Here is a 47,467-nt window from a genome sequence, read left to right as displayed (position 1 = left end):
CGGCCCCGCCCTTTGAATCCGAAGCGGCATAATTAAACGACACGTCATTTGCCAGGTTTGCCGTTGCTGCGGTCGTTGCAGTACCTGACACGCTAGCATAGCCAGCGGAGTTAGCGGTTGTCGCAGTAGTAGCTGAGTTGGCTGTTAGCGCTGAATTCGCCGTGTCAGCCGTCAAAGCAGAAGTAGCCGTCCCGCCCTTAGAGCTAGAACCGGCATAGTTGAATGATACGTCATTAGCTGTCGCCGCCGTCGTAGCAGTACCCGAGACGCTGGCATAGCCAGCGGAATTAGCTGTGGCGGCGGTATTTGCAGTAAGAGCGGCCGTCGCAGTTCCACCCTTCGAGTCAGATCCGGCATAGTTAAAAGACACATCGTTAGCAGTGTTAGCAGTAAGTGCAGTGGTCGCCGCTCCTCCTTTGGAGCTCGATCCGGCGTAGTTGAAGGTGACATCATCAGCCGAATTGGCTGTCAGAGCACTTGTTGCCGCTCCTCCTTTGGAGCCTGATCCAGCATAGTTGAAAGAAACATCATTGGCGGTTGCTGCAGTTGTTGCAGTTCCCGAAACGCTAGCGTAGTTAGCCGAACCAGCCGTTGTCGCTGTAGTAGCGGAATTGGCTGTTAAGGCCGAGGTCGCAGCCCCACCTTTGGAATCCGAAGCGGCATAATTAAATGACACATCATTCGCCAGGTTCGCCGTTGCCGCTGTTGTCGCAGTACCAGACAAGCTCGCATAGCCAGCGGAGTTAGCAGTCGTTGCTGTAGTGGCCGAGTTAGCCGTCAGAGCGGAAGTTGCCGTATCAGCTGTTAACGCCGTAGTAGCCGCTCCGCCCTTGGAGCTGGAACCAGCGTAGTTGAAAGAAACATCGTTCGCCGTTGCCGCAGTCGTAGCCGTACCCGACACGCTCGCATAGCCAGCGGAGTTAGCCGTCATCGCCGTAGTAGCAGAGTTTGCGGTTAAAGCCGAAGTCGCCGTTCCACCCTTGGAATCGGATCCGGCATAGTTGAACGATACATCGTTAGCCGTGTTAGCAGTAAGTGCAGTTGTTGCCGCGCCCCCCTTAGAGCTCGATCCTGCGTAGTTGAACGTGACGTCATCAGCCGAATTAGCTGTTAAGGCGCTTGTCGCTGCTCCGCCCTTGGAGCTCGATCCGGCATAGTTGAAGCTTACGTCGTTAGCTGTCGCTGCTGTCGTAGCAGTACCCGAAACGCTCGCATAACCAGCCGAATTAGCTGAGGTGGCTGTTGTAGCAGAGTTGGCTGTCAGAGCTGAGGTTGCGGCCCCACCCTTTGAATCCGAAGCGGCATAATTAAACGACACGTCATTTGCCAGGTTTGCCGTGGCCGCTGTCGTCGCGTTACCCGACAAGCTCGCATAACCAGCTGAATTAGCGGTTGTAGCAGAGTTTGCGGTCAAAGCCGAGGTCGCCGTATCAGCCGTTAACGCTGTAGTAGCCGCCCCGCCTTTCGAGCTTGATCCAGCATAGTTGAAGCTAACATCGTTAGCCGTTGCTGCAGTTGTAGCCGTACCTGACACGCTAGCATAGTTGGCCGAGCCAGCCGTGGTCGCGCTATTAGCCGTTAACGCTGAAGTTGCCGTTCCACCTTTAGAGCTCGATCCGGCGTAATTAAACGTGACATCATCAGCCGAATTAGCTGTCAGAGCGGAGGTTGCTGCGCCACCTTTTGAACTGGAACCGGCATAGTTGAAGCTTACGTCGTTAGCTGTTGCTGCTGTAGTAGCAACTCCTGACACAGTCGCGTAACCAGCTGAATTGGCTGAAGTAGCAGTATCGGCGGTAATAGCAGAATTGGCCGTACCACCTTTTGAGCTTGAGCCGGCATAGTTAAAACTAACGTCATTTGCTACGTTAGCGGTCAGTGCGGAGTTCGCCGCCCCACCTTTGGAACCCGATCCAGCGTAATTGAACGTGACGTCATCAGCCGAATTGGCTGTCAGAGCGCTTGTTGCCGCGCCTCCTTTGGAGCTGGAACCGGCATAGTTAAAGCTAACATCGTTAGCCGTCGCTGCAGTTGTTGCAGTTCCTGATACGCTGGCATAACCAGCAGAGTTAGCAGTCGTTGCTGTGGTAGCCGAGTTAGCCGTTAGAGCGGAAGTAGCTGTATCAGCAGTTAATGCGGACGTTGCCGCTCCTCCTTTGGAGCTGGAACCGGCATAGTTAAAGCTAACATCGTTAGCGGTATTAGCTGTAAGCGCAGTGGTCGCCGCACCACCCTTGGAGCTGGATCCCGCATAATTAAAACTAACGTCGTTAGCCGTTGCTGCTGTAGTAGCGACTCCTGACACAGTCGCATAACCAGCTGAATTAGCGGTCGTTGCGGTTGTAGCAGAGTTAGCTGTTAACGCTGAAGTTGCCGTTCCTCCCTTAGAGCTCGATCCGGCGTAGTTAAACGTGACATCATCGGCCGAATTGGCAGTCAGAGCGGAAGTTGCTGCGCCACCTTTAGAGCTGGAACCAGCGTAGTTGAAGCTGACATCGTTCGCCGTAGCAGCGGTCGTTGCTGTACCAGACACGCTCGCATAGCCAGCGGAGTTTGCCGTCATCGCCGTGGCAGCTGAGTTGGCCGTCAAAGCCGAAGTCGCCGTTCCACCTTTGGAATCAGATCCAGCATAGTTGAATGACACGTCATTAGCGGTATTAGCAGTAAGTGCAGTGGTCGCCGCGCCTCCCTTAGAGCTCGATCCTGCGTAGTTGAAAGAAACGTCGTTAGCCGTTGCTGCAGTTGTCGCAGTACCTGACACGCTGGCATAGCCAGCTGAATTAGCAGTAGTGGCTGTAGTAGCAGAGTTAGCCGTCAGAGCGGAAGTCGCCGTATCGGCGGTTAGAGCAGAAGTCGCTGTCCCTCCTTTAGAGCTTGAACCGGCATAGTTGAAAGAAACGTCGTTCGCTGTAGCTGCAGTTGTGGCAGTACCTGACACGCTGGCATAACCGGCAGAATTAGCGGTCGTTGCAGTAGTGGCAGAGTTAGCTGTTAACGCTGAGGTCGCAGCCCCACCTTTCGAATCTGAAGCGGCATAGTTAAACGACACGTCATTAGCCGTTGCTGCAGTCGTTGCAGTTCCCGATACGCTTGCATAACCGGCAGAATTGGCAGTCGTCGCCGAAGTAGCAGAGTTGGCCGTCAGAGCCGAGGTCGCCGTTCCACCCTTTGAATCAGATCCGGCATAGTTAAATGTAACATCATTTGCACTATTAGCAGTAAGTGCAGTTGTTGCCGCGCCCCCCTTGGAGCTAGAACCGGCATAATTGAAACTAACGTCGTTAGCTGTTGCTGCTGTTGTAGCAACTCCTGATACAGTCGCGTAACCAGCTGAATTGGCTGTAGTCGCCGTTGTGGCAGAGTTCGCCGTCAACGCATTGTTCGCCGTGTTGGCGGTTTCAGCCGTTCCTGCGTTGGTAGCGTAATTAGCGTTATTAGCGGTGGTCGCTGTCGTAGCAGAATTAGCCGTTAACGCTGAAGTTGCCGTTCCTCCCTTAGAGCTCGATCCGGCGTAATTGAAGGTGACATCATTAGCGGTTGCCGCTGTTGTTGCGGTTCCCGAGACCCTGGCATAATTCGCCGAATCAGCGGTAGTCGCTTGGGTGGCTGAATTAGCTGTCAACGCATTGTTTGCCGTGTTGGCGGTTTCGGCCGTTCCTGCGTTGGTAGCATAATTAGCATTGTTAGCAGTGGTTGCTGTCACAGCGGAGTTAGCTGTCAAAGCGTTGTTAGCCGTATTCGCTGTCTCCGCTGTACCTGCATTGGTAGCATAGTTTGCGTTGTTCGCGGTGGTCGCTGTCACAGCGGAGTTAGCTGTCAAAGCGTTGTTAGCCGTATTCGCTGTCTCCGCTGTACCTGCATTGGTAGCATAGTTTGCGTTGTTCGCGGTCGTCGCTGTCACGGCGGAGTTGGCCGTTAAAGCGTTATTCGCCGTATTGGCCGTTTCTGCCGTACCGGCATTCGTTGCGTAGTTGGCGTTGGTGGCGGTCGTCGCTGTCACAGCGGAGTTGGCCGTTAAAGCAGAATTGGCCGCTCCGCCCTTCGATTCAGATCCCGCATAGTTAAAGGAAACATCATTGGCCGTCGCCGCAGTCGTTGCGGTTCCCGAGACCCTGGCATAATTCGCCGAATCAGCGGTAGTCGCTTGGGTGGCTGAATTAGCTGTCAACGCATTGTTTGCCGTGTTGGCGGTTTCAGCCGTTCCTGCGTTGGTGGCATAATTAGCATTGTTAGCAGTGGTTGCTGTCACAGCGGAGTTAGCTGTCAAAGCGTTGTTAGCCGTATTCGCTGTCTCCGCTGCACCTGCATTGGTAGCATAGTTTGCGTTGTTCGCGGTCGTCGCTGTTACGGCGGAGTTAGCTGTTAAAGCATTATTCGCCGTATTGGCCGTTTCTGCCGTACCGGCATTCGTCGCGTAATTAGCGTTATTAGCGGTGGTCGCTGTCACAGCGGAGTTGGCCGTTAAAGCGTTATTCGCCGTATTCGCCGTATTGGCCGTTTCCGCCGTCCCGGCATTCGTCGCGTAGTTGGCGTTATTGGCGGTGGTCGCTGTTACGGCGGAATTAGCCGTTAAAGCGTTATTCGCCGTGTTGGCAGTTTCGGCCGTTCCCGAATTCGTCGCATAGTTGGCGTTGTTGGCTGTCGTAGCATGGGTAGCCGTATTAGCTACGAGAGCGGAATTGGCTGACTCCGCAGTTGCTGCAGTCCCGGCCGTATTCGCGTAATTGGCATTGTTGGCAGTGGCAGCGGTGCCGGCGGAATTTGCGTAGTTGGCATTATTGGCAGTTGCGGCCGTACCGGCTGTATTGGCGTAGTTGGCCGACTCGGCAGTGGCAGTAGTCCCGGCACTATTCGCATAGTTAGCGTTATTGGCGGTGGTCGCCGTCACGGCGGAGTTAGCTGTCAAAGCGTTGTTTGCCGTATTGGCGGTTTCGGCCGTCCCGGCGGAATTAGCGTAATTGGCGTTGTTGGCGTTTGCGGCCGTGCCGGCAGTATTGGCGTAGTTGGCCGACTCGGCGGTCGCAGTGGTGCCGGCGCTGGTCGCGTAATTAGCGTTGTTGGCGTTTGCGGCCGTGCCGGCAGTATTGGCGTAGTTGGCCGACTCGGCGGTCGCAGTGGTGCCGGCACTGGTTGCGTAATTGGCATTGTTAGCGTTTGCGGCCGTACCGGCTGTATTGGCGTAGTTGGCCGACTCGGCGGTCGCAGTGGTGCCGGCGCTGGTCGCGTAATTAGCGTTGTTAGCGGTCGCGGCGCTACCGGCCGTATTCGCATAAGCCGCTTGGGTCGCTGTTATCCCGGTTAACTGGCTCCCATCGGTATTCTCCAGATAATCCGAGTTGAGGGCCTTGACCTTGCCGGTCGCAGAGTTGATCGCCGGCACGTCCAGTTTTTCTTTTGAGACGGCACCGTTTTCCAGATCTTGATTCCTAACTAAACCGGAGGGAACAACGAGCACCCAGCCACTCACGTTGGGAATGGTGATGTTCCTGTCCGCTGTGGGATCGGTCGGAGTGATGGTCGTTTTGTGATTGGTCCCCTTAAAGACCAGGCTAGTACCAAGATAAGCGCTCCGCCAGGTCTTGTCCGCGCTGCCCAGATCGATACTGTTTCCGCTCCCGGGCACCAGTGAATCATTGACCGCAACCGTAGAGAGATTAGAGAGCGCCGGGTTTGCTCCCGCCGCTCCGGTGGCGGTAACCGTTAAAGTAACCTGGCCGACACCCTCCCCTTCATCGCCGCTGGCGATCAGCCCTGAGCCGGCGATTATCTTCTTAACGATTTGGCCGTTAGCCATTTTGGCATTCGTGATCGACCGGTCGGCAATGCTTTCGTTGGTGACCGCGCCGTTTTCGATCGTCTGGGCGGTGGCGGCCATGAACGCGTAACCGACGGAAACGATCCGCGTGCGGGGGCTCAGGGCTTCCTTGTCGACCGTGATCTCCAAAAATCGCCGGGGCCCGCTAAAGACCGCCGCGGTCAACGGCTTGGCGCCGCCCAGCAGGACGCTAAATACGCCTTGCTCGTCCGGGGTGACGCTCTGGGTTTCTTCGCCCCAGACTAAATTACCCGCGGTGGCGGCATCGTAGATCCGGAATTCGATGGTTTTGGCGGTGGTGATAGGGTTCCCGCTTTTGTCGGTTAACCTCCCTTCGTATGATAATTTATCCGGGACCGAAGCCCAACCCAAACTTATCAAGATCACCAGCCACAACACGATCATTCCTACCTTTTTAAATATTTTCATTTATACCCGACCTCCCTTGTGGATCTTAGACGCGCCATTGAATATTTCTTTCTCCTCCAACCATTTTTCGATCGAATCCAACCGGAATCGCCAGCTGGAATTGATCTTTAACGCGGGAATACTGTTGTTTTGGGCCATGCGGTAAACGGTAATGGGATTGATGCGAAGAAATTCTGCGACTTCTTTAACGGTTAACAGGTTTTTAGCGGTATTTAGCGGCATTATATTGATTTATCTGAGCTCACTATAGTAATTTTATGCCTTATATGCCGTATGTCAAGGAAATATAGAGAGGACTACTGTCAGTATAGATCGTCGAAGAATGTTATTACAGGCCGATGTTAAAATAGACGCTCTCGCCGCCCCCGCTGTCCAAACCCCGGACGTAACCGACCTTGAACTTGAACAGGTAATAGCTCCAGAACGTGCTCCAATCAAGGTTCAGTTCCGCGCCGATGCCGCGTTTAAGCGCCATCTCCCCGACCGGGCCGTAAGTCGCGTTGCCGCAGTCAAAGAAGAGCGCCCCCCAGAAGCGGTCAAAGAACGTAAGCCCGTAGATCGGCCCGTTCTCCGGATAACCGAGCGGCAGGCGGTATTCCAGCGCCAGACTGGCGCCCTTATCGCCGACCAGGTTGCCATAGTTATAGCCGCGCACGTTAACGTATTTATAATTGAAATTGCCCTGCGTCAACTGCTCCCCCCGGCTGACAAAGCCTTTCACGGTCGTTGCCAGGACGTGATGCGGAAAAGGCATTTTATTATAGTTGCTCAGCGTTCCGCTGTAATTGGTAAAAGCGTAATCGCTTTTAAGCGTCGGCGTAAAAGATTCGACCCGCAACGAGAGGTCGATCCCGTCCTCATTGCTGATCGAAGCGGCATAAGAGCGGGTGTTCAGGTAACGCCAGCCGAGGATCAGGGAATTCAGGTTCCCCCGGTCGGGCAGCGGCGGCGTTAAGCCGCTCGGATCGGTAATGCTGCTCAGGTTAACGCTCCCCAAGCCGGCCGAAAAGACCATTTTATCGTATTCCTGCCAGACCCGGTTATCATAGAAAGAAAAAAGGAGATCGGCTTCCTGCTGCTCTTCCCAGTAGGTCTGTCCGCTCCAGGCATAACCGGCCGTCAGCCGGTAAAGGCCGAGCGTGATCTGCGGCAGAAATTGGTTATTGGCGTAGACCAGGGAATAGAACGGCCGCCCGGCGGAAAAATCGTAGCCCCCGTTCAGGTAGTAAGCGTGCTGGCCGAGCGGATCGACCCCGGCGATATAGACCGACGTCTGCCCGCCGGTGTTCGTCACGTAACTATCGGGGATCCAGAATCTGGGACGAAGCTCAGGCCAGGGGTTGTAATCGGTTGACTCAAGGCTAGGAAGTTGGGTAAGGGCTAAGATGCCGGACTTCTTGCCTACTACCTCGGATCCGGCTTCTTCGCCTTCGCCTAACCTCTTAACTTCCTTCCAGCTAGCAGTATCAACATCCAACATCGCAATATCGTAACCACGCGAAGAGTAGGAAACATAAGCCAACTTCTTGCCATCAGGCGAAACATCGGGCATCATCGCGCCGCCGATCACGTTCGTGACCTGGAAAAGGCGCCCGGTAGCGAGACGCAGCGCATACAAGTTAACAATCCCGGTATAATCGGCGTCAAAGAAAAGATAATCGCCGGCCGGGGAAAAGGCAGGGTTCGCCTCGCTAAACGCCTCGGTCGTCGGCCGAACGGCGTCCGTTAGCTCGACTTCCCGGCCGGTCTCGCTGTCGGCCAGGATAATCACCTGGTTACCATTATCTAACTTTTTGGCTACTGCGATATGCCGCCCGGTCTGGTCCGGCGCGGGCGAAAAATACTGAACGCCGGCCTCGGCGGAAAATATCCGGCTGTTCCTGATCATGGCGCCGAGCGCCGCGACCGCCAGTTTCCTTTGGCCGTTGTTATTGACGACATAAGCGATCGTCCGCCCATCGGCCGCCATGGCCGGGTCGGTCGCCCTGGCGCCGTCGGTCAACCGCGTTAACCGGCCGCCGGCAAGTTCCAGGCGATAGAGGTCTTTGTAAATGTAGTAATTACGGTAAATGTCGGCCTTGGCAAAGATCAGCGACTTGCCGTCCGACGCAAAAGAAAAGCGATCGTCGCTGACCCTGGCTTCGAGCACCTTAACTGAGCGGCCGGTGTCGGCCGCCAGGCGCCGGATCTGGGCGTAATCGTCGACGCCGCGCTGGAGATAATAAAGCCAGCGGCCGTCCGGCGTCCATTTCGGCTGCAGCGTGTAATTGCCGCTGCCGGTCAGCAGCCGCGGCTCGGTCAATTTGCCAAGCGCCTGCCGCTGGGCCTGGTATTTGACCCGCAACCGGACCAGCCAATCCTGCCAGAGGGCGCCGAGGCTTTTACCAAAGTGCGCCTTGAACGCCTCGTCGATCCCGGTCGAAAAGAGAAAATCGCCGTAGCTGTGGGTAAAGGCGATCAGCTCCCGCTCGCCGTATCGCTCCGCCAGGTATTCGAGGAACATCACGCCGTAAAGGTAGCGCAGGTGCCCCTGCGGCCAGCGGACGGTCTCGACCGCGGCCTGGTCGATCGTTTTGACGTTGTTCTCCAGCACGTCCATTCTCATCATCATCAGCCAGCGCGGGTCCCGCCCCCGCCCGGCGTTGGTGTAAGCGGTCTCCAGGTAGGTCGCGATCCCCTCGGTCATGAAAGCCGGTTCGATCGCGTTGGGAAAGACCAGCCGGCCCAGGACCTGGCGGAGCGACAGCAACCCGCCGTCGACCATGTCAAGGTGGATGGCGTGGACGTATTCGTGCAGGAAAAGATAGCGATAATAGTCGTCATACTTGTAAGGGTTCAGGTTGGTGCTCAGGTCGGCAAGATAAAGAATGACGACCGGGTACGGGAAGACCGTCGTCATTCCGTTGCCGTAATCGTTGATATCCATCAGCGCCACGTGGGTCTTGAGGTCAAGCTGGTATTGAAAGACCCCCGTCAGCGTACCGTGGACCTCTTCGGCGATCGGCGCCAGCCGGCGGGCCTGATCTTCGATCGCCGGGTAATAATGGATGTAGAAATGATCGGTCTCGATCGTTTTCCATTTAAGTCCGGGATCAAGCCAAGTCGCGGCCTGTGCGGGAATGGTTAAAAACAACGCGAACAGCAAAACCCAAAGCTTAAACCGCATTGAATTTGATCCCAAATGTTTCCTGGAAGCCCTTGACCAAGGCATCCGATAGCTCGTCAAAAGCCGGCACCCGGCCCATCAGCTCTGCCAGGCTGATCGCGTTCAACGGGGCGTGTTCGTTCCTTAATAGCTCGAGCGCGGCTGACGTCGTTGGGCTGACAAAGATCGACCCTTGCTGCAGCAACGCCTTCCGCCCCCTCTTCTGCGCGCTGCCGACCAGCTTCCTGCCCTGTGCCACTACCTCGTACTCGGCCGGATAGGAGAAACATAAGGCGTCGCGGGTCGCCGGTCGCGGGTCACGGGTCGCTTTTATCTCTGCGTTTGCACCGAGGCTTTTTAGGGCGGACACCACTGCTTCGGATATTTTTTTGTAGGCAGGAACTAAGCCCTTAGGCAATTGCGGATCATCTTTGTCCATAACGAGCGAATAAGTAACTTCTGCTTCGTTGTGGAAGACGATCCCGCCGCCGGTCGGCCTTTTAACGACATCCCAACCCAGCGCCGCCGCCCGCTCGATCTCGATCTCCGCTTCGATCTTTTGGGAATGCCCGAGAGTGATGCAGGCCGGTTTCCAGGAGTAGATCCTAAGCGTCGGCGCGATCTTCCCCTGCTCGTAATCGCGATAGAGCTGAAGATCGAATTCCATGTTGATTAGGCCCGGTTGCGCCGGGGAGACGATCAGTTGCCAGGCATGCATATTTAATAATTATAACCTTTATGAAATTCCACCTCAAATATGCTGATATTTTATGGCCAATGAACATACCAAAAACAGGCCCCGGATATAGCCTGAAATTCATCGTCGGGCGGACGATCGTCCTGCCGAATAAAAAGATGGCGCCCGGTCAACACCTGCGGGCCGATCTGGCGAAAAATGAACCGGCGATCAGGGGAGCGCGTTTTACTTTTTCCGGAGACACGCTGAATATCCGGGCGATTCTGCTTGACCACCCTGCCGGTCAGACCAAATTGCGATTGGCCCCCAGCCTGGAATTTGCCTCGCCGGCCGGCGGCCTAACGATCGTGGCGCTCGACCGCCTTAACATTAACTGGTACGGTAAATTGAATGACGCCATTAACTTCCGGCGCTATTATCTCGGCCTTGCTGCCGGTGACAATTGTTATGCCCTTAGGGACCTGGTCGGGATAAAGCTCGCGCTGGTGGAACCGCTTGGCCAAGGTTCTTATCATGAACTCTGGCGGGTCAGTTACCATAAAGAGAACGGGCGCTGGGGTTAGCTTCCCGTGAAACGCAGGTTCGGCTCCCGCGCGGCCTTGGCCTCGTCCAACCGGCCAACTGGGGTATAATGCGGAGCCGACTTTACGACTTCCGGATCGGTTTCGCACTCTTTTGCGATCTTGATCATGGCATCGCAAAAAGCGTCCAGGGTCGCTTTTGACTCGCTCTCCGTCGGCTCGATCATGATCGCCTCGGCCACGATCAGCGGGAAATACATCGTCGGTGGATGGAAGCCGTAGTCGATCAACCGCTTGGCGATATCGAGCGCCTTGACCCCGTATTTCTCTTTCTGCCATTTGGCCGAGATGACGAACTCGTGCTGGCAAGCCCGGTCGTAAGGAAGATAATAATATTGCTTGAGCTTGTTCATCATGTAGTTCGCGTTCTCGACCGCCTTCTCCGACACTTCCCTTAGTCCCTTAGCCCCCAGTCCCCTGATATAGGCATAAGCGCGGATTATCACGCCAACGTTCCCATGGAACGAGTGGACCCTACCAATCGACTTCGGGAATTCCGCACTCCGCATTCCGAATTCCGCGCCTTCTTTCACGATCCGCGGAACCGGCAGGAACGGCTCCAGTTTTTTGTTAACCCCGACCGGGCCAGACCCGGGCCCGCCCCCGCCGTGCGGCGTCGCAAAGGTCTTGTGCAGGTTAAAGTGGGCCACGTCAAAGCCAAGATCGGCGGGTCGGCAAATCCCGAGATTCGCATTGGCGTTGGCTCCGTCATAGTAAAGCAAACCGCCAGCTTTGTGGATGATCTCCGCCACTTCCAGGATATGCTCGTCGAACAGGCCGAGCGTATTCGGGTTGGTCAGCATTAATCCGGCCGTATCGTCGCCAACGGCCTGCTTGACCGCGTCGACGTCGATGTTCCCCCGGCCGTTCGACTTGATCACGACCGGTTCGAACCCCACCATCGTGACAGACGCCGGATTGGTGCCGTGCGAAGAATCAGGGATTATAATTTTGACCCGTGACCCGTGACCCGCGGCTCGTGACTGATGATACGCCTTGATCATCATCAGCGCCGTCAACTCGCCGTGCGCGCCGGCCGCCGGCTGCAGGGTAAAAGCGTCATAGCCGAAGATCGCGCAGAGGTACCGTTCGAAGTCGTAAAGCAGTTCCAACAAGCCCTGGGCTGACTCCGCGTCCTGCAGCGGGTGCGCGTCGGCAAACCCGGCCAGCTTGACCGCTTCCTCGTTGACCTTCGGATTATACTTCATCGTGCAGGAACCGAGCGGATAAAATTCGGTATCGACGGAGAAGTTCTTTTGCGAGAGCCGGGTAAAGTGGCGGACCGCGTCGAGTTCGGAAAGCTCCGGCAATTTCAGCGAATCGCGCAACATGCCCGACGGGATCAGCCGGGACAACTCGGCAGCCGGCAGGTCGAGGTCGGGCAAAGAATAACCTTTTTGCCCAGGTGAACTCTGCTCAAAAATGAGTGGTTCTTCCTGACTGCGCATTTATCTAGATGATGGCTTTTTGCGTTTCGGGATCGAAGAAATGGATCTTGCGCAGGTTCAAGACCAGGCCGAAGCTGCTCCCCGGCTGGGGATCGGCGATCGCGCCGACCCGGCCGGTCAACGGCACACTGCCCACCCTGGCGTAAACAAAGGTTTCCGAACCCATCAGTTCGCGGTAATCGACCTTCGCTTCCACCATAAACTTCTGGTCGATCCAGGCAGATGACGGCACGTCCCAAATATCCTCCGGCCGAATGCCGAAGACGACCGGCTTGCCGACGTGGCCTTGCAATAGCTGGCCGAGATCGGCCGGCACGTCGAACTGGAAGCCGTCGCATTCAAAAGTATAGACGTCCGGTTTGTTCTTCTTGATCGTCCCCTTGACGAAGTTCATCGGCGGGGAACCGATAAAGCCGGCCACGAACCGGTTCGCCGGCCGGTCGTAGACGTTGAGCGGCGCTTCCACCTGCTGCAGTTCGCCGTTCAGAATGACGGCGATCCGCTGGCCCAGCGTCATCGCCTCGGTCTGGTCGTGCGTCACGTAAACGATCGTCGCGTTCAGTTTTTTGTGGATCTTCTGCAGTTCCGCCCGCATCTGCACGCGCAGCTTGGCGTCGAGATTGGAAAGCGGCTCGTCCATCAGGAACACTTTGGGATTGCGGACGATCGCCCGGCCGAGCGCCACCCGCTGCCGCTGGCCGCCCGAGAGCTGTTTGGGCAACCGGTCGAGCAGATTAGTCAGCTCCAGGATCTCGCCCGCCTCGCGGACCCGTTCGTCGATCTCTTTCTTCGGCACGCCGCGCAGTTTCAGGCCGAACGCCATGTTCTCGTACACTTTCATGTGCGGATAAAGGGCGTAGGATTGGAAGACCATGGCGATGTTCCGGTCCTTGGGCGGGACGTCGTTGACCAGCTGGTCGCCGATGTGGATCGTGCCGTCCGAGATCTCTTCCAGGCCGGCGATCATCCGGAGCGTCGTGGTCTTGCCGCAGCCCGACGGGCCGACCATCACGACGAATTCCTGGTCCTTGATCTCCAGATTGACGTTCTTGACCGCCACCACGTCGTCAAAATTCTTGCAGATGTTCTTCAGTACAACTCGCGCCACTTTTACAGCTCCTTGCTCAGATTTGCCAGCTCGATCGCGGACATGGCCGCGGCAAATCCCTTATTACCCGGTTTGGCGCCCGAGCGTTCCAGCGCCTGCTCCAGATTATCGGTCGTCAGGATCCCGAAGATCACGGGGACCCCGCTGTCGAGCGCAACTTTCGCGACTCCCTTGGCCGCTTCGGCCGCGACGTAATCGAAGTGCGGCGTACCGCCCCGGATGACCGCGCCCAGGCAGATGACCGCGTCGTAATCCTTGGCCATCTTCTTGGCGACCAGCGGGATCTCGAACGCGCCCGGCACCCAGGCGACGTCGACGTTCGCATCCTTGGCGCCGTGCCGCTTGAGGCAATCCTCCGCGCCGGCCAGCAGCCCCTTGGAGACCAATTCATTGAAACGCGAAACGACGATCCCGAACTTCAGCTTACCGGCGTCCAGATTACCGACGATGACTTTGCCCATGTTCCTCTCCCCCTTTTAATATGTGGCCCAGTTTTTCCGATTTCGTGCTCAAGTAGCGTTGATTGTGCTCGTTCGGCGCCATCTCCAGCGGCACCCGCTCGGTAATGTGCAGGCCGTAACCTTCCAGTCCGACGACCTTTTTCGGGTTATTGGTGATCAGCCGGATCGTCGACAGGCCCAGATCGGCCAGGATCTGCGCCCCGACCCCGTAATCGCGCAGGTCGGCCGCGTAGCCGAGCGCTTCGTTCGCTTCGACCGTGTCCAGCCCCTGGTCCTGCAGGGCGTACGCCTTGAGCTTGTCCTTGAGGCCGATCCCCCGCCCTTCCTGCCGCATGTAGAGGATCACGCCCCGGCCGGTAAAATCGATCTTGGCCATGGCGCTGGCCAGCTGTTCGCCGCAATCGCAGCGGAGCGAGCCGAAAACGTCGCCGGTCAGGCATTCGGAATGGACCCGGACCAGCACGTCCTTTTCCCCTTCCACCTTCCCCTTGACGAGCGCGACGTGAATATCGCCGCTCAACGAGTCTTCATAGGCATGGGCGACGAAATCGCCGTGCCTGGTCGGCAGCCGCGTGGTGGAGACCCGGCGGACGAAACGTTCGTGCCTGACCCGGTAAGAGATCAGGTCGGCGATCGTGACCATTTTCAAACCGTGCAGGGCGGCGAATTCCTGCAGCTGCGGCGTGCGCGCCATCGAACCGTCCGGATTGATGATCTCGCAGATCACCGCCGCCGGATAAAGGGCGGCTAACCTGGCCAGATCGACGGCCGCCTCGGTATGCCCGGCTCTTTTCAAGACGCCGCCTTCCTTGACCCGGAGCGGGAAAACATGGCCCGGAGTGACCAGGTCATCCTTGCGCGAGAGCGGGTTGATCAGGACCTCGACCGTTTTCGCCCGGTCGGCCGGCGAGATCCCCGTCGTGACGCCGAAGCGCTTGCCGGCATCGACCGAAACGGTAAAAGCAGTCTTCATTTTTTCGGTGTTGTCGGCGACCATTTGCGGCAGGCCGAGCTGGTCGAGCCGCTCGCCGGTCAACGGGATGCAGACCAGGCCCTTGGCGTGGCTGATCATGAAATTGATCGCTGCGGGGGTGATCTTTTCGGCGGCGATGACCAGGTCGCCTTCGTTCTCCCGGTCGGCGTCGTCCACGACGACGACCATTTTGCCGTTCTGGATGTCCTGGATCGCTTCTTCGATCGTATTGAATTTCTTGCCGGTTTTAGCGCTCATCGGTGATCAGCCCTCAATTATCCGTCCAGCCCATCGGCATGATCCCCAGGCGCATCATCATTTCGTCGCTGACGCCGCGCGGCTCACCCGTCAGGTGCTTTTCGATGTATTTGGAGATCAGGTCGACCTCGAGATTGACCCGGTCGCCGATGCTTTTGCCGCCCAGGGTCGTGGTCTTGGCGGTATGGGGAATGACGGTGACCCGCAGCAGGCTGTCGCGAAAATCGGCCACGGTCAGGCTGGCTCCGTCGATCGCGACCGAGCCCTTGGCGACCAGGTAACGGAGCATTTCGCTCGGGATCGAGAGCCAGAGATCAAAACCTTCGCCGTTCTTGTTCTTGCTCCTGATCTCCGCCGTGCCGTCGATATGGCCGGTGACCAGATGCCCGCCCAGCCGGCCGGAGACCGGCAGGGCTTTTTCCAGGTTCACTTTATCGGAGATCTTCAGGTCGACCAGGCTTGATCGTTTCAGGGTCTCGGGGGAGACGTCGAATTCGGCGAACCCGCGGCGGCTCTGGGTAGCGGTCAGGCAGGCGCCGTTCACGGCTACGCTCTCGCCCGGTTTGAGGTCATCAAAATACTTGCCGGCCGAAACGACCAGTTTGGCGGAATTTTGGGTCCTTATGAAGGACGCTACTACCCCGATCTGCTCGATGATGCCCGTGAACATTACCGTTATTTTACCATAAAGCGGCTATTTTCTCAAATAGGCGCCGAGGATCCCGTTGATGAACTTGCCCGCTTCTTCGCCGGAATATTTTTTCGCCAGTTCTACCGCCTCGTTGATCACGACCGACGGCGGGGTCCCCTGGTCGCGGAGCTCATAGAGGGATAACCGGAGGATCGCGTGGTCGACCTTCCCCAGCCGTTCGAGCGGCCAATCCTTGGCCAGCGCAGCGATATCCTGATCGCTTGCCGCCCTTTCCCGCCAGGCGGCAGTAGCCAGCGCCCGGGCGAATTCCCCGGTTTCATCAATGAATTTGTCCGCGGCCAGCAGATTGTCGACCGCCGCGGCCACGTCGTGTCCGCTCAGTTCGGCCTGGTAGAGGGCTTGCATCGCGAGGCGGCGCGCGGTCGTCCGTTTACCCATCAGCCGCCGAAATGCTCTTCGATGAACTTGGTGGTGACGACGCCGCGCTGGAACGCTTCGTTCTTCAGGACCTTCAGGTGGAAAGGGATCGTGGTGTGGACCCCGTCGATCACGTATTCGTCCAGCGCCCGTTCCATCCGCTGGATAGCCTCGGTCCGGTCTTTCCCCCAGGCGATCAGCTTGGCGATCAGCGAATCATAGTGCGGCTGGATCACGTAACCGGCGTAAGCGTGGCTGTCGACCCGGATGCCCGGGCCGCCCGGCGCGTGATACGCCCTGATCTCGCCCGGCGACGGCATAAAGTTGCGGGTGTGGTCTTCGGCGTTGATCCGGCATTCGATCGCGTGCCCCTGGAACTTAACGTCGCTTTGCTTCAGGTGCAGTTTGCCGCCCGCCGCGATCATGATCTGTTCCTTGATGATGTCGACGCTGGTGATCATCTCGGTCACCGGGTGTTCCACCTGGACCCGGGTGTTCATTTCCATAAAATAGAAATGGCCGTGCTTGTCGAACAGGAATTCGATCGTCCCGGCGCTGTAATAATTGACCGCGCGGGCCGCGCGCACCGCCGCCTCGCCCAGCTTCCGCCGGGTCTTTTCGTCCACCGCCGGCGAGAGCGATTCCTCGAGCAGCTTCTGGTGCCGGCGCTGGATCGAGCAGTCCCGTTCGCCCAGGTAGATGGTGTTGCCGTGCTTGTCGGCCAGGAGCTGGACCTCGATGTGGCGCGGCTCTTCGATCAGTTTTTCGACGTAGACCTCCGGGTTGCCGAAAGCGGCCTGGGCTTCGGCCCGCGCCGTCCGCATCAGGTGGACGAACTCGTCGCCCGTTTTCGCGATCCGCATCCCCCGGCCGCCACCGCCCGCCGTCGCCTTGATGATCACCGGATAGCCGATCTTGTCGGCGACCTTTTTCGCCTCTTTTTCGTCGGCGATCGTCCCTTCCGACCCGGGGACGGTCGGCACGCCGGCCTTAGCCACGGTCTTGCGGGCGGTCGCCTTATCCCCCATCCGTTCCATCGAGTCGATCGACGGCCCGATAAAAACCACCCCATTGGCCGCGCAAATGTCGGCGAACTTGGAGTTTTCCGCCAGGAAGCCGTAGCCGGGGTGGATGGCCTGAACGCCGGCCACTTCGGCAACGCTGATGATGCTGGGGATGTTCAAATAGCTCTGGGCCGGGGTTGCGGGCCCGATGCAATAGGCCTCGTCGGCGATCTTGACGTGCAGGGAATCTTTGTCCGCCTCGGAATAGACCGCCACCGCCTCGATCCCCATTTCCTTGGCCGCGCGGATGATCCGGACCGCGATTTCGCCGCGATTAGCGACTAAAATCTTTTTAAACATGGAGCATCATTTTAGCACAGGTTCAGGCACCGGGCAATAAGGAGACGACCAGGAGGATGATCGTCAGGAGGATCAGGGAGCCGACCGTAAACCAGGCCAGGATGTTATAAAAGTGGGAATTGACGTATTGCCCCATGATCCGCTTGTTATTGACCAGGCTGATCATAAAGATCAGGATGAACGGCAGCAGGATCCCGTTGACTTCCTGCGAGACCAGCATGACAACGATCAGGGGCAATTTCGGGAACAGGACCACCGCCGCGGCCAGAAAGATCAGGAAAGTATAGAGGCCGTAGAAGACCGGCGCCTCCCGAAAATGCTTGTTGATCCCGCTCTCCCAGCCGAACGCTTCGCAGATCGCGTAGGCCGATGAAAGCGAAACGATGGAGGCGGTCAGGGTCGACGCCCCAAACAAACCGATCGCGAACAGGGTCTCGGCAAAGTCGCCGGCAATGGGACCAAGCGCGATCGCCGCGTCCTTGGCCGTCTCGATCGGGATCCGGAGCTTGTACAGGGTGGCCGCACAGGCGACCATGATAAAAAACGAGATAAAATCGGTAAAGAAAGCGCCGAACAGCACTTCCGCCCGCTCGTATTTGTACTGTTTGACCGTGATCCCCTTATCCCGGATCGACGATTGGATGTAGAATTGCATCCACGGGGTGATCGTCGTCCCGATCACGCCGATAAAAACCAGCAAATAATGGGGCTCGAACTGAAAACTGGGGATAAAAGTGTGCCGCAGCGCCAGTCCCCAGTCGGGCCCGGCCATAAGCCCGGAAATCACGTAGGCGAACTGGACCACGCAAAAGACCAGGAAGACCCGTTCGACCAGTTTATAAGAGCCGCGCAAAACGGTGTACCAGATCACGATCGCCATGACCGGCACGGCGATCCATTTGGCGATCCCGAAGATCTCCAGCGCCGCGGCAATGCCGGCAAAATTCGCGATCAGCGTGAAGATGTTGGCGACCAGCAGGATCGCCATGGCGAAAAATGTCCACTTCAGGCCAAAGTTCTCCCTGATCAGGTCCGACAATCCTTTGCCGGTCACCGCCCCCATCCGGGCGCAGATCTCCTGGACCACGGCCAGGCACAAGGTGGTGATCAGCAGCATCCAGAGGAGCGAATAACCAAAGTGGGCGCCGGCCACCGAATAAGTCGTAATGCCGCCGGCGTCGTTGTCGGCCGCCGCCGTAATGATCCCCGGCCCCATGATCGCCAGGAAAAGCCAGATCTTGCGCCAGCCGGTCAAGGATTTGATCATCGTTTACCCCAGCATCTGCCTTTTCCGGCGCGAGACCGGCGGCAGGACCAGGTCCATCACGTCGTCGACGGTGATGATCCCCTGGATCCGGTTCTCGGCATCGACGACCGGCACGGCCAGCAGATTGTATTTGGAGAAAATGTCGGCGACCTCGCGCTGGTTCATTTCGGGCGTCACCGTGATCGGCTCTTTGATCATCACTTCCGAGACCGGCTGGTACGGCTGGGCAACGATCAGGCTGCGCAGCGACAGCACGCCCACGAGCCGGTCGTCGTTATCGACGACATAAAGGTAATAGATCGTTTCCGCGTTAGGCGCCAGCTGCCGGAGCTGGGTGATCACCTCTTCCACCGTCAGGTTCTGCGCCAGGGAAATGAATTCGGTCGTCATCAGGCCGCCGGCGGTCTCGTCGCGATGCTTGAGCAGTTTGCGGATGGCGTTCCCCTTGCGCGGCCGCATCAGGCGGAGCAGCTCATCCGCTTTCTCCACCGAAAGATCGCCGAGAATATCCGCCGCTTCGTCGACCGGCATTTTCTCCAGCACACCTAGCGCCTTTTTCGTGTCCAGGGTCGAGATCAGCAGCGCCCCGAGCATCGGTTCCAGCTCGTGGAGCGCTTCAGCGGCGGTCTTTTCCGTCAAAGACGAAAAGATCTCGGCTTTCTTTTCGCTCTGCACCTGGGAGATGATCTGGGCGACGTCGGCCGGATGGAGGTCGGAGATCTGCTGGGTTGGGATGGAGATCTTGCCGCCGGAGAGGTTTTGCACGTGGTCCCAGCCGATCAATTTCTCGTGCAGTTTCCGGCGGAAAAGGCCGAATATCCAACCTGCCAGTTCTGCCAATCCCAAGCGCCGCAGCATCCCCTTGAAGCCGACATCGGCGGCGATCAGCCGGACGTCCTGGTCTACCTTGGCCAGCTGCAGGTCGTTCACCCGGATGACGCGCGCCCCTTCCAAATCGACGATCTGCTGATCGATCACGTCGCGCAGCAGCAAAACCTCCCCTTCCCGGACCGTCGTGAAAGGGACCCGGTCGCGGGTCGCCCGCGTGGAACAGAATTGCCGCCCGACCAGGTCGATCTCGCTGATCAGCACGACCTTGTCCTCTTTTTTCTCGCCGGCCGTCGTCACCAGGAGACCGGTCACTTTCGGAAAAACGTCGCCGAGGGTAATGATAATGTCCTTGACCCGGCCGATATTTTCCTGCACCCGGTCAACGACCGGATCGCCGATCAGCTCGGAAACGAACATTTCTGAGAAGAGGACCATGGCAAAGTTATTGTAACCTGATACGCGGTATCTGGCAACCCCGATTTTTAGCTTAAAATGAACAATTTCCCGGGCAATTGCCGGACAACCTTTTTCAGCTCCAGCATCATGATGAGCGAAGAGCTCTGTTGTACCGGTAGTTCGCTCTCCAGCGCGATCGCGTCCAAATGCTTCGGTTCGAACGACAGACAAGCCATGATCTTCTTTTCTTCTGGGGATAACGCTTGAATATTGTTGTCATTTGATATTTGCTGTTTTGTTTGGATGTTTGAAGTTGGAAGTTGGATGTTAAGCTCGTCGAGCACGTCTTGTATATCTTCGACGAGCTTTGCCCCCTGTTTAATTAACCAATGCGGCCCTTTCGATTGCTCCAGCGAAATGTTCCCCGGCACGGCAAAGACTTCCCGCCCCTGGTCGAGCGCTTCTTTGGCCGTGATCATCGCGCCGCTGTCGTAATGCCCTTCGACCATGATCACGCCGAGCGACAGGCCGGAAATGATCCGGTTCCGCTGCGGGAATGTCCAGGTATCCGGTTTTTGGCCGACCGGGAATTCGGTGACCAACGCCCCGTGCTTTTCGATCTCGTTCGCCAGTTCCCGATTGCTCGCCGGGTACACCTGATCGATGCCGCTCCCCAGGACGGCGATCGTCCGGCCGCCCGCTTTGAGCGCGCCGCGGTGCGCGGCACTATCGATCCCTAAAGCTAAACCGGAAACGATCGTGATCCCTAACCCGGCCAGCTGCCCCGCGAACCGTTCCGCCATTTCCAGGCCGTAACGCGTCGGCCGTCTCGTCCCGACGATGGCAAGCGCTTTCCTGTCCGATTCCATTAACCGGCCTTTGACATAGAGGATCGGCGGCGGATCGTGGATGTTCTTGAGTTGTTGCGGATAAGCCCGATCATCGAGCGTGATCGCCCTGGCGTTTAAGCGCTTGAGGTTTTCCAGTTCCGCGGCGATCTCGCCGACCGGATAGTTAAAGGTTTCGCAGATCGTCCGGGGATAGGCATATTGTTCCAGCAGCCGCCGCAACTTGACCGGGCCCAACCCCTCCACCTTATTCAGCGCGAGCCAATACTTGAGCATACTGTCCCCCTCTGTCCCCTTCGCGTCCCCTTTAATGCATACTAATTTGCCGGTTCTGTTTCGTGCAAAGCGGACTTAAAGATCGTTTCCTGGTCTGCTTCCGACGACGGCAGCGGCGGAAGATTGGCGGTATCCTTGAGGCCAAAATGGCGCAGGAACTCTTCGCTGGTCGCGTAAATGTACGGCCGGCCGACCGCTTCGCTCCGGCCGACTTCCCGGACCAGTTTCTTGGCGACCAGGCTGTCGATCACCCAACCGGAGTCTACTCCCCTGACCCGCTCGATCTCCACCCTGGTCACCGGCTGTTTGTAAGCGATGATCGCCAGCGTTTCCAGGGCTTGCGCCGACAACCGCGTCTCTTCTTTGGGATGCAGGATCTTTTCCACGTATTCCACGTTCTCCGGATTGGTCCCCATCAGGTACCCGCCCGCCACTTTAAAGATCTGGACCCCCCGCCCCTGCAGCTCCGCCGCCATCTCTTCCAGCAGGCCGGTCAGATATTCCTGCGGCAACGCCAGCAGCGCCTCCAGCCGGTCAACCGCCAGCGGCTCGCGCGCCACAAAAAGCAGCGATTCCAGGATATTCTTAGTTCTCGCTGATTCCATGGACCATCTCCTGTTCCGCCCCGACCGGGGACGCGGCAAAGATCAAGATCGAGGCGAATTTCCGGTTTTGCGCGATCGTGATGAAGCACTGCTTGGCCAGCTCCAGTATCGCCAGGAAAGTCACGACCACTTCCAGCCGGGTCTTTCTGATGAACAGGTCGACGAAAGGCAGCCCGTCGCGGCGCCCCGCCACCAGCCGCTGGATCTCGCTGATCCGTTGATCGAGCGAGATCTCCTCGGCCACGATGCCGACGATCTTCTCCCGCTCCACCGCTTCGCGGTAAACTTTTTGGAAAGCGACGACCAGGTCGCGCAGCGACAGGTCGACCAGCTCGATCTCCCCGACGACCTTTTCCCCTTCGTGCCGCCCGTAGATCTTTTCGAAAACGTTCTTCCGCTGCCGCAGGTCCTGGGCGACCTGTTTGAACAGCTGGTATTCCTGGATATGCTGGGCCAGCGACTCTTCCACGCCCCGCAGCTCTTCGTCGGCCTGCATTTCTTCGGGCCGCGGCAGCAAGCCCCGGACCTTCAGCTCGTACAGGTACGCCGCCATGTACAGGAAATCGGCGGCGATTATCAGATTGGGCTCTTCCCGCCGCCAGTATTCAAAGTAAGAACCGGTGATCTGCGCCAGCGAGACCTGGTAGATATCGATCTGCCCCTCGTCGATCGCCCGGAGCAGGAGATCAAAAGGACCTTCGAAAGCGTCGATCTTGACCTGATACGCCAGCTCTTCGGTCATCTTAAACCCACCGCCTTTTTTGCTTCGGCCAGGGTCTGCGCGGCAACGGCGCGCGCTTTCTGCGCGCCGGCCGCCAGGATTTTTTCCAGCCGCTCCGGCTCCTGTTCGAATTGCGCCCGGCGCGCGTGGAGCGGCGCCAGGTAATCGATCAGGAGCTGGGCCAGCTCTTTCTTGCAGTCGACGCAGCCCCGCTCCGCGGCGCGGCACTCCTGCGCCACCAGGTCTGTCCGCTCCTTGGCGAAAACCCGGTAGTAAGCGTAGACCGGACAGATGTCGGGATGCCCTTTATCTTCTTTCTTGATCCGGGCGGGGTCGGTCACCATGATGCCGACCTTTTTCCTGACCGTGGCCGGCGGATCGGCCAGCGCGATCGTGTTTTGATACGACTTGCTCATCTTGCGCCCGTCCGTCCCCGGCAGGACCGGAAAAGCGGTCAACGCTCCCTGCGGCTCCGGAAAAAGCTCCTGGTACAAATAATTGAACCGCCGGGCGATCTCGCGGGTCAGCTCCAAGTGCGGCAGCTGGTCTTCGCCGACCGGGACCATGTTCGCCTTATATATCAAAATATCGGCCGCCTGCAGTACCGGATAGCCGAGAAAGCCGTAGGTCCCCAGGTCGCGCTCTTTCAGCTCGGCGATCTTGCTTTTATAGGTCGGCACCCGCTCCAGCCAGGGAAGCGGCGTGATCATGGAAAAAAGCAGGTGCAGCTCGGCGTGCTCGGGGACGTCCGACTGGCGGAACAGCACGCATTTAGCGGGATCGATGCCGGCCGAAAGGAGGTCGATCGCCAGCTGCTTGATGTCTTCCCTGAGGTCCTTGGTGTCGGCGTAAGCGGTCGTTAAAGCGTGAAAGTCGGCGATAAAAAAGAAGCAATCGTACTCGTGCTGCAGCTTGACCCAGTTTTCCACCGCCCCGATCAAATTCCCCAGATGAAGCCTACCAGTCGGCTGGATACCCGATAGCACTCGCTTCTTCATGCGCCCCATTATATCATGTCCGGCGCGACGTTCAAATAACGGAGCGCGTACTCCACCACGGTCTTGAACGACGGTCCGGCCACGCTTTCTCCCCAGATCGAGCCCTGCGGATCATCAACAATGATCAGGCAGATGAGCCGCGGCTCGGTCAGCGGCGCGATCCCGATGAACGAGGCGATGTAATGGCCCTTGAGATAACCCCGCCCGCCCGGCGCGGCCTTCTGCGCCGTGCCCGTTTTACCGCCGGTCGTGAAGTAAGCCATTTGCGCGCGCCGGCCGGACCCCTTGAGCACGACATTGCGCATTAATTTCAGGACCTCGGCCGCGGTCTGGCTCGAGACCGGCTTTCCCTTGGAGTCTTCGGAGAACATTCGGACGAAACGGCCGTCGTCGCTCTCCACTTTTTTCACGATATACGGCGTGACCATCCGTCCGTGGTTGGCAAAAGCGGAGAAGGCCTGCAGCAGCTGGAGCGGCGTCACGGCGATGCTCTGGCCGAACGTGATCATCGCCGGGTCCGGTTTGTACCAGTTCTCCCAGTAGCGGACGATCCCCTTCGACTCGCCGGCCAGGCCGAAACCGGTCTGCTCGCCGAAACCGAACTTGCGGATCCGGCGGTAGAAGCGCTCCGGCCCCATTTTCAGGCCGATCTGGGCGACCGCCGTGTTGATCGACTGCTCCAGCATGAACGAGAGCGAGATCTGCGGACCGGGCCACTTGATGGCGTGCGAATTCTCGATCACCTTGCCGCCGATCTCCAGCTTGTCCTGGGCGTTGAGGCGGGAATCGGGAGCGATCACTTTTTCTTCCAGGCCGGCGGCCGTGGAGATCACTTTAAAGGTCGAACCGGGCTCGTACGGATCGAGGAAAGCCGGATGCCAGCGCTGCGCGTTGGCTTTTTTGTAATCGTTCGGGTCAAAATCCGGTTTGCTGGCCAGCGCCAGGATCTCGCCGGTCCGGGCGTCCATGAGCAGCAGCATGCCCGACTGCGCCCGATAATGCTTGATCTGTTGAACGATCTCCCGCTCGGCGATGTACTGCAGATTTTCGTCGATCGTCAGGGTAACGTTCATCCCCTCCTCGCCCGGCTGGATCTCCCGCAGGGCGCCGTAAAGTTCCCGCCCTTCCGGATCGCCTTCGGTCACGACCTTCCCTTCTTTCCCTTTCAGGTATTTATCAAAGGCCAGTTCGACGCCCGACAAGCCCTGGTTGTCGGCGCCGACGAACCCGATCAGCTGCGCGGCCGTGCTCCCTTTGGGGTAAAGCCGTTTCCGCTCCTTCAATAATACTATCGAGCCGGGCGCGGTCGCTTTCAGCTTTTCCGCTTCCGCCGAAGAGAGGCGCCGGGCCAGCCAGGCGAACTTCGGTTTCTGAGTAAAAGCGGAAAAGGTGTCGATCGAGGTCGCCAGGATGTTGCCGTTCCGGTCGAGGATGTCGCCGCGGACCGAGGCGAGATTGATGATCCTGGTCCGCTGGTCCTGCGACATCCGGGTAAAGAAGTCGTGGCGGATGATCTGCACCCAGAGCAGCCGGCAGATCACGATCAGGAACAGCCCCAGGATCAAGCCGAACAGCAGCCGCAACCGCCGGTTAAACACCGCTGCCGCTCCGGCACAGCGCGGCGATCAGCATTTCCAGCTGCACGCTCTGCTGTTCCCCGCTTTTCAGGCGCATGCTCGTCTCCAGTAAAAGGGCCATATTCTCCTTAAGTTCGGCCAGAGAAAACCGCTCCAGCCCGTCCAGACATTTTTTGATAAAGTACGGGCTTCCTTTGATCCGCCGGGCGATCTCGCCGGGATCGCCGGGACGTCCGGGCAGCGCTTTGATCTGCAGCATCAACCGGTATTGGGTGGCGATCAAGCCCAGCAACCCGAACAGTTCCGCTCCGCCTTGCAGCAGTTGTCCGCACAAAGCCAGCGCTCCGGCCAGGTCCCGCCGCCGCAGTTTATCCAGCAAGGCAAAGGCGCTGGCCTCCCCCGGCGACGCCAGCGCGGCCACGTCCGCTTCTGCGATCTGCGGCCGGTCACCCAGGTAAGTGATCAGTTTTTCCAGTTCGTTCACCAGCAATCGTAAGTTCTGGCCGGAGATCTCGATCAGCAGCCGCGCCGCGCTCTCCGTGATGGCTTTACCCCGCTGCCGGCTTTGCGCCGCGACCCAGCGGAGCAGCGCCGCCTGTTCCCAGGGGGCGAACGACTTGAACTCTTCCGCCTGCCCGTTGGCCGCGATCCACTTAAAAAGCTTGGTCCGGCCGTCGATCCCCGGATTGCGCCAGACGACCGTCGTGCCGGGGGCGAGGTTTTGCAGGATACTAATGACCGCCGGCTGGTCGTCGGCGGCTACCTTGGCTTCGTCGATCACGACCAGCTTGGCGCCGCCCAGCAAAGACTGGCCGCAGAGCGCGTTCGAGAGCGTTTCCAGGGAAAGGTTGGCGCCGTCCAGCTGCTCGTGATCGCCCGCGGCGGCCCGGAGAGCCTTGATCCGCTCGTCGATCAGGTAATCCTCCGTGCCGAAAAAGAGGTAAACTTGTGTTTTTGTCATGATAAAAAAAGCCGACGAGCGGAATTGAACCGCTGACCTGCTGTTTACGAAACAGCTGCTCTACCAACTGAGCTACGTCGGCAACCAAGCAAACCCGGCCAACTGAGTCCCGACATAATCATTATATCAATTTATCGAATGTCGGGATCCCGACATTCCATTAATTAAATTATCTAATAATGTCGTCGGGACTACGTCGGCCCAAGCCCCGATCCTGGTCGGAAAAAGCCGGCGGCCAGAGTTGAACTGGCGACCTACTGATTACAAATCAGTTGCTCTACCAGCTGAGCTACGCCGGCAACCTTACCAACGGCTCATCAGGAGCCGGGCGTTATCATTGTGCGGCAGAACCCGCCGGGTGTCAACATCGACCAGCCAGTCGAAAGATTCCAGCGCCCCCCCGCTCTGCTCGCAAAGGAAACTGACCAGGAAACGTTCGCCCTGTTTCCTGACCTGCCAACCTTTTTCCACGATCGGCGTCCCGAGCGACTTGGTCAGGGTCACGACCGATTTGACCGCCGCGTCGATCCTGGTCCCCTTGTTCGTTTTGCCGCTCTTGAGGATCTGCAGCGAATCGTCGGCTACCAGCGGCGCCACTCCGGTCGGCGCTTTGGCCGCTAAACCGGCCGGCCGTTTCCTGGCCGGCGCCGCCGCCAGCGCGGTCTCTCCGCCCAATAGCGCGCGCAGCCGTCCGTTGTCCGGGTCCTGCCGCAAACCTTCGCGCCAGGCGTCGCGAGCTTCCTGGTCCAAGCCGAGCGCGGCCAGGCTTTCCCCCATCGCTAACCAGGCCTCGACCGCCGCCGGCCGCAATTCCACCGCCCGGCGCAGCGCGGCAATCGCTTCGTGCCAGCGTTTGGCCCTAATCCTTTGCCGGCCCGTTTGCAGGTAATCCTGGGACAGGTCGCTGGCCGCGACCCTGATCTCCATGTTCCGTTCATCCAGCCGCAGGGCCTTCTGCAGCGCGTCGGCGGCGCTGTCCCGGTCGCCCAGGGCGACGCGGCTGCGCGCTAACCCCAGGTAAGCGGCGGCGTAAGCGGGATCGACGGCAATGGCGTTTTGGTAATTCTGGACGGCGGCGGCGAAGTTCCGCGCCTTGTAAGCCTCCGCGCCCAACCGGCAATAATCGTCGGTCGGCTCCTTGACGTTGACCGCCGAGATCCACCCCTCTTTGCCGTCGTCAAAAACGACCTTGTACCACGGCATCTTGGAAATGCTGGTCACCACCTGGCCGGTGTAGAGGATCCGGTTAAAATCCGGCGCGTAAGCGGTGCAGGTCCCGGTCACGGTCAATGGCCAACCGGCGCTCAAGAATGCTTCGCCCTGGGAGACGTCGGCCGCCGCGGTTTTGGCCGCCGCTTTGTTCACAAAAAATTCGACCGTCCGCTGGATGCTCCCCCGGCGGCCGCTGATCTGGTAACGGGCCACGTGGACCCCTTCTTTCACTCCGTTCGGTATCCGGAAAGCGGTGCTCCAGGACTGGCCGTCGTTGCTGGCCAGCGCGACCGGTCCGTTCTGGAAATCAAAGACCGCTTTGACCGTCTTGACCGGGGCGGCCGTCCTGACGCCGAGCGAGATCACCCGTTCGTCCTTGACGACGCTGGGGTAAACCAGCGCTTCCACCCAGACCAGGGACAACGCTTCGCCGGCCTCCGTGGGCCCGGCTTTAATGCTCAGATTTTCCCGGTCGATGCCGCCCTCCAGAGCGGCGGCGACGGTGACCAGCAAGCAGACCGAGCATAATCCGGCAAAGATCTTTTTCATTTTTTCCTCCCTCTCAACTTTATAAATTAATAGGTCAGCAACAAATTGTCGATGCTGGTCTCGACCTCGCCTTCCGGCTTATCGGTCAACAGGATCAATTGGACCTTCAACAACCCGCCCGAGCCGTTGCGCTGGTCCGGGTTCCAGACCCCGTCGCCCGAGCCGGGATTTTCCAGCTTAAAAGCGGAGAACGGGATCGAGATCCGGGTAAATCCTTTGCCCAGGATCGGGACTTCCGCCACCCATTTGTCATCCTTGGTCGCCAACCAGTCCTTGGCCGCGTCCTGCTCCAGGGCCAGGTTGTTATTGTCGTCGTCAAAGACCTCGATCTTGATCTTGCCGCGCTTGTCGCTGCCGTAGATGTCCAGCTGCAGCCGGGTAAAACCGCTGGCGTCGACGTTCAGGTCCGTCCCGATCCCGCCGGCGAACCAGTTGACCGACCGGCTTTTCAGCTTCAGCGCGTACTCGCCGCACGACTCGGCGATCGCGTCGCGCGCGCCGGCCTCCAGCGAGGGATTGCGTTCGACCGCGATCTTGGCTTCGCCGAAGCGGTACCATTTATCCGCCCGGCCGTTCTCGAAATTATCGATCAGGTAGAACGTGAACTCGGCCCGGGCCACGACAGCCAGCGCGGCCAAAAACACCAAGCCAATTAGTTTTCGCTTCATTTCTTTTTACGCGAAACTCGCCGGGGTTTTCGGTCTGCGGCCTCCTTTTTTGCGTTCTTGATCGGCAATTTTGCTTTCGGCTTGGCCTTGGTCCTGCCGGCCGCGGTCTTGACCAGCGGCGGCAAAACCTGCAAAGCCAGGCGCTCTTTTTCCGTTTTTAACCGTTCGTTCTCCTTGGCGATGGACAGATTGCTCTTCTCCAGCACCGTCCTGGTCTGCTTGAGGTCGTAAAGCGCGCCGGTCAGGCTGGTAAGCTGGTTGCGCAGGTCGTGGTTCTGCTCGGCGACCGCCTCCTTTTCCAGCTTCAGCTCACCGAACATGAAAGAGAGCTTGGCCATCTTTTCCTGGTAATGCGCGTCTTCCAGGCACGGCTGGCGCCGTCGAAAGACTTCCGCCCCTTTCGCGACGGAAACGGCGGCGACCAGGGAGGCGAGCAGGCCGGCGGCCAAATAAAGCAGGTTCACGGAAGAAGCGGAATGCGAGCCGGTGGACAGGACGTGCGACAAGGACGGACCCATATTATTTCTCCCTTACAATATATTTCGAGGATTGGCGCAGGCCGGAATTGAACCGGCGACGCCTGCCTTTTCAGGGCAGCGCTCTACCAACTGAGCTACCGCGCCAGATCCTCGGATTGACCCGCCCGCGACTCGAACGCGGCACCACTTGCTTAAAAGGCAAGTGCTCTACCTGATGAGCTAGCGGGTCATGGTGAAAATAATTTTAACTTATGTAAGGGGTAAAGTAAAGAAAAATCTTGCGCCGTGGCCCAGCCCATCGGACTGCGCCCAGACCTTGCCGCCGTGCGCTTCCACGATCTCGCGGACGATCGCCAGGCCCATGCCGATCCCGCCGGCGCTGCGGGTGTACGAACTGTCGACCTGGAAGAATTTCTCGAAGATCTTCTCGATGTTCTCGCGTTCGAGCCCGATGCCGGAATCCCAGACCTCGACCTGGGCGGCGCCGCCGATCCTGGTGATCCTGATGCCGGCCCGCCCTTTTTTGGGGGTGAACTTCAGCGCGTTGCCCAGCAGGTTGCCGGTCACCCGGGTGATCTTCGATTCGTCGGCCAGCAAAGTGTCGATCTCCGGCGATAATTCGATCTCCGGCTTGATCTCCTTTTCCTGGAACTGGAAATCCATGCCGTCCACCGCTTCCTGCACGATCGCGTTGAGGGAGACCGGCTCTTTTTTGATCTCGATCGGCCGGCCGTACTCCACCCGCGTGATATCGAGCACGCTGTCGATCAGGCTCAGCAGCCGCCGGCTCTGTTTTTTGATAACGTCGATCGCGGTCCGCTGCTCCGGCGTCAGCTTGCCGATCTGCTCGCCGAGCAGCATGTCCGTATAGCCCTGGATCGGCGTCAGCGGCGTGCGCAGTTCGTGGGAAATGACCGACATGAACTCGGTCTTCATCTGTTCCCGCTCCTTGGCCTTTTCCAGCTCCCAGGTCGCTTTCTTGTTCTCGGAAACGTCGCGCCCCACTCCCTGGATGGCGATCAGTTTGCCGTTGGAATCGAAGATCGGGTTGGAGAAGATCGAGAACCAGATCAGGTTCCCGTCCTTGCGTTTCATTTTGAACTCGACGCCGGTCTTTTTGCCGGAAAAAGCGGCGCGGTAAAAATCGCGGACCTTTTGCAGGTCTTCTGCCACCACGTACTGCTCCGGGTTGACCAGCCCCTGCAGGAACTCGCCCGGCGAATACCCGGTCAGTTCCTGGAGATTTTGGCTGACGTGGACGTGGCTGGTCTGGGTATCGATCGTGAAAAAGGCGTCGGACGAGGCGTCCGCCAGCGTCTGGCTTTTCATGTTCGCGTCGTGCGCGATCCGCTGGCATTCCCGGACCTCAAAGCCGGCGGCGATCTGCTTGGCGAACGCGTCGGCGATCTTCAGGATCTTCGGCTCGTTCTCCCGGGCGGCGAAGAACAGCAAGCCCTGGACTTCTTTATTGATCACGACCGGGCAAAGGCCGACCGCCCTGACCCGGACCGGCCGGGCCGCGGTTTCGACGTCATAGACCGAGATGATGTTCTTGACCCCTTCCGCCGCGTTCTCGGCAAAGGCCGCGGTCTGGGTATCGACCACGCGCTCGACGAACGGATTAACGGACGGCAGGAACACCTGGCCGCTCGTTTTCACGATCGGCAAAGGGAGGGAGAACTTGATCTCGTATTGGGGGGAATCGGGCTTCTTGACCGCCATAAAGACCAGCGGCGACTCCGCCGCCAGCACCGCGTCCCGCAGGATCGCTTCGATCTTTTCCTGGTCGTGGTTCTCGAATTTCATTGGTATTTAGGCGTCCGGTGCAGCTCGGTCAGGAGGGCGTCGACCTCTTTCTCCAATTCGATCATTTTCATTTCCCGGCCGACGGTGACCTGGTGCCACTCCTGCAATTCCTTCATCTGTTCGCGCAGCTTATCCTCCGACCGTTTCCGCTCCGTGATGTCGTTGGCGATCGCGGACAGGCCGATCACTTCGTCGGTCCCCGCCTTGATCGGGGAAATGGTCACCAGCAGGCAGAGCGCCCGTCCGGCCTTGTTCTGCCGGGTCACTTCCAGGTTCTTGAGGTTCTCGCCGGCCTTGATCTTGGCGATCCAGCCGGCCGTTTCTTCCCGGCTGACAAAAGGGAGCTGTTGTCCTATGACTTCGGCGGCCGGGTAACCGAGGATCCGCTCCGCCGCTTCGTTCCAGGTCTGCACCTTGCCTTCCAGGTCAATGGTAAAGATCGCGTCGTCCGAGCCTTTGATGATGCTGTTCAGGTAATCCCTGGTCTCCATGATATCGCGGTACAATTTCGCGTTCTCGATCGCGATCCCCGCCTCCGCCGCCATGGTCGCCAGCAGCTCCAGGTCGTCGTCGTTGTACGTTTCTTCCGACAGCTTCTCGCCCAGCAACAATACGCCGGTCAGGTCTTCTTTGATGAATGAAGGGACCGCCACCGCCGCTTTGAATTTCTCCATTGCCAGGATCGCGGCCGCGGCCATCTCCCGGTCCGGCCGATCGATCCTCGTGCCAGCCAAACGGTTTTTCAGCTCTTCGATCAGGATCGCCGACTTCTCCGTCCGAAGCAACACGATCAGCGGGTCATCTTCACTGATCTGCAACCCGGTAAATTCTTTTGGCAGGCTATTGATCTTCTCGACGACATAACAATGCCTTTTCTCTTCATGCAGCAGCACGGCGACCCCGCCGACGCAAAGGATCTTCGCGACGGTCATGTCGATCATCCGGAAAAGCGTTTCCAGGTCGGTGATCGACGCCAGCCGGTTGGTGACTTCCCGGATTATGCGCTGGTATTCAATGACCTGCTGAAAGAAGATCCTGTCCGTCCCGGCCTGCAATAGCCGGCGCAGCGGCATAAAGGTCAACGTCACGATCAGGGCCGCCGGTAAAGCCGCCCAAAAGGAAAAATAGCCGAACCAGAAACGGAACAGATATTCGAACCCCAGCACTACTAAAACATAAACGAAAGTTATTCCCGTCGTGATCAGGGAGTAAGCGGTCGTTTTTTTCAGGATCAGGCTGACGTCCATCAAGCGGTAACGTAAAATGGCGTAGGCGGTGATCAAAACGTAAGGCACCACTGCCAGACCGGACAATTCAGTGACGGGGATGCCCGTAAACATCGCGGCAATCGTTAATAAGCCGCCGATAAAACCGGCGCCAAAAGCCAGTAACAGGAATTTGATCTGCTGCAGCTTATGTCCCCGGTGGTTCCTAATATCAAGGACAAGCCAAACATTGCCCAAGATCGCCGAGTAATAAACGATCAAGGTCAAAGGAACGAACAAAATGCCCGGCACCGTGAAATACGCGAAATGGCCTTTAGCGACAACCCCGCTGACAAATAATCCGGTTGTAAGGTCCAGTACGGCAAATATTATAGTTAAGCCGAGAAAAATATTGTTCTGGGCCTTCCAATACAAGTTCCGCTCTTTCATTAGAAAAGTGGAAATGAAAAGCGAAAAAGAGGCCGGGATCAGAATGATCCCCAGGCAGGCAAGTTTGGCGAACAGCACCGCGGCATTTACCGAAGTAGAGTTGACCCCCAGGAAAGCGCTGCCATTCCACAAAAATACGGAAAAACAAAACGCCAAAAAGTAGAGCTGTTCTTTGCTTCTTGTTCCCCTGAACCAGAGCAGGAGGATCAAGCAAAAGCTGATAACGGCCGAAAACAAATAGACCGCTGAATATGGGTTAAATGTCATATGATCTTTTTAGTAAACAATTGTTAACCCGCCCCACGACAAACCTGCCGCCGTACCGAGAAAAATGAGCTTGTCGCCTCTTTTGATCGTACCATTTCTGACGAACCGGTCAAGCGTTAAGGGCATGGAAGCGGCGGCGGTATTCCCGCACTCCGCCAAGGTCATTAAGGCTTTCGCCATATCGATCCCGACTTTTCTTGCTCCGCCCGAAATACCGAAGATGCTTGCCTGATGAGGGATCAAATAATCGATCTCGTTCTTGGCAAAATCGGCGTATTTCATTGTACCGGCGATCAGATCGTCCATTCCCCTCATCGCCTGCTTCAAGACCGGCGAACCGTTCATGTAAAACATGTTAGTTTCCGGTTCTAAGCCGGCCTTATTGGGATGATTGCGATTCCCATATCCTTCGATATGGATCAAATGATCATGGGTCGAATCGGTCTTAAAATAAGCGGAATTAATGGCCGACTTGTCGCCTTCGTCCGCCCGGCTCACGACCACGCTGCCCGCGCCGTCACCCAGCAGAAAGCGGGACTCTCCCTCCCGCCAATTGATGACTTTGGACGTTAATTCCGCCGCCGCGATCAAAATGTTTTTGTACTTACCGATGCTGATATAGTTTTTGGCAATATCCATGGCCAGTAAAAAGCTCAGGCAAGTATAATTTACGTCAAAAGCGGCGGTATTCTTAAGGCCGAGTTTTTTTTGCAGCCGGGAAGCGGTCGTCGGGATTGCCTGGTCGCCGATACTGGAACCGAAGATAATCAGGTCGATCTCTTTGGGGTCGATCTTAGCGGCGGCGATCGCCTGTTTGGCCGCTTCCAGGGCGAGGTCGGAACTTGACTGGTCCGCGTTCGCAAAATGCCGGCTTTTAACGCCGGTCATTTCCACAATTTGATTCGGCCTTAAACCGTATTTCTTTTCTAACTCCGCGCTCTCAACGACAATTTCAGGCACATAGCTTCCCGTGCCAATTATTTTAGCGTTGCCAGAAGCCATCATCCCTGTTCGTTACCTTTCCGGAATCGGGCCCGGCCGGATTTGAACCGGTGATCTCCTGCGTGACAGGCAGGCGTGTTAAACCGGACTACACTACGGGCCCTCAATTCCGCTCGAAAAAGTAATTATACCAGCTTTCGGGCACGCCGTGAAGCCTGGTCATGTGCAAGTACAGCGTTGACGACGGACGGTAGGGCGTGCCGATCAGCTTCAGCCCCGCCTCTTCCGGCAGCCGGTCCCCTTTCCGGTTGTTGCAGCGGGCGCAACAAGCCACCATGTTCTCCCATTCGTCTTCCCCGCCCCGGCTCTTGGGAATGACATGGTCGATCGTCAGCGTACAGCCGACTTTGCCGCAATACTGGCAGGTGTGATTGTCGCGCAGGTAAATATTCTTGCGCGACAGCACCACCTTGGTGTACGGCAGCGGCACGTAATGCACCAGCCGGATGATCTCCGGCAGCCGCAGGGCGCCGTTGATCATCTTCCCGTTATAGGCAACGCCGGCCGCCCGCCCCTTGTAGAGCATGGTCATCGCTCTCCGCCAGGAGGTGATGTTGATCGGCACTTGCGTTTCGTTCAGGACCAGCACTTGCTCTGCCATTTTAGTAAAAAGAAAAGAACGGAGGGGGAGAGATTCGAACTCTCGCTACCTTGCGGTACTAACGGTTTAGCAAACCGTCCCCTTGAACCACTTGGGTACCCCTCCTCAAAACTAAGCACGAAATACGAAACACGAAATTCGAAACGGAGGGAGGAGGATTCGAACCCCCGGTGCGCTTGCGCGCACAGTAGTTTTCAAGACTACCGCCATCAACCACTCGGCCATCCCTCCGTGAAACTCTCCCCTACTCTCCGCCCGAGATCAACTCTTCGATCTTTTTCTTGGCGAACGGCGTCTTGGCGATGATCTCCGCCGCTTCCGCCCTGGTCAGGTACATCTTGGGGCCGAAACCCTGGTCGCCGATGTATTCGAACAGGCCGGCGTCTTTGGTCGCGGCAATGGCCGGCGCCGCCCAGTGATCGACCGGCACGTCCCAGTAAGGCGCCTTCAGCAATTTCGGCTTCAGGTAGAGGCCGGAAAAACGCGCCAGGATCGTCGCCGCTTCCGCCCTGGTGACCCGCTTGGCCGGCTTGAACGAACCGTCGGGGAAACCGTTGATGTATTTGCGCTCCACCGCCAGGCTGACGTACGGCGCCTCGTAAGACTGGAGCGGCACGTCGTTGAAGCGGACGGCGATCTCCTTGCCGACGATAAACCCTTTCGCCTTGACCAGCAGCACCGCCAGCTCGCCCCGGGTGATCTCCTTGGTCGGGTAAAAATTCCCGTCCTCGTACGGGTCCATGATCCCCAGCGTGGTCAGGTACTGGATCGGCTTGCGCGCCCAGTAGGCTTCGGGCACGTCCGGAAAGACCTTAAGCAGCGGCTTGCTGACGATCTCCGGCTGCGGAACCGTCGATTTGCGCTTCTCCGCCTTCGCTTTGATGCTCTCCTGGATCCGCTGCTCCTCTCCCCGGTAACCGACGGAGAAGAAATGGGTGGTGTTCTCGGACAGTTCGCCGAACTGGTGATAGGCGTAGTCGAAAGTGAACCCGGCGAAATAAAAGCCGACGCCCGCCGTCAGGTTGTTGTCGACGCCGGTCCCGCTTTCCGTCGCCCGCGGTTTCTGGTCCAACCCGCCGCGCAGGGCCAGGCTATCCAGCGGCCAGTACTCGACCCCGGCGTGGTAAGCGGTCGGACGGTTCTGGCTGCTTTTTTCCAGGTCGAACAGCAGGTCCAGCTTCTGGTCCCAATTGGCCCGCGCGCCGTTGGGCCCGAACATGTTCAGCCGGCCGCCCAGGTGGGTGACCATCGGGATCGCCTCGGTGACCGCGTTCTTTTGCCAGGAGAACTTGCCGCCGAAACTTTCCGGCAGGAAATTCTGCATCGTCAGGCCGAAGTTCAGCCAGGGATTGACGTCCCAGAGCATCCCCAGGTCGGCGTCCATGCCGCTGCCGGTCGCGTCCTGCATCGTCGACCCGCCGCCGGTAAAACCCTGGGCGAACAGCTTGAGGCTGGCGCCGAGCGCGACGTTGCCCCCCGCTCCGCCGCGCAGGAACCGGCTGAGCTTGGAGCCGTAGGAAAAGACGATCAGGCTGGAAGTGTAATCGGTGGCGCCGTACTGCTGCGCTTCCTGGCTGGGCCCGGAGCCGACCAGCTGCATCAGCGGGATGCTGCCGACCGAAGCGTTGACGTAACCGACGCCGAACTTGCCGAGCGGCGAATTTTCCGCGGCGCCCAGCAAAATGTAATTGACGTCGCCGAGCATCGCGCCCCCCATGCTGACCAGGTTCAGGCTTTTATTGCGCGAGAGGCCGGCCGGATTGGTAAAGATGGCGCTGGCGTCGTCCGCCAGGGCAAAATAGGCCTTACCCAGGCTGAGCGGCCGGGCGCCGACGCCGATCTCGCTCAGGTCCAGGGCGGCCATGGCTGTTGAACCGCACAAAACGACGGCTAACAGCAGGCAAATCAGCTGTTTCATGCTGGCTTTTATTATCGCCGATAACATCCGGCCTGTCAACTTCGATTAATTATGTTAAAATGAATTAACCATGCTGAGCAAGATCCGCAACTTCTGCATCATCGCGCACATCGATCACGGCAAATCAACGCTGGCCGACCGGCTGCTCGAATTCACCAAAACGATCGAAAAGCGCGACATGCGCGCCCAGGTCCTGGACACGATGGACCTGGAGCGGGAGCGCGGCATCACCATCAAGGCGCAGGCAATCAGGATGGAATATAACGGCTACGTGCTTAACCTGATCGACACGCCGGGCCATGTCGACTTCTCGTACGAGGTCTCCCGGTCGCTGGCCGCTTGCGAAGGGGCCCTGCTGCTGGTCGACGCGACGCAGGGGATCGAAGCGCAGACGCTGGCCAATTACCATCTGGCCCTGCACAGCAACCTGACGATCATCCCGATCATCAACAAGATCGATCTCCCCGGCGCCGAAGTGGAAATGGCGAAGAACGAGCTGGTCCACACGCTCGGTTTCCGGGCGGACGAGATCCTGCTCGCTTCGGCCAAGGAAGGCCGCGGCATCGCCGAGATCATCGACGCGGTCATCGCCCGCGTCCCGCCGCCGCAAGGCGACCCGGACGCGCCGCTCCAGGCGCTGATCTTCGATTCCCATTACGATTCCTTCCGCGGCGTCATCGTCTATCTCCGGATCGTCAACGGCACCTTGAACAAAGGCGACAAGATCCGGCTGATGGGGACCGGCAAAGAGTTCGAAGCGCTGGAGATCGGCACGCTCCGGCTCGACCTGATCCCGCGCGACACCTTAGCGGCCGGCGAGGTCGGTTACCTGATCGGCAACATCAAGAACATCGCCGACGCTCACGTCGGCGACACCGTTACCCGGACCAAGTCCCCGGCCCCGGCCGCCCTGCCCGGTTATCAGCCGATCAAGCCGATGGTCTTTTGCGGCTTCTATCCGATCAACGGCGAAGATTACGAGCTGCTCAAGGAATCGATCGAAAAACTGCAGCTCAACGACGCCGCCCTCTTCTACGAACCGGAGACTTCGACGGCGCTCGGCTTCGGTTACCGCTGCGGTTTTCTCGGGTTGCTCCATCTGGAGATCACCCAGCAGCGGTTGACCCGCGAGTTCAATATCGGGCTGATCGCCACGACGCCCAACGTGGTCTACCAGGTGAACCTGACCAATAAAAAGGTCCTGCTGATCGACAACCCGACCAAGCTGCCCGACCTGTCGCAGATCGAATCGATCGAAGAACCGTATCTTAAAGTCAGCATTTTTACCCCGGCCGACTATGTCGGCGCGGTCATGACCCTGGCCAACGACAAACGGGGAACCTTCCTCAACCTGGAATACCTGGACCCGAAGCGGGCGGTGATCACTTACGAATTGCCGCTGGCCGAGGTGATCATCGAGTTCCACGACCTGCTCAAATCGGTCACGCGCGGCTATGCTTCGATGGACTACGAGCAGGTCGGCTACCGGACCTCCGACCTGGTCAAACTCGACATCCTGATCAACCAGGAGCCGGTCGACGCCCTCTCGTTCATCGTCCACCGCGACCGCGCCTATTATTACGGCAAGAAGATGACCGAGCGGCTGGTCAAGGAGATTCCCCAGCACCAGTTCTCCGTCCCGGTCCAGGCGGCGATCGGCGGCAAGATCATCGCCCGGGAAACCATCAAGGCCAAGCGCAAGGACGTGCTGGCCAAATGCTACGGCGGCGACATTACGCGAAAAAGAAAACTGCTAGAGAAGCAAAAAGAAGGCAAGAAGAAAATGAAGCTAATCGGCCGCGTCGAGATCCCGCAAGAGGCGTTCCTCGCCGTCCTCCGCCTCGACCAATGACCGCGCTGTATGTCCACATCCCCTTCTGCAAACGTAAATGCAACTATTGCGACTTTGTTTCCTATGCCGGCAAAGAGGCGCTGATCGACGCGTATGTCAACGCTTTGGTCAGGGAACTGGGGACTAAGGAACTGGGAACTGGGGGGCCAGAAACTATTTTCTTTGGAGGCGGGACGCCTACCCTGCTCGAGCCCAGACATTTCGAGCAAATAATAAAAACCGTAGCGGCGGTCTTTAGACCGCCATCCCGAAATGGCGACCTGAAGGTCGCCGCTACAAGCGAAATCACCATCGAGGCCAACCCCGGCACAGCCGACAAGGCCAAGCTAAAAGCGCTCCGAGCGCTCGGCATCAACCGGCTCTCGATCGGTGTCCAGTCGTTCAACGACCGGCATTTGACCATGCTTGGCCGGGTCCATGACTCGGCGACGGCTAAACGGTTCTATCAGGACGCCCGCGCCGCCGGCTTCGAGAATATCAACCTCGATCTGATCTTCGCCCTGCCCGGGCAGACGCTGGCGGAATGGAAAGCCGACCTCCGGCAAGCGCTCGAGCTGGATCCCGAACACTTATCTGTTTATAATCTGCAAATTGAAGAAGGAACCCCTTTTGCGGGAAAATTTACCAAGGCGGACGAAGAAGTCGAACTGGCCATGTACGAAGCCGCGATCGATACGCTGACCGCCGCCGGCTATAAGCATTACGAGATCTCGAATTTTGCTAAACCGGGCCGCGAATGTCAGCATAACCTGGTCTACTGGCGGAACGGGAACTACCTCGGCGTCGGCGCCGGCGCGCACTCGCATGTTAACGGCCAGCGCTGGTCGAACCCGAACTGTCTCGAGGAATATCTGTCACGTGTCGCGAGTCACGAGTTGCGGGTCAGCGACCCGGAGACCCGCGACCCGCGACCCGAAACCATTTTCCTCGGTCTGCGGTTGCTGGACGGCCTGGCCCAGGAGCATTTCAACGGATTTGAACGCGAAGTAAAAGAGTTGATAGCTGACGGGCTCCTCACGGCTGACGGCAGCAATTATAAACTGACCAGAAAAGGCCTCTACCTCGGCAACCTGGTGTTCGCAAAGTTCGTCTAACCCTCCCTTGACACCCTCGGGTTAACCTTGCTATAATTAGCACTCATCTGGAGAGAGTGCTAATGATAAAAACCATTGAACTTGACGAACGGAAAAAGCGGATCCTGGAAGCGATCGTCCGCGACTATCTGCACACCGCGGAAGCGGTCGGCTCGCGCACGATCTGGCGCGCCTATATGCCCGACCTCTCCCCCGCCACCATCCGGAACGAAATGGCGGACCTGGAGGCAATGGGGCTGATCGTCCAGCCGCACACTTCGGCCGGGCGGATCCCGACCGACCTCGGTTACCGTTTCTACGTCGATCACCTCATGAAAGCGCGCCAGCTGACGACCCGCGAGCAGGAGGTCATCAGCGACGGGCTGAAAACGATCCACCAGGACGTGGAGAACGCCCTGCACCAGACCTTAAAGGTCTTGTCCAACTTGATGGAATACGCTTCGGTGGTGGCTACGCTCAACGACCGGACCCGGGTCTACTCGACCGGCTTTTCCCACATGCTCAAGCAGCCGGAATTCAATAATGACATGACCTACACCCGGCACGTCATGGAAGTGGCAGAGAACGAAGAGCTGATGGCCGACATGATCAAGGAATACACGACCGAGAAAGGGATCACGATCAAGATCGGCCACGAAAACGATTTTAAAGAGGTCAAGAACTGCAGCGTGGTGATGAGCTCGTACGACATGGGGCAAGCGGCGTCCGGCGGGATCGGCGTGATCGGCCCGACCCGGATGAGCTACGGCCGCGTCGCCAGCATCCTGGAAAATCTTTCCCGGCGTTTGGACAATTTACTGGAGGGGAAATAATGGCCGAAGAGCTACAGGAAACGCCAAAAGAGCTGCCGCCCGAGAAAAGTGAGCTTGAGCTGACTCAAGAAGAGCTGATCGAGACCAAGAACCGGCTTCTCCGCGCGCTGGCGGACTTCGACAATTACAAAAAGCGCTCCGCGCTCGATCGCGAACAGTTCGTCCAGTTCGCCAACGAAGCGCTGATCACCGCCCTCCTCCCGATCTTGGACGGGTTTGAGCGGGCATTGAAGCACAAAACCAGCGCCGAGATGACCAAGGGGCTGGCGTTGATCAAGAAACAGCTGGAAGACGTGCTGATCAAGCACGGGGTCAAGGAGATCGAGGCGCTCGGCAAGCCTTACGATCCCAATCTGCACGAGGCAATCTTGAACAAAGAACACAAGGGACCGGAAGGGGTCATCATCGAGGAAATGCAAAAAGGGTATACGCTCCATGGCCGCGTCATCCGGCCGTCCATGGTGATCGTGAGCAAGAAAGGAGCAAAGTAAAATGGCACAGGAAAAGATAATCGGGATCGATCTGGGGACGACGAACAGCTGCGTGGCGGTGATGATGGGGGGCGAATCGACGGTAGTACCGAACTCGGAAGGAGGTCGCACTACCCCGTCGATCGTCGCGTTCCTGAAGGACGGCTCGCGCGTTGTCGGCCAGGTGGCCAAACGGCAGTCGATCACCAACCCGGAGCATACCGTCTCCTCGATCAAGCGCTTCATGGGACGCCGGTTCGACGAGGTCGGCGGCGAATTGAAGTATGTCCCCTACCGCGTGGTCAAAGGCGGCAAGGACGAGGTCAAGGTCAAGATCGAAGAGAAAGAATACACCCCGCCGGAGATCTCCGCCATGATTCTGCAAAAGATGAAGCAATCGGCCGAGGACTTTCTCGGCGAGCCGGTCAAGAAAGCGGTGATCACCGTCCCCGCCTATTTTAACGACAGCCAGCGCCAGGCGACCAAGGACGCCGGCACCATCGCCGGCCTGGAAGTGGTCCGGATCATCAACGAACCGACCGCCGCGTCGCTCGCTTACGGCCTCGACAAAAAGAAGAACGAGAAGATCGCCATCTACGACCTGGGCGGCGGCACGTTCGACATTTCTATTCTGGAAATTGGCGACGGGGTCTTCGAGGTCAAATCGACCAACGGCGACACCCACCTCGGCGGCGACGACTTCGACCAGCACATCATGAAGTGGCTGCTCGAAGAGTTCAAGAAAGACCAGGGGGTCGACTTGAGCCACGACCGGATGGCAATGCAGCGGCTCAAGGAAGCGTCCGAAAAAGCCAAATGCGAACTCTCCACCGCCGCGGAAACGGAGATCAATCTCCCCTTCCTCACGGCCGACCAGACTGGCCCCAAACATTTAGTGATCAAGCTGTCGCGCGCCAAGCTGGAACAATTGGTCGGCGACCTGATCGAGCGGTCGATCGCGCCGTGCAAACAGGCGCTCGCCGACGCCGGACTCTCTGCCAGCCAGATCGACGAAGTTATCCTGGTCGGCGGCATGACCAGAATGCCGAAGGTCCAGGAAACGGTCAAAGCGTTCTTCGGCAAAGAGCCGCACAAGGGCGTTAACCCCGACGAAGTGGTGGCGATCGGCGCCGCCCTGCAAGGCGGCGTCCTGGCCGGCGAGGTCAAGGAGATGGTTTTGCTCGACGTCACGCCGCTGACGCTCGGCATCGAAACGCTCGGCAGCGTCATGACCCCGCTGATCGAGCGGAACATGACGATCCCCACCTCCAAGAGTCAGGTCTTTTCGACCGCGGCCGACGGGCAGACCTCGGTCGAGGTCCACGTCCTGCAGGGCGAACGCCCGATGGCCTCGGACAACCGGACGCTCGGCCGCTTCCATCTCGACGGCATCCCCCCGGCGCCGCGCGGCATCCCGCAAGTCGAAGTGACCTTCGACATCGACGCCAACGGGATCTTGAACGTCAAGGCCAAGGACAAAGGGACCGGCAAGGAACAGAAGATCACGATCACCGCTTCGTCCGGCCTCTCCAAGGACGAGATCGAGAAGATGAAGAAGACCGCCGAAGCGCACGAAGCCGAGGACAAGAAGAAACGGGAAGAGGTCGACACCCGCAACCAGGCCGACGCTATGGCCTACTCCGCCGAAAAGACGCTGAAAGAGGCCGGCGACAAGGTCGACGCGCCAACTAAGGAAAAAGTCGAAAAAGCGATCGCGGTTACCCGCCAGGCACTGGCAGGGACCGACGCCGGCGCGATCAAGAAAGCGCTCGACGACCTGCAAAAAGAAGTGTACGAGATGTCGGCTAAGATCTACAAAGAAGCCGGGCCGACCCCGGGCGCCGAAGGCCAGCCTCAGGGCGGCGGCAACGCCGGCGAGGGGCCGACGGTCGACGCGGAAGCGGAAGTTAAAGACGATAAGTAATGAAGAAGGACTACTATGAAGTCCTGGGGATAAATAAAAGCGCGGCGCCGGACGAGATCAAGAAGGCGTACCGCAATTTAGCCCGCAAGCATCATCCCGACGTCAACAAGGAAGCCGGCTCGGCCGACAGGTTCAAGGAGATCAACGAAGCCTACCAGGTCCTCTCCGATCCGCAGAAACGCTCCCAGTACGACTACTTCGGCCAGGCCGGCGGCCCGCAGGGCGCCGGCGGGTTCGGCGGAGGAGGATTCGAAGGCTTTGATTTCGGGGGCGGCAGCGGAAACTTCGGCGACCTCGGCGACCTGTTCGACATGTTCTTCAGCGGCCGCCAGGGCGCAGCCCAGCGCCGCGGCGGCCCGGAGCGGGGCGAAGACCTCCGCCTTGATCTCCGCATCACGCTAACCGAAGCCGCTAAAGGAGCGGACAAAGAGCTGGAAGTCCCCCACTACGTCGCCTGCACCACCTGCAAAGGGAGCGGCGCCAAACCGGGGACCTCGCCGGTCAAATGCGCCACCTGTAACGGTTCGGGCCAGGTCAAGAAAACCCAGCGAACGGTCCTCGGCAGTTTCGCCCAGATCATCACCTGCCCGACCTGCCGCGGCAGCGGCGAAGCGATCGCCTCACCCTGCCCGTCCTGCCACGGCAACGGCCGCGAAAAGAAAAAGCACGTCGTCAAGATCAAAGTTCCGGCCGGAATCGATTCCGGCTACCGCTTGCGGGTATCCGGCGCCGGCAACGCCGGGACTAAAGGCGGTCCGCCCGGCGATCTTTACGTCTTTATCGAAGTTCAACCGCATCCGCTGTTCAACCGCGACGGGGCCAATCTCTACTACCGGACCGAGATCAGTTTTATCCAGGCGATCTTAGGCGACGAGATCAAGGTGCCGACGCTCGACGGGGAAGCGACCATGAAGGTCCCGCCTGGCACGCAGCCGAACACCAATTTCAAGATCAAAGAGAAAGGACTGCCGCACCTCCAGAGCAAAGGGAAAGGCGATCTTTATGTCCTGGTCGAGGTCAAGATCCCAACCAAGCTTACTAAACAGCAGGAAGAGCTGCTGAAACAATTCAAAAATGCCTAGGTTATTCGTCCCACCCGCGGATTTCCCCAACATTACCGGAGCGGACGCCCATTACGTCCGCAACGTCCTGCGCCTGCAGGCCGGCGACCGCCTCGAATTACTGGACGGCACCGGCCAGGTCCATGAGGCGGAGATCGTCAGCTTAACGAAAGAGCTGGTCACGGTCAAGATCGTCAGGTCGTCCCCGTCCGACCGGGAGCCGGCAGTCAAAGTCACCTTGGCTCAAGCGCTCCCTAAAGGGCAAAAGATGGATTTTGTCGTGGAAAAATGCGTCGAGCTCGGAGTTAATAAGATCATCCCGGTCGTGACTGAGCGGACGATCGGCAAAACCGCCAAGACCGACCGCTGGCGCAAGCTTGCCAAGGAAGCGGCCGAACAATCGGGCCGCGCCATCATCCCGGAAGTCAGCGAGCCGACCGACTTCACGTCGGTCCTTAAACTAAAGGAGCGGTTCGGTCTGGCTTTGTTGCCCTGGGAACTGGAAAAGAATATTAGTTTACGGTCGGCCCTTCAGACTTCTAAACCAACTTCTATAATTGTCTTGATCGGACCGGAAGGAGGATTCAGTCGGGCGGAAGTCGAGCAAGCGCGGGCCGCGGGGTGGCAAACCGTCACTCTGGGGAAAAGGATCTTACGGACGGAAACGGCGGGACTGGCGGTCTTGGCCAATATTATGTACGAGCGGGAATAAGCGCCGCGATCTCCGCCGGCACCCCTTCCTCCGTCTCTTTTATCTCGGCCAGCGCGTTTTGGAAATGAGCGGCCAGACCAAACGCTTCCCCTTCGGTCAGGATGATCTTTAAGAGCTCGACGATCTCCGGCGCCTTCATCTTTTGGTAGAGCGCGACCAATATTTTATAGGTAAAATTGATCCGGAGCCGGTCCAGCTCCTTGTCGTTCTCCCGGCCGCGCCGCAGGATATCCCTGACCGTGGCGGTAAGCCCCGCCAACTCGGCCGCGAATTCCGGCGTCTCCCCTTTTTCCGTGAAGAGCATCTCCAGGTAATTGAGCCGGGCAACCAGGTAAGAGGGATCGACAGCCATCGACCGCTCATAGCTCGCCCGCGCCTGCCCCGTCTTGCCCTGTTCTTCCTGCAGACAGCCCAGGCAGGACCAGAGGATCGGGCTGTGCGGGAAATCCTTGATCAGCCGGGCAAGGACTTTTTCCCCTTTTTTGCAATTCAGCCGCTTCTCCGGGCCTTCTTTGTCGGAACCGACAAAAATCGCGGTCAAAAGCTCGGCGGCATAGATCCGGAGCGACTGAAATGCTCCGAGGTGCTCTTCGTAGACCCGCAGGGAGACATCTGCCCCAATGACGCTGATCAGTTTTTCCGCCGCCGCTTTGTCCCGCCCCAGGTGCGAGTCGTTCCGCGCCTGCATCGTTAAGCAGTAATTATAAGCGCCGGAATCCCGGCCGTTATGCCGCATGATCGCCGCGATCAGCCGCGCGCTTTCTTCGACCAGGCCAAGATCCTGGCAATTGCCGGCAAAACCGACCATCATGATCGGATATTCGGCGCAAAGCTGTTCGCAGGTCGCCACTGCTCCCGTCAGGTGATCGACCAATTTGGCCAGCAGCGTCCGCAGCTGCGCCCGTTCCTCCCGGTCGCCGCTCGCCGCGTACCGGTCAAAGGCCTGCTTGGTGAAATCGACGATCAGCATCGGTTCGGCCTTTGGCCCGGCCAGGAAACCGTTCAGCCATTCGGCGACCTCGGCGGTCCGGCCCTGGAGCAGCCGGATCTTCGCCCGGTTCATATGGCTTTTGACATTTTTCGGGTCCCGCCGGAGCGCTTCTTCAATGCTGGCCGCCGCCTCTTGCAGGTACTCCGGGGCGCCGCTTTGCACATGCGCCATCAGCAGCGCCAGCGCTAAATTACCAAAGGCGGCCGTGCGCGTTCCTTCCAGCTCGGCCCGGCGCTCGCCCGCGTTCTGTCCCGGCGGCAGTTCCAGCGCGATTATCGTCCGGGCATAGGCGGCTGCGGCCGGGAACTGGCGCAGGCTGAGATGGAGCAGCGACAGCCGCTCCAGCGCGATCAGGGAAAAAGCGTCGTAAAACAGGGCCCGCCGGTAAAGCGCGATCGCACCGGCCGTATCGCCCGCCTCCCCGGTCTTGTGCGCCATGACGCTGAGCAAGCCGGCGGTCTGGCGGTCGAGATTTTCCGCCGCGGGATTGAGCCGGTAACAAGCCAGCAGTTCGGCCAAAGCTTCGTCCCAACGGCGCTGCTTATATTCTGCCAGGTAAGCCCGGTAATGCTTGCCGAACAAATTGTCCATGATCAAGGCGCACAGCTCCTGGTTTTTGTGCGTTTTATTATCGGCGGCGGCCGCCAGCCGTTCGACCAGCGGATAGTAGCTGGCCTGATAGAGCGCTTTATAGGCCGCGTCGGCGGCTTTCGGGGAAATCTCTTCCCCCAGCGAGAAGTGGCGCCGTACCCCGTCGAATTCCAGCAGGTCGCCCTTGTTATTAATGTAGCCACTGGCGATCAGCTTGTCCCAGACTTGTTCCTTGCTCCCGGCTAATCCGTCCAGCGCGGCCGGGTTTAACCGAGTGTGGCCAAGCTCCAGCTCGTCGTTTCCCAGCAATTCCCTGATAAAATTCGGTATTCCCAAGTCAATAATATTGGTGTTGGCTATCCGGCGCTCGACCGCGTTCCCTTTGGCTATTTTGTTAACCATTTCGCTCAAATGCTTATTTTGCAGATAGCGGCAGAACCGGGCCAGGACAGCGTCCCCCCGCTCGGCCGCCAGTTTCTCCAGCGCCGCCAATTTTTTGACCGTCACTTCGTCGTTCCGGCTGAGCGTCAGGTCGTTTTCCAGCAGATTAGCGATCTGCTCGAACAACCTGGTCTGCGACAGGGCCACTAATTCCCGGCCGGCCGGCTCTTCGCTGCCGCATTTCGCCCAGAGCGCAAGGACCGTCTTGCGCAGTTCTTCGTGTTTATTTTCCGTTTCTTTTCTGTCCGTTTTGACCGCGCGGTCGGCCGCTTTGATCTTGGGCGGCAGTTTCTTGTTCTGCGGATCGAGCCGCAGCGCGGCCTGAAAAGCGGCCAGCGCCTCCTTGGCCAGGCCAAGCCCAAGCTGGAGATCGCCGGCCGTTTCGTGGAACCACGGCTGCGCCGGAAAATGCCGGCAAAATTCGTCCAATGCCAACACGGCCCAGCTTTCGTCATGTTTGGCGGTCTCGGCCAATTCCCGGCAAAAAGCCTGCTGCAGGTCGAAGCTGCCGTTGCTCTTCAGCAATCCCAGCGCGATCCGGAACTCGGCCTCATTGACGTTTTGTTCGGTGAAACAGGCGGCGATCGAACCGAGGTTGCAGCGGAGCAGCGCCGCGATCTTTTCCGGCGTGAACAGTTTCGTTTTCTGTTCCAGCAGCTTGATCCCCTCCAGCGGCTTGGTCTCCAGCAGGACCTTGATCGACGCAGAAATACCTTCGGGGCTCAGGAGCTTGGTCGTGCCGTTCTCCCGGCACAGATGCTGCGCCAGCTGGTCGGGATGGTTAAAGAGCGCTTCTAACTGGTGGAACGACAACGAATGGCTGACAAAAAGATCGCGGACCCCGCTCAAGCATTTCTGCAGCTCGGGCTGCAGTTCCCGCTTGAACTTGAGCCCGGTCAGGACGTGGAGGTTGCCGTGGGGGGTGATCCCCTGCTCCCGAAAAAATATCCCGATCAGGATGTTATTATAAACTTTGGGGCGATTCCCGCCCCGCTCCGCGCCCGGTACTTTCATACGAAGTTATTTCGCCCGGCCGCGGCAATAATTTCAAGCGATTATGTTCGAATTACGGTGGGGAAAAGACAAAAAGAGAGGGACCCCCCTCTCTAAAGTATCCAAGTTCTCTTTAAAAAGGAATGGGTCCCTGCTCTTTATAAAACGATAGGCTGAGACACGGACAGGGACAAGCCCTTCGACGTAACGGTCTTCGACCGGACAACGGAATAACCGAGTTCGAAACCGGTTTTCCCGAGCCCTAAGCCTAAATCAGCTTTGATGCCCAAAGCGGCATCGCCACCGAGATTGCCTGAGGTCGTGCTGTTACCGTAAACGACGTAGTTCAAGCCGCCTGCCAGATAAGACTCAAGACCGCCCATCCACTCTGCCGGCAAGTTGATGATGCCGCCAGCGCGAACCGGGATAGCCTTTAAGCCTCCACCTCCGTAGAAACCACCCAGACCAACGGTGTAGTTGATGCTCTTAGCACCCAGACCAACCATTGAGCCGAGGCCCACGAAGTCATCCAACACCAAGC

Annotated in this window: 37 protein-coding genes and 7 tRNA genes; 8 read left to right on the top strand and 36 right to left on the bottom strand. The window is 58.4% G+C overall.

Translation table 11 applies throughout. From position 1 onward, the window contains the following. From WC529_08730 to WC529_08715, 4 genes are all read right to left on the bottom strand, one after another. A partial coding sequence (locus WC529_08730) for a hypothetical protein (protein MFA5114354.1) occupies positions 1-6,220 on the bottom strand: 6,220 nt, incomplete at its 3' end. A 24-nt stretch (positions 6,221-6,244) separates the two neighbouring features. Beyond that, positions 6,245-6,466, bottom strand: a complete 222-nt coding sequence (locus tag WC529_08725) for a helix-turn-helix domain-containing protein (protein MFA5114353.1) — start codon at positions 6,464-6,466, stop codon at positions 6,245-6,247. Between the two features lie 106 nt (positions 6,467-6,572). Then, positions 6,573-9,410 (bottom strand): hypothetical protein, encoded by a 2,838-nt coding sequence (locus WC529_08720; GenBank protein ID MFA5114352.1) that lies wholly within the window; start codon positions 9,408-9,410, stop codon positions 6,573-6,575. Continuing rightward, complete coding sequence (locus WC529_08715) at positions 9,400-10,107, bottom strand: lipoate--protein ligase family protein (GenBank protein ID MFA5114351.1); 708 nt, start codon at positions 10,105-10,107, stop codon at positions 9,400-9,402. Before WC529_08715 ends, WC529_08720 begins: the two co-directional genes overlap by 11 nt. Before the next feature lie 59 nt (positions 10,108-10,166). Here WC529_08715 and WC529_08710 point away from each other — a divergent pair, with 59 nt between their 5' ends. Then, a complete protein-coding gene (locus WC529_08710; GenBank protein ID MFA5114350.1) occupies positions 10,167-10,649 on the top strand; it encodes a hypothetical protein in 483 nt (160 codons plus the stop codon). On the opposite strand, the gene gcvPB is transcribed toward WC529_08710, so the two are convergent. The 30 genes from gcvPB to WC529_08560 all read right to left on the bottom strand — a co-directional run bounded on the left by gcvPB (position 10,646) and on the right by WC529_08560 (position 35,985). Further along, positions 10,646-12,115, bottom strand: a complete 1,470-nt coding sequence (gene gcvPB / locus WC529_08705; protein MFA5114349.1) for an aminomethyl-transferring glycine dehydrogenase subunit GcvPB — start codon at positions 12,113-12,115, stop codon at positions 10,646-10,648. The two genes, WC529_08710 and gcvPB, sit on opposite strands and share 4 nt — an antisense overlap. Positions 12,116-12,119: 4 nt before the next feature. Continuing rightward, complete coding sequence (locus WC529_08700) at positions 12,120-13,223, bottom strand: ABC transporter ATP-binding protein (protein ID MFA5114348.1); 1,104 nt, start codon at positions 13,221-13,223, stop codon at positions 12,120-12,122. Positions 13,224-13,225: 2 nt separating this feature from the next. Beyond that, positions 13,226-13,684 (bottom strand): 6,7-dimethyl-8-ribityllumazine synthase, encoded by a 459-nt coding sequence (gene ribE, locus WC529_08695; protein ID MFA5114347.1) that lies wholly within the window; start codon positions 13,682-13,684, stop codon positions 13,226-13,228. Beyond that, the gene (locus WC529_08690; GenBank protein ID MFA5114346.1) at positions 13,662-14,915 is read right to left on the bottom strand and encodes a bifunctional 3,4-dihydroxy-2-butanone-4-phosphate synthase/GTP cyclohydrolase II; all 1,254 of its coding nucleotides are present in this window, start codon (positions 14,913-14,915) and stop codon (positions 13,662-13,664) included. Before WC529_08690 ends, ribE begins: the two co-directional genes overlap by 23 nt. A gap of 13 nt (positions 14,916-14,928) precedes the next feature. Further along, positions 14,929-15,585 (bottom strand): riboflavin synthase, encoded by a 657-nt coding sequence (locus WC529_08685; GenBank protein ID MFA5114345.1) that lies wholly within the window; start codon positions 15,583-15,585, stop codon positions 14,929-14,931. A gap of 24 nt (positions 15,586-15,609) precedes the next feature. Beyond that, complete coding sequence (nusB, locus tag WC529_08680) at positions 15,610-16,005, bottom strand: transcription antitermination factor NusB (GenBank protein ID MFA5114344.1); 396 nt, start codon at positions 16,003-16,005, stop codon at positions 15,610-15,612. Beyond that, positions 16,005-17,348: an acetyl-CoA carboxylase biotin carboxylase subunit gene (gene accC / locus WC529_08675; GenBank protein MFA5114343.1), complete on the bottom strand. Its 1,344-nt coding sequence runs from the start codon at positions 17,346-17,348 to the stop codon at positions 16,005-16,007. Before accC ends, nusB begins: the two co-directional genes overlap by 1 nt. 22 nt (positions 17,349-17,370) lie before the next feature. Beyond that, positions 17,371-18,615 (bottom strand): Nramp family divalent metal transporter, encoded by a 1,245-nt coding sequence (locus tag WC529_08670; protein ID MFA5114342.1) that lies wholly within the window; start codon positions 18,613-18,615, stop codon positions 17,371-17,373. Between the two features lie 3 nt (positions 18,616-18,618). Next, positions 18,619-19,881, bottom strand: a complete 1,263-nt coding sequence (locus WC529_08665) for a CBS domain-containing protein (GenBank protein ID MFA5114341.1) — start codon at positions 19,879-19,881, stop codon at positions 18,619-18,621. A gap of 47 nt (positions 19,882-19,928) precedes the next feature. Next, positions 19,929-20,966, bottom strand: coding sequence for a DNA-processing protein DprA (dprA, locus tag WC529_08660; protein MFA5114340.1), 1,038 nt, complete (start codon positions 20,964-20,966; stop codon positions 19,929-19,931). Positions 20,967-21,007: 41 nt separating this feature from the next. After that, positions 21,008-21,571, bottom strand: coding sequence for an SMC-Scp complex subunit ScpB (scpB, locus tag WC529_08655; protein MFA5114339.1), 564 nt, complete (start codon positions 21,569-21,571; stop codon positions 21,008-21,010). Beyond that, positions 21,552-22,313, bottom strand: a complete 762-nt coding sequence (locus tag WC529_08650; GenBank protein MFA5114338.1) for a segregation/condensation protein A — start codon at positions 22,311-22,313, stop codon at positions 21,552-21,554. The genes scpB and WC529_08650 overlap by 20 nt, the downstream gene beginning before the upstream one ends. After that, a complete protein-coding gene (gene trpS, locus WC529_08645; GenBank protein ID MFA5114337.1) occupies positions 22,310-23,290 on the bottom strand; it encodes a tryptophan--tRNA ligase in 981 nt (326 codons plus the stop codon). The genes WC529_08650 and trpS overlap by 4 nt, the downstream gene beginning before the upstream one ends. 8 nt (positions 23,291-23,298) lie before the next feature. Continuing rightward, positions 23,299-24,873: a penicillin-binding protein 2 gene (locus tag WC529_08640; GenBank protein ID MFA5114336.1), complete on the bottom strand. Its 1,575-nt coding sequence runs from the start codon at positions 24,871-24,873 to the stop codon at positions 23,299-23,301. A 7-nt stretch (positions 24,874-24,880) separates the two neighbouring features. Further along, positions 24,881-25,828, bottom strand: a complete 948-nt coding sequence (gene holA, locus WC529_08635) for a DNA polymerase III subunit delta (protein ID MFA5114335.1) — start codon at positions 25,826-25,828, stop codon at positions 24,881-24,883. A gap of 9 nt (positions 25,829-25,837) precedes the next feature. Continuing rightward, positions 25,838-25,910, bottom strand: a tRNA-Thr gene (locus tag WC529_08630). Between the two features lie 144 nt (positions 25,911-26,054). Beyond that, positions 26,055-26,127, bottom strand: a tRNA-Thr gene (locus WC529_08625). A 4-nt stretch (positions 26,128-26,131) separates the two neighbouring features. Beyond that, positions 26,132-27,589, bottom strand: coding sequence for a tetratricopeptide repeat protein (locus WC529_08620; GenBank protein ID MFA5114334.1), 1,458 nt, complete (start codon positions 27,587-27,589; stop codon positions 26,132-26,134). A gap of 26 nt (positions 27,590-27,615) precedes the next feature. After that, positions 27,616-28,257 carry a hypothetical protein gene (locus WC529_08615; GenBank protein ID MFA5114333.1) on the bottom strand — a complete coding sequence of 214 codons (642 nt, stop codon included), beginning with the start codon at positions 28,255-28,257 and terminating at the stop codon, positions 27,616-27,618. After that, positions 28,254-28,775: a hypothetical protein gene (locus tag WC529_08610; GenBank protein MFA5114332.1), complete on the bottom strand. Its 522-nt coding sequence runs from the start codon at positions 28,773-28,775 to the stop codon at positions 28,254-28,256. Before WC529_08610 ends, WC529_08615 begins: the two co-directional genes overlap by 4 nt. A 32-nt stretch (positions 28,776-28,807) precedes the next feature. Beyond that, positions 28,808-28,880 (bottom strand) — tRNA-Phe (locus tag WC529_08605). Between the two features lie 12 nt (positions 28,881-28,892). Further along, positions 28,893-28,965: transfer RNA gene (locus WC529_08600), tRNA-Lys, on the bottom strand. Positions 28,966-28,985: 20 nt separating this feature from the next. Further along, positions 28,986-30,542 carry a PAS domain-containing sensor histidine kinase gene (locus WC529_08595; GenBank protein MFA5114331.1) on the bottom strand — a complete coding sequence of 519 codons (1,557 nt, stop codon included), beginning with the start codon at positions 30,540-30,542 and terminating at the stop codon, positions 28,986-28,988. Further along, entirely contained in the window at positions 30,539-32,464 is a 1,926-nt protein-coding gene (locus tag WC529_08590; GenBank protein MFA5114330.1) for a PAS domain S-box protein, read from the bottom strand. The genes WC529_08595 and WC529_08590 overlap by 4 nt, the downstream gene beginning before the upstream one ends. Before the next feature lie 9 nt (positions 32,465-32,473). Continuing rightward, positions 32,474-33,466, bottom strand: a complete 993-nt coding sequence (locus WC529_08585) for a ketoacyl-ACP synthase III (protein MFA5114329.1) — start codon at positions 33,464-33,466, stop codon at positions 32,474-32,476. Positions 33,467-33,493: 27 nt separating this feature from the next. Further along, positions 33,494-33,569 (bottom strand) — tRNA-Asp (locus tag WC529_08580). Next, on the bottom strand, positions 33,570-34,067 hold the full coding sequence (locus WC529_08575; GenBank protein ID MFA5114328.1) for an HNH endonuclease: 498 nt from the start codon (positions 34,065-34,067) through the stop codon (positions 33,570-33,572). Positions 34,068-34,086: 19 nt separating this feature from the next. After that, positions 34,087-34,172 (bottom strand) — tRNA-Ser (locus tag WC529_08570). 39 nt (positions 34,173-34,211) lie between these two features. Continuing rightward, positions 34,212-34,298, bottom strand: a tRNA-Ser gene (locus WC529_08565). Between the two features lie 13 nt (positions 34,299-34,311). Further along, positions 34,312-35,985 carry an S-layer homology domain-containing protein gene (locus tag WC529_08560; protein MFA5114327.1) on the bottom strand — a complete coding sequence of 558 codons (1,674 nt, stop codon included), beginning with the start codon at positions 35,983-35,985 and terminating at the stop codon, positions 34,312-34,314. A gap of 70 nt (positions 35,986-36,055) precedes the next feature. Here WC529_08560 and lepA point away from each other — a divergent pair, with 70 nt between their 5' ends. From lepA to WC529_08525, 7 genes are all read left to right on the top strand, one after another. Then, the gene (gene lepA / locus WC529_08555) at positions 36,056-37,837 is read left to right on the top strand and encodes a translation elongation factor 4 (GenBank protein ID MFA5114326.1); all 1,782 of its coding nucleotides are present in this window, start codon (positions 36,056-36,058) and stop codon (positions 37,835-37,837) included. After that, positions 37,834-38,931 (top strand): radical SAM family heme chaperone HemW, encoded by a 1,098-nt coding sequence (gene hemW, locus WC529_08550; protein ID MFA5114325.1) that lies wholly within the window; start codon positions 37,834-37,836, stop codon positions 38,929-38,931. Before lepA ends, hemW begins: the two co-directional genes overlap by 4 nt. 62 nt (positions 38,932-38,993) lie before the next feature. Beyond that, complete coding sequence (locus WC529_08545; GenBank protein MFA5114324.1) at positions 38,994-39,743, top strand: hypothetical protein; 750 nt, start codon at positions 38,994-38,996, stop codon at positions 39,741-39,743. Continuing rightward, positions 39,743-40,234 carry a nucleotide exchange factor GrpE gene (gene grpE / locus WC529_08540; protein MFA5114323.1) on the top strand — a complete coding sequence of 164 codons (492 nt, stop codon included), beginning with the start codon at positions 39,743-39,745 and terminating at the stop codon, positions 40,232-40,234. Before WC529_08545 ends, grpE begins: the two co-directional genes overlap by 1 nt. A 1-nt stretch (position 40,235) precedes the next feature. Continuing rightward, positions 40,236-42,137 carry a molecular chaperone DnaK gene (gene dnaK / locus WC529_08535; GenBank protein MFA5114322.1) on the top strand — a complete coding sequence of 634 codons (1,902 nt, stop codon included), beginning with the start codon at positions 40,236-40,238 and terminating at the stop codon, positions 42,135-42,137. After that, positions 42,137-43,219: a molecular chaperone DnaJ gene (gene dnaJ / locus WC529_08530; GenBank protein MFA5114321.1), complete on the top strand. Its 1,083-nt coding sequence runs from the start codon at positions 42,137-42,139 to the stop codon at positions 43,217-43,219. Before dnaK ends, dnaJ begins: the two co-directional genes overlap by 1 nt. Then, positions 43,212-43,910, top strand: coding sequence for a 16S rRNA (uracil(1498)-N(3))-methyltransferase (locus WC529_08525; protein MFA5114320.1), 699 nt, complete (start codon positions 43,212-43,214; stop codon positions 43,908-43,910). Before dnaJ ends, WC529_08525 begins: the two co-directional genes overlap by 8 nt. Here the strand turns inward: WC529_08525 and WC529_08520 are convergent. Together WC529_08520 and WC529_08515 are read right to left on the bottom strand one after the other, a co-directional pair. Then, on the bottom strand, positions 43,891-46,947 hold the full coding sequence (locus WC529_08520; GenBank protein ID MFA5114319.1) for a tetratricopeptide repeat protein: 3,057 nt from the start codon (positions 46,945-46,947) through the stop codon (positions 43,891-43,893). The genes WC529_08525 and WC529_08520 overlap by 20 nt on opposite strands. A 137-nt stretch (positions 46,948-47,084) precedes the next feature. Further along, positions 47,085-47,467 (bottom strand): hypothetical protein (locus tag WC529_08515; GenBank protein ID MFA5114318.1); only part of this gene is annotated, 383 nt, incomplete at its 5' end.

This window comes from Candidatus Margulisiibacteriota bacterium, from assembly GCA_041650855.1.
GTDB lineage: Bacteria > Margulisbacteria > WOR-1 > O2-12-FULL-45-9 > XYB2-FULL-48-7 > JALOPZ01.
This window is presented reverse-complemented; position numbering and strand designations above follow the sequence as displayed.

Coding starts and splice junctions, on each gene's coding strand:
- trpS (MFA5114337.1), bottom strand. CDS start 23,290: ATGAAGAAGCGAGTGCTATCGGGTATCCAGCCGACTGGTAGGCTTCAT.
- WC529_08620 (MFA5114334.1), bottom strand. CDS start 27,589: ATGAAAAAGATCTTTGCCGGATTATGCTCGGTCTGCTTGCTGGTCACC.
- WC529_08585 (MFA5114329.1), bottom strand. CDS start 33,466: ATGGCTTCTGGCAACGCTAAAATAATTGGCACGGGAAGCTATGTGCCT.
- WC529_08520 (MFA5114319.1), bottom strand. CDS start 46,947: ATGAAAGTACCGGGCGCGGAGCGGGGCGGGAATCGCCCCAAAGTTTAT.
- WC529_08575 (MFA5114328.1), bottom strand. CDS start 34,067: ATGGCAGAGCAAGTGCTGGTCCTGAACGAAACGCAAGTGCCGATCAAC.
- WC529_08545 (MFA5114324.1), top strand. CDS start 38,994: ATGATAAAAACCATTGAACTTGACGAACGGAAAAAGCGGATCCTGGAA.
- accC (MFA5114343.1), bottom strand. CDS start 17,348: ATGTTTAAAAAGATTTTAGTCGCTAATCGCGGCGAAATCGCGGTCCGG.
- WC529_08710 (MFA5114350.1), top strand. CDS start 10,167: ATGAACATACCAAAAACAGGCCCCGGATATAGCCTGAAATTCATCGTC.
- dprA (MFA5114340.1), bottom strand. CDS start 20,966: ATGCTCAAGTATTGGCTCGCGCTGAATAAGGTGGAGGGGTTGGGCCCG.
- dnaK (MFA5114322.1), top strand. CDS start 40,236: ATGGCACAGGAAAAGATAATCGGGATCGATCTGGGGACGACGAACAGC.
- WC529_08560 (MFA5114327.1), bottom strand. CDS start 35,985: ATGAAACAGCTGATTTGCCTGCTGTTAGCCGTCGTTTTGTGCGGTTCA.
- gcvPB (MFA5114349.1), bottom strand. CDS start 12,115: ATGCGCAGTCAGGAAGAACCACTCATTTTTGAGCAGAGTTCACCTGGG.
- ribE (MFA5114347.1), bottom strand. CDS start 13,684: ATGGGCAAAGTCATCGTCGGTAATCTGGACGCCGGTAAGCTGAAGTTC.
- holA (MFA5114335.1), bottom strand. CDS start 25,828: ATGACAAAAACACAAGTTTACCTCTTTTTCGGCACGGAGGATTACCTG.
- WC529_08690 (MFA5114346.1), bottom strand. CDS start 14,915: ATGAGCGCTAAAACCGGCAAGAAATTCAATACGATCGAAGAAGCGATC.
- WC529_08525 (MFA5114320.1), top strand. CDS start 43,212: ATGCCTAGGTTATTCGTCCCACCCGCGGATTTCCCCAACATTACCGGA.
- lepA (MFA5114326.1), top strand. CDS start 36,056: ATGCTGAGCAAGATCCGCAACTTCTGCATCATCGCGCACATCGATCAC.
- WC529_08685 (MFA5114345.1), bottom strand. CDS start 15,585: ATGTTCACGGGCATCATCGAGCAGATCGGGGTAGTAGCGTCCTTCATA.
- WC529_08715 (MFA5114351.1), bottom strand. CDS start 10,107: ATGCATGCCTGGCAACTGATCGTCTCCCCGGCGCAACCGGGCCTAATC.
- WC529_08650 (MFA5114338.1), bottom strand. CDS start 22,313: ATGACCGAAGAGCTGGCGTATCAGGTCAAGATCGACGCTTTCGAAGGT.
- WC529_08720 (MFA5114352.1), bottom strand. CDS start 9,410: ATGCGGTTTAAGCTTTGGGTTTTGCTGTTCGCGTTGTTTTTAACCATT.
- dnaJ (MFA5114321.1), top strand. CDS start 42,137: ATGAAGAAGGACTACTATGAAGTCCTGGGGATAAATAAAAGCGCGGCG.
- WC529_08595 (MFA5114331.1), bottom strand. CDS start 30,542: ATGAAATTCGAGAACCACGACCAGGAAAAGATCGAAGCGATCCTGCGG.
- WC529_08590 (MFA5114330.1), bottom strand. CDS start 32,464: ATGACATTTAACCCATATTCAGCGGTCTATTTGTTTTCGGCCGTTATC.
- WC529_08725 (MFA5114353.1), bottom strand. CDS start 6,466: ATGCCGCTAAATACCGCTAAAAACCTGTTAACCGTTAAAGAAGTCGCA.
- nusB (MFA5114344.1), bottom strand. CDS start 16,005: ATGGGTAAACGGACGACCGCGCGCCGCCTCGCGATGCAAGCCCTCTAC.
- WC529_08665 (MFA5114341.1), bottom strand. CDS start 19,881: ATGGTCCTCTTCTCAGAAATGTTCGTTTCCGAGCTGATCGGCGATCCG.
- grpE (MFA5114323.1), top strand. CDS start 39,743: ATGGCCGAAGAGCTACAGGAAACGCCAAAAGAGCTGCCGCCCGAGAAA.
- WC529_08615 (MFA5114333.1), bottom strand. CDS start 28,257: ATGAAGCGAAAACTAATTGGCTTGGTGTTTTTGGCCGCGCTGGCTGTC.
- WC529_08670 (MFA5114342.1), bottom strand. CDS start 18,615: ATGATCAAATCCTTGACCGGCTGGCGCAAGATCTGGCTTTTCCTGGCG.
- hemW (MFA5114325.1), top strand. CDS start 37,834: ATGACCGCGCTGTATGTCCACATCCCCTTCTGCAAACGTAAATGCAAC.
- WC529_08610 (MFA5114332.1), bottom strand. CDS start 28,775: ATGGGTCCGTCCTTGTCGCACGTCCTGTCCACCGGCTCGCATTCCGCT.
- scpB (MFA5114339.1), bottom strand. CDS start 21,571: ATGGAATCAGCGAGAACTAAGAATATCCTGGAATCGCTGCTTTTTGTG.